This is a genomic window from Streptococcus sp. SCPM-O-B-15277 (M60) (assembly GCF_058200335.1).
Window position 1 is genome coordinate 57,672 of the sequence record NZ_JBYQGR010000003.1, and the last position, 57,671, is coordinate 115,342.

At 38.1% G+C, this 57,671-nt stretch carries 59 protein-coding genes, 1 riboswitch and 1 other annotated feature (2 of these 61 cut by a window edge); of the genes, 5 read left to right on the forward strand and 54 right to left on the reverse strand.

All coding sequences use genetic code 11. The features are described from left to right. The 23 genes from AC3E9F_RS05340 to gyrA form a co-directional block, all read right to left on the reverse strand. Positions 1-864, reverse strand: the 5' portion of a protein-coding gene (locus tag AC3E9F_RS05340; protein WP_049496442.1) for a glucose-1-phosphate adenylyltransferase. The gene continues 279 nt to the left of window position 1, outside the view; only the first 864 of its 1,143 coding nucleotides appear in the window; it begins with the start codon at positions 862-864; its stop codon lies off the left edge, out of view. Then, the gene (glgB, locus tag AC3E9F_RS05345) at positions 854-2,782 is read right to left on the reverse strand and encodes a 1,4-alpha-glucan branching protein GlgB (RefSeq protein ID WP_263393521.1); all 1,929 of its coding nucleotides are present in this window, start codon (positions 2,780-2,782) and stop codon (positions 854-856) included. The genes AC3E9F_RS05340 and glgB overlap by 11 nt, the downstream gene beginning before the upstream one ends. A 527-nt stretch (positions 2,783-3,309) precedes the next feature. Further along, the gene (locus AC3E9F_RS05350; protein WP_263393520.1) at positions 3,310-4,350 is read right to left on the reverse strand and encodes a DMP19 family protein; all 1,041 of its coding nucleotides are present in this window, start codon (positions 4,348-4,350) and stop codon (positions 3,310-3,312) included. A 284-nt stretch (positions 4,351-4,634) separates the two neighbouring features. Further along, positions 4,635-6,917 (reverse strand): type I pullulanase, encoded by a 2,283-nt coding sequence (gene pulA / locus AC3E9F_RS05355; RefSeq protein ID WP_263393519.1) that lies wholly within the window; start codon positions 6,915-6,917, stop codon positions 4,635-4,637. 107 nt (positions 6,918-7,024) lie between these two features. Further along, positions 7,025-8,983, reverse strand: a complete 1,959-nt coding sequence (gene ligA / locus AC3E9F_RS05360) for an NAD-dependent DNA ligase LigA (RefSeq protein WP_263393518.1) — start codon at positions 8,981-8,983, stop codon at positions 7,025-7,027. A 93-nt stretch (positions 8,984-9,076) separates the two neighbouring features. Beyond that, positions 9,077-10,336, reverse strand: coding sequence for a nucleobase:cation symporter-2 family protein (locus tag AC3E9F_RS05365; protein ID WP_263393517.1), 1,260 nt, complete (start codon positions 10,334-10,336; stop codon positions 9,077-9,079). Beyond that, entirely contained in the window at positions 10,336-10,917 is a 582-nt protein-coding gene (locus AC3E9F_RS05370; RefSeq protein WP_263393516.1) for a xanthine phosphoribosyltransferase, read from the reverse strand. The genes AC3E9F_RS05365 and AC3E9F_RS05370 overlap by 1 nt, the downstream gene beginning before the upstream one ends. Before the next feature lie 76 nt (positions 10,918-10,993). Next, positions 10,994-11,090: riboswitch (purine riboswitch) on the reverse strand. Next, positions 11,083-12,066, reverse strand: a complete 984-nt coding sequence (gene guaC / locus AC3E9F_RS05375) for a GMP reductase (protein WP_214261841.1) — start codon at positions 12,064-12,066, stop codon at positions 11,083-11,085. It overlaps the preceding riboswitch by 8 nt. Positions 12,067-12,265: 199 nt before the next feature. Beyond that, positions 12,266-13,045 (reverse strand): L-threonylcarbamoyladenylate synthase, encoded by a 780-nt coding sequence (locus tag AC3E9F_RS05380; protein ID WP_263393515.1) that lies wholly within the window; start codon positions 13,043-13,045, stop codon positions 12,266-12,268. A 29-nt stretch (positions 13,046-13,074) separates the two neighbouring features. Continuing rightward, positions 13,075-13,668 carry a 3-isopropylmalate dehydratase small subunit gene (gene leuD, locus AC3E9F_RS05385; RefSeq protein ID WP_263393514.1) on the reverse strand — a complete coding sequence of 198 codons (594 nt, stop codon included), beginning with the start codon at positions 13,666-13,668 and terminating at the stop codon, positions 13,075-13,077. Positions 13,669-13,677: 9 nt separating this feature from the next. Continuing rightward, a complete protein-coding gene (leuC, locus tag AC3E9F_RS05390) occupies positions 13,678-15,060 on the reverse strand; it encodes a 3-isopropylmalate dehydratase large subunit (protein ID WP_263393513.1) in 1,383 nt (460 codons plus the stop codon). A gap of 3 nt (positions 15,061-15,063) precedes the next feature. Continuing rightward, entirely contained in the window at positions 15,064-15,333 is a 270-nt protein-coding gene (locus AC3E9F_RS05395) for a DUF1294 domain-containing protein (protein WP_263393512.1), read from the reverse strand. Beyond that, on the reverse strand, positions 15,330-16,367 hold the full coding sequence (gene leuB / locus AC3E9F_RS05400) for a 3-isopropylmalate dehydrogenase (RefSeq protein WP_263393511.1): 1,038 nt from the start codon (positions 16,365-16,367) through the stop codon (positions 15,330-15,332). The genes AC3E9F_RS05395 and leuB overlap by 4 nt, the downstream gene beginning before the upstream one ends. 11 nt (positions 16,368-16,378) lie before the next feature. Further along, entirely contained in the window at positions 16,379-17,941 is a 1,563-nt protein-coding gene (locus AC3E9F_RS05405; RefSeq protein ID WP_263393510.1) for a 2-isopropylmalate synthase, read from the reverse strand. A 314-nt stretch (positions 17,942-18,255) separates the two neighbouring features. Next, positions 18,256-18,912, reverse strand: a complete 657-nt coding sequence (locus AC3E9F_RS05410) for an MmcQ/YjbR family DNA-binding protein (RefSeq protein WP_263393509.1) — start codon at positions 18,910-18,912, stop codon at positions 18,256-18,258. Between the two features lie 43 nt (positions 18,913-18,955). Continuing rightward, on the reverse strand, positions 18,956-19,588 hold the full coding sequence (locus AC3E9F_RS05415) for a copper homeostasis protein CutC (protein ID WP_263393508.1): 633 nt from the start codon (positions 19,586-19,588) through the stop codon (positions 18,956-18,958). 93 nt (positions 19,589-19,681) lie between these two features. Then, positions 19,682-20,041 carry a YbaN family protein gene (locus tag AC3E9F_RS05420; protein ID WP_225750258.1) on the reverse strand — a complete coding sequence of 120 codons (360 nt, stop codon included), beginning with the start codon at positions 20,039-20,041 and terminating at the stop codon, positions 19,682-19,684. Between the two features lie 108 nt (positions 20,042-20,149). Continuing rightward, positions 20,150-22,237 carry a type I DNA topoisomerase gene (topA, locus tag AC3E9F_RS05425; protein ID WP_263394528.1) on the reverse strand — a complete coding sequence of 696 codons (2,088 nt, stop codon included), beginning with the start codon at positions 22,235-22,237 and terminating at the stop codon, positions 20,150-20,152. Positions 22,238-22,356: 119 nt separating this feature from the next. Then, positions 22,357-23,214 (reverse strand): DNA-processing protein DprA, encoded by an 858-nt coding sequence (gene dprA / locus AC3E9F_RS05430; protein ID WP_490672942.1) that lies wholly within the window; start codon positions 23,212-23,214, stop codon positions 22,357-22,359. A 107-nt stretch (positions 23,215-23,321) separates the two neighbouring features. Next, complete coding sequence (gene dapA / locus AC3E9F_RS05435; RefSeq protein WP_263393506.1) at positions 23,322-24,257, reverse strand: 4-hydroxy-tetrahydrodipicolinate synthase; 936 nt, start codon at positions 24,255-24,257, stop codon at positions 23,322-23,324. A 252-nt stretch (positions 24,258-24,509) separates the two neighbouring features. Next, complete coding sequence (locus tag AC3E9F_RS05440; RefSeq protein ID WP_263393505.1) at positions 24,510-25,586, reverse strand: aspartate-semialdehyde dehydrogenase; 1,077 nt, start codon at positions 25,584-25,586, stop codon at positions 24,510-24,512. Positions 25,587-25,878: 292 nt separating this feature from the next. Next, the gene (locus AC3E9F_RS05445; protein WP_263393504.1) at positions 25,879-26,628 is read right to left on the reverse strand and encodes a class A sortase; all 750 of its coding nucleotides are present in this window, start codon (positions 26,626-26,628) and stop codon (positions 25,879-25,881) included. Further along, on the reverse strand, positions 26,628-29,096 hold the full coding sequence (gene gyrA / locus AC3E9F_RS05450) for a DNA gyrase subunit A (protein WP_263393503.1): 2,469 nt from the start codon (positions 29,094-29,096) through the stop codon (positions 26,628-26,630). The genes AC3E9F_RS05445 and gyrA overlap by 1 nt, the downstream gene beginning before the upstream one ends. A gap of 194 nt (positions 29,097-29,290) precedes the next feature. On the opposite strand from gyrA, the gene AC3E9F_RS05455 reads away from it, so the two are divergent. After that, complete coding sequence (locus AC3E9F_RS05455) at positions 29,291-30,277, forward strand: L-lactate dehydrogenase (RefSeq protein ID WP_247921451.1); 987 nt, start codon at positions 29,291-29,293, stop codon at positions 30,275-30,277. Between the two features lie 61 nt (positions 30,278-30,338). Here the strand turns inward: AC3E9F_RS05455 and sdbB are convergent, their stop codons facing one another. From sdbB to AC3E9F_RS05505, 10 genes are all read right to left on the reverse strand, one after another. After that, on the reverse strand, positions 30,339-30,902 hold the full coding sequence (sdbB, locus tag AC3E9F_RS05460; protein ID WP_263393502.1) for a thiol-disulfide oxidoreductase-associated lipoprotein SdbB: 564 nt from the start codon (positions 30,900-30,902) through the stop codon (positions 30,339-30,341). A 12-nt stretch (positions 30,903-30,914) separates the two neighbouring features. Beyond that, positions 30,915-31,622: a thiol-disulfide oxidoreductase-associated membrane protein CcdA2 gene (gene ccdA2, locus AC3E9F_RS05465; RefSeq protein WP_263393501.1), complete on the reverse strand. Its 708-nt coding sequence runs from the start codon at positions 31,620-31,622 to the stop codon at positions 30,915-30,917. Positions 31,623-31,750: 128 nt separating this feature from the next. Further along, the gene (locus AC3E9F_RS05470) at positions 31,751-32,611 is read right to left on the reverse strand and encodes a methionyl aminopeptidase (protein WP_214261823.1); all 861 of its coding nucleotides are present in this window, start codon (positions 32,609-32,611) and stop codon (positions 31,751-31,753) included. A gap of 15 nt (positions 32,612-32,626) precedes the next feature. Continuing rightward, positions 32,627-33,904 (reverse strand): CBS-HotDog domain-containing transcription factor SpxR, encoded by a 1,278-nt coding sequence (gene spxR, locus AC3E9F_RS05475; protein WP_263393500.1) that lies wholly within the window; start codon positions 33,902-33,904, stop codon positions 32,627-32,629. Further along, positions 33,897-34,448 (reverse strand): GNAT family N-acetyltransferase, encoded by a 552-nt coding sequence (locus tag AC3E9F_RS05480; RefSeq protein WP_263393499.1) that lies wholly within the window; start codon positions 34,446-34,448, stop codon positions 33,897-33,899. Before AC3E9F_RS05480 ends, spxR begins: the two co-directional genes overlap by 8 nt. Positions 34,449-34,465: 17 nt before the next feature. After that, complete coding sequence (murA, locus tag AC3E9F_RS05485; protein WP_263393498.1) at positions 34,466-35,725, reverse strand: UDP-N-acetylglucosamine 1-carboxyvinyltransferase; 1,260 nt, start codon at positions 35,723-35,725, stop codon at positions 34,466-34,468. Positions 35,726-35,999: 274 nt separating this feature from the next. After that, on the reverse strand, positions 36,000-36,293 hold the full coding sequence (rpmA, locus tag AC3E9F_RS05490) for a 50S ribosomal protein L27 (protein ID WP_006154204.1): 294 nt from the start codon (positions 36,291-36,293) through the stop codon (positions 36,000-36,002). A gap of 16 nt (positions 36,294-36,309) precedes the next feature. Next, a complete protein-coding gene (locus tag AC3E9F_RS05495; RefSeq protein WP_000613699.1) occupies positions 36,310-36,654 on the reverse strand; it encodes a ribosomal-processing cysteine protease Prp in 345 nt (114 codons plus the stop codon). A 15-nt stretch (positions 36,655-36,669) separates the two neighbouring features. Then, the gene (gene rplU, locus AC3E9F_RS05500) at positions 36,670-36,984 is read right to left on the reverse strand and encodes a 50S ribosomal protein L21 (RefSeq protein ID WP_000109141.1); all 315 of its coding nucleotides are present in this window, start codon (positions 36,982-36,984) and stop codon (positions 36,670-36,672) included. Between the two features lie 35 nt (positions 36,985-37,019). Further along, positions 37,020-37,107 (reverse strand) — a sequence feature (ribosomal protein L21 leader region). A gap of 54 nt (positions 37,108-37,161) precedes the next feature. After that, positions 37,162-37,857 (reverse strand): YoaK family protein, encoded by a 696-nt coding sequence (locus AC3E9F_RS05505; protein ID WP_263393497.1) that lies wholly within the window; start codon positions 37,855-37,857, stop codon positions 37,162-37,164. A 146-nt stretch (positions 37,858-38,003) separates the two neighbouring features. On the opposite strand from AC3E9F_RS05505, the gene AC3E9F_RS05510 reads away from it, so the two are divergent. Together AC3E9F_RS05510 and AC3E9F_RS05515 are read left to right on the forward strand one after the other, a co-directional pair. Continuing rightward, on the forward strand, positions 38,004-38,981 hold the full coding sequence (locus AC3E9F_RS05510) for a Gfo/Idh/MocA family protein (RefSeq protein ID WP_263393496.1): 978 nt from the start codon (positions 38,004-38,006) through the stop codon (positions 38,979-38,981). Further along, entirely contained in the window at positions 38,978-40,060 is a 1,083-nt protein-coding gene (locus AC3E9F_RS05515) for a DEAD/DEAH box helicase (protein WP_263393495.1), read from the forward strand. Before AC3E9F_RS05510 ends, AC3E9F_RS05515 begins: the two co-directional genes overlap by 4 nt. A 141-nt stretch (positions 40,061-40,201) precedes the next feature. Here the strand turns inward: AC3E9F_RS05515 and AC3E9F_RS05520 are convergent, their stop codons facing one another. Next, a complete protein-coding gene (locus tag AC3E9F_RS05520; protein WP_152905317.1) occupies positions 40,202-40,579 on the reverse strand; it encodes a YwiB family protein in 378 nt (125 codons plus the stop codon). Positions 40,580-40,651: 72 nt separating this feature from the next. Between AC3E9F_RS05520 and AC3E9F_RS05525 the strand changes: the two genes are divergently transcribed. Together AC3E9F_RS05525 and yidA are read left to right on the forward strand one after the other, a co-directional pair. Continuing rightward, positions 40,652-41,956 carry an HD domain-containing protein gene (locus AC3E9F_RS05525; RefSeq protein WP_490672894.1) on the forward strand — a complete coding sequence of 435 codons (1,305 nt, stop codon included), beginning with the start codon at positions 40,652-40,654 and terminating at the stop codon, positions 41,954-41,956. Positions 41,957-41,968: 12 nt separating this feature from the next. Further along, the gene (gene yidA, locus AC3E9F_RS05530) at positions 41,969-42,775 is read left to right on the forward strand and encodes a sugar-phosphatase (protein ID WP_263393493.1); all 807 of its coding nucleotides are present in this window, start codon (positions 41,969-41,971) and stop codon (positions 42,773-42,775) included. Positions 42,776-42,850: 75 nt separating this feature from the next. Here the strand turns inward: yidA and AC3E9F_RS05535 are convergent, their stop codons facing one another. From AC3E9F_RS05535 to AC3E9F_RS05630, 20 genes are all read right to left on the reverse strand, one after another. Beyond that, positions 42,851-43,177, reverse strand: coding sequence for a 50S ribosomal protein L7/L12 (locus AC3E9F_RS05535; protein ID WP_263393492.1), 327 nt, complete (start codon positions 43,175-43,177; stop codon positions 42,851-42,853). Positions 43,178-43,278: 101 nt separating this feature from the next. After that, positions 43,279-44,151, reverse strand: coding sequence for a hypothetical protein (locus AC3E9F_RS05540; RefSeq protein ID WP_263393491.1), 873 nt, complete (start codon positions 44,149-44,151; stop codon positions 43,279-43,281). A gap of 226 nt (positions 44,152-44,377) precedes the next feature. Beyond that, positions 44,378-45,517, reverse strand: coding sequence for a site-specific integrase (locus AC3E9F_RS05545; RefSeq protein WP_490672895.1), 1,140 nt, complete (start codon positions 45,515-45,517; stop codon positions 44,378-44,380). 37 nt (positions 45,518-45,554) lie between these two features. Further along, the gene (locus AC3E9F_RS05550) at positions 45,555-45,890 is read right to left on the reverse strand and encodes a DUF771 domain-containing protein (RefSeq protein ID WP_247912471.1); all 336 of its coding nucleotides are present in this window, start codon (positions 45,888-45,890) and stop codon (positions 45,555-45,557) included. Positions 45,891-45,945: 55 nt separating this feature from the next. Then, complete coding sequence (locus AC3E9F_RS05555; protein WP_490672896.1) at positions 45,946-46,770, reverse strand: LPXTG cell wall anchor domain-containing protein; 825 nt, start codon at positions 46,768-46,770, stop codon at positions 45,946-45,948. A 23-nt stretch (positions 46,771-46,793) separates the two neighbouring features. Beyond that, on the reverse strand, positions 46,794-47,915 hold the full coding sequence (locus AC3E9F_RS05560) for a phage tail tip lysozyme (protein WP_490672897.1): 1,122 nt from the start codon (positions 47,913-47,915) through the stop codon (positions 46,794-46,796). Then, the gene (locus AC3E9F_RS05565) at positions 47,915-50,053 is read right to left on the reverse strand and encodes a hypothetical protein (RefSeq protein ID WP_490672898.1); all 2,139 of its coding nucleotides are present in this window, start codon (positions 50,051-50,053) and stop codon (positions 47,915-47,917) included. Before AC3E9F_RS05565 ends, AC3E9F_RS05560 begins: the two co-directional genes overlap by 1 nt. 11 nt (positions 50,054-50,064) lie before the next feature. Further along, positions 50,065-52,572 carry an ATP-binding protein gene (locus tag AC3E9F_RS05570; RefSeq protein WP_490672899.1) on the reverse strand — a complete coding sequence of 836 codons (2,508 nt, stop codon included), beginning with the start codon at positions 52,570-52,572 and terminating at the stop codon, positions 50,065-50,067. After that, the gene (locus AC3E9F_RS05575; protein WP_060553417.1) at positions 52,556-52,948 is read right to left on the reverse strand and encodes a TcpE family conjugal transfer membrane protein; all 393 of its coding nucleotides are present in this window, start codon (positions 52,946-52,948) and stop codon (positions 52,556-52,558) included. Before AC3E9F_RS05575 ends, AC3E9F_RS05570 begins: the two co-directional genes overlap by 17 nt. A gap of 9 nt (positions 52,949-52,957) precedes the next feature. Then, on the reverse strand, positions 52,958-53,176 hold the full coding sequence (locus AC3E9F_RS05580; protein WP_060553416.1) for a TcpD family membrane protein: 219 nt from the start codon (positions 53,174-53,176) through the stop codon (positions 52,958-52,960). A gap of 5 nt (positions 53,177-53,181) precedes the next feature. Continuing rightward, complete coding sequence (locus tag AC3E9F_RS05585) at positions 53,182-54,114, reverse strand: conjugal transfer protein (RefSeq protein ID WP_490672900.1); 933 nt, start codon at positions 54,112-54,114, stop codon at positions 53,182-53,184. Then, entirely contained in the window at positions 54,111-54,587 is a 477-nt protein-coding gene (locus tag AC3E9F_RS05590) for a hypothetical protein (RefSeq protein ID WP_490672901.1), read from the reverse strand. The genes AC3E9F_RS05585 and AC3E9F_RS05590 overlap by 4 nt, the downstream gene beginning before the upstream one ends. Continuing rightward, entirely contained in the window at positions 54,584-55,057 is a 474-nt protein-coding gene (locus AC3E9F_RS05595) for an antirestriction protein ArdA (RefSeq protein ID WP_490672902.1), read from the reverse strand. The genes AC3E9F_RS05590 and AC3E9F_RS05595 overlap by 4 nt, the downstream gene beginning before the upstream one ends. A gap of 31 nt (positions 55,058-55,088) precedes the next feature. Then, complete coding sequence (locus tag AC3E9F_RS05600) at positions 55,089-55,556, reverse strand: antirestriction protein ArdA (protein WP_490672903.1); 468 nt, start codon at positions 55,554-55,556, stop codon at positions 55,089-55,091. A gap of 22 nt (positions 55,557-55,578) precedes the next feature. Beyond that, positions 55,579-55,791 (reverse strand): hypothetical protein, encoded by a 213-nt coding sequence (locus tag AC3E9F_RS05605; RefSeq protein ID WP_490672904.1) that lies wholly within the window; start codon positions 55,789-55,791, stop codon positions 55,579-55,581. Between the two features lie 19 nt (positions 55,792-55,810). Continuing rightward, the gene (locus tag AC3E9F_RS05610; RefSeq protein WP_490672905.1) at positions 55,811-56,179 is read right to left on the reverse strand and encodes a hypothetical protein; all 369 of its coding nucleotides are present in this window, start codon (positions 56,177-56,179) and stop codon (positions 55,811-55,813) included. A 56-nt stretch (positions 56,180-56,235) separates the two neighbouring features. After that, on the reverse strand, positions 56,236-56,508 hold the full coding sequence (locus AC3E9F_RS05615) for a hypothetical protein (protein WP_263393796.1): 273 nt from the start codon (positions 56,506-56,508) through the stop codon (positions 56,236-56,238). A 234-nt stretch (positions 56,509-56,742) separates the two neighbouring features. Continuing rightward, the gene (locus tag AC3E9F_RS05620) at positions 56,743-56,958 is read right to left on the reverse strand and encodes a hypothetical protein (RefSeq protein WP_490672906.1); all 216 of its coding nucleotides are present in this window, start codon (positions 56,956-56,958) and stop codon (positions 56,743-56,745) included. 2 nt (positions 56,959-56,960) lie between these two features. Then, the gene (locus AC3E9F_RS05625) at positions 56,961-57,296 is read right to left on the reverse strand and encodes a hypothetical protein (protein WP_490672907.1); all 336 of its coding nucleotides are present in this window, start codon (positions 57,294-57,296) and stop codon (positions 56,961-56,963) included. 237 nt (positions 57,297-57,533) lie between these two features. After that, a protein-coding gene (locus tag AC3E9F_RS05630; protein ID WP_490672908.1) for a replication initiation factor domain-containing protein crosses the window boundary here: on the reverse strand, positions 57,534-57,671 show its final stretch. The gene runs 1,080 nt beyond the window's last position; 138 of the gene's 1,218 nt are visible here — the last part of the coding sequence; its start codon lies off the right edge, out of view — the gene reads right to left on this strand; its stop codon occupies positions 57,534-57,536.

Below are 57,671 nucleotides of genomic sequence, written 5' to 3' on the forward strand. Positions count from 1 at the left end.
TTCTCCAAGGAAGTTTGGTGGAGCGATAAGGTTACGAGAATAAATTTTCCATTGACGATTACGGCTATCTAGAGCATTTTCTGGAGAGATGTATTCCATATTTGCTTCCCAAAGAGATTCGATTGTACCAACATCCTTCCAGTATCCATTGAACTCATAAGCATAGACACTTTCACCAGTTTCAAGATAATTTGGAATAACATTCTTTCCAAAGTCTGACATGTCAATATTATTCTTTTCAGCTGCAACTAGCATATTGCGTAGACGTTTCCAATCGAAAATATAAATACCCATTGATGCCTTGGTTGATTTTGGTTGGGCAGGTTTTTCTTCGAATTCAACAATGCGATTATTAGCATCTGTATTCATGATACCGAAACGACTAGCTTCTTTTAGTGGTACATCCAAAACAGCAACTGTCAAGCTGGCATTGTTATCCTTGTGTGATTGGAGCATATCATCATAGTCCATCTTGTAGATATGGTCTCCTGAAAGAATCAAAACATACTCAGGATTAATGCTATCGATATAGTCAATATTTTGGTAAATGGCATGACTTGTACCTTCGAACCAACGATTTCCTTCACTTGCAGAGTAAGGTTGAAGGATAGAAACACCTGAATCAATTACATCAAGACCCCAACTAGAACCGTTTCCGATGTGATTGTTAAGAGCAAGAGGTTGATACTGTGTGATAACCCCAACATTGTGGATACCAGAGTTGGCACAGTTAGAAAGAGCAAAGTCAATGATACGATAGCGCCCACCAAATTGCACAGCAGGTTTTGCAATGCTTTGAGTGAGTTTACCGAGACGAGTTCCTTGCCCACCGGCAAGGATTAAAGCTAGCATTTCATTCTTCATTTTCTACTCCTTTTTGAGATTTATTTGATTCTTTTTTAGCGGGTTTCAAGCGACGTTTGATTTTCCAGATACTTGCCCCCAAAGCTGGCAAGGTAAATGTCAAAGTCTGCTCATAATCCTTCCATAATCCTTCTTGAGTTTGAACTGTTTGGTTGTGCTCTTTCCAAACACCACCCCATTGTTCTAACTCAGTATTCCATATTTCTTCGTATACGCCTGCAACCGGAAGACCAATTGTGAATTCAGGACGTTCTACAGGTGCCATATTGAAGACACAGACTAGCATCTCGCCTTTTTTACCCTTACGAATAAAGGATAGAACACTTTGATCTCTATTATCAGCATCGATGATTTCAATTCCATCATAACTTGTATCAATTTCCCAAAGACAACGATGGTCTTTATAAAGTTGATTCAGTTGAGATGTGAAGTATTTCATCTTGGCATTCATTGAATCTTCGAGGTTTGACCATTCTAATTGCTCTTCTGATTTCCACTCTAAGAATTGACCAAATTCACTACCCATAAAGAGCAATTTCTTACCAGGGTGACAGATTTGATAAGTGTAGAGATTTCTCAGTCCTGCAAATTGATTGTAACGGTCTCCCCACATCTTATGCATCATACTCTTCTTACCATGGACAACTTCATCGTGTGAGAATGGCAAGAGGTAATTTTCATTAAAGATGTACATAAAGCTGAAGGTAACAAGGTTAAAGTCATACTTGCGGTAAATTGGATCTTCCTCGTAGAAACGTAAGATATCATTCATCCATCCCATGTTCCACTTGTAGTCAAATCCAAGACCACCCATCTCCTTCATTCCAGTAATCTTAGTGCCAGAAGAAGATTCTTCAGCAATCATCATGACATCTGGGTGAGCTAGCTTGATAACGGTATTCAAACGTTGTAGGAAATAATAACCTTCATAGTTGAGATTGCCCCCGTCTTTATTTGGAGTCCAAGGTGCATTATCGTAATCAAGATAAAGGATATTACTTACAGCATCGACACGGATACCATCCAAATGATAGAAATCAATCCAGAACTTAATGCTTGAAATCAAGAAAGACTGAACTTCATTTTTACCTAAGTCGAAGTTTAATGCCCCCCAACCATAGTTATGAGCTTTGTTATGGTCTTGATATTCAAAAGTCGGAGTTCCATCATAGTAGGCTAAGGCATCATCATTGATTGTAAAGTGACCTGGAACCCAGTCCACGATAACACCGATATTGTTTAAATGACACTCCTCAACAAAGTCTTGAAACTCTTCTGGTCTTCCGTAAGAATGTTCTAAACCGAAATATCCCATCAGTTGATAGCCCCAACTCAAACCTAGCGGGTGAGCCATCAAAGGCATAAACTCAATATGAGTGTAGTTCATTTCAACTAAGTAAGGAATCAACTCTTCTTTTAATTGAGCAAAACTATAAGGAGTTCCATCTGGATTTCGTTTCCAGGAACCAGCGTGTGCTTCGTAAATATTAACTGGTCTTTCGAAGAATCCCAAACGTTTTCTACGAGCTAACCAAAGTCCATCCTTCCATTTCTTTTCTGGAATTTCTGTTAACACAGCACCTGTGCCTGGACGTGCTTCATACCGAACAGCTAAAGGATCAATCTTCATAAGTTGATGACCGTTAGCCCGTGTAATATGATATTTATAAATCTGACCCTCTTGGGCAAAAGTTGTAAAAACTTCCCATACTCCAGATTCATTTCGAACCATAGGGATTTGATTTTCAACCCAATTCGTGAAATCACCGACTAGATGAACAGCCTGCGCATTTGGAGCCCAAACACGGAATGTGTAACCCCATTCCCCGTCTTTCTCCTCACGATGTGCGCCCAAATAGTGCTGAAGATGGAAATTTTCGCCTGTTGTAAAAGTTCTTAAAGCTTCTAATGTATCCATAAATCCCCCTTTATATTGTAAGCGTTTTCTTAATTTTTATTATACTACCTTTTTAGATAAGTTTCAAGTAAATTACTATATTTCTAAAAAATATTTTGAAAATCTGAAAATAATTCTCTGATGCAGCCTGGGAAAATCATTTTAATTTTCTGATTTATCTTTGCCTCTTTTCATTTTCTTACATTTTTATATAATAGTAACAAAATATTCGGTTTTTAGCAATTTTTAGCCTGATATTTTTGAAAAATATATTCAAAATCCGTAAAAATAGTGTTTGTGGTATTCAACTTAGATTATAACTATTTATAAACCAAGGATTTTCCCCTAAAAAATGAGAGTGGGACAGAAATCGGTCATTCGTTAGAATTCGATTTCGTCGTCCCACCTCCGCACAGTTGAGAAGGGCTGTAAAAGCTGATGAAATCAGCGTAGTAGAGCCCACCTCAACCACTGCGTCTTGCTCAACAATCCAAAAATAAATGAGAGGCTAGGACTTTTGTCCCAGCCTCATCTTTATTTACTACTCTTTACGATTTATCTGCATTTCCCTGAAAAATAAATTTCTCTGGATATTTTTTGATAAAACTTAGTTCGTTCTCATTTCCATCATAATCATAAACAAAATCATCAGCTTCATCCAACTTCTGATAAAAAGCATCACCATACTCTTCTTCCATCTGTGCTAGCATCTCCGATCTCTCTTCTCTAACAAAGGAGATAGCTCCACCAAAGAATGCAAGAAGATTTTTGAAATTAATAGCATGCTCCGTCATTCCAAATAGTTCCAATCCCTTTAAAGTATCTTCCCAGACAATCCCTGTCGAATTATCGAAAAATTGATAGTGGCCTCCATTGTTTACTTCAATAAAATACCAGATAATCGCCAGAAGGTATCTTTGTTCTAAAGTAAAAATTTTTGCAGAATCGAGATAGTCTTCATAGGTGTTATAGATGTTAACAGTTTCGTATACTGGTTTAATAATATCCCATGAGTCTTTTGCCTTTTGAACATCTTCTACCGTAATATTCTTGTATAATTTCTTATTCTGCGCAATTGTCATTTCTTGATTAGTTTCATTAACATCTTCAAAATAGTATTTTTCTAGCAAGGGATAATCTGCTGGCTTAGCTTCAAAAACTTCCTTTAGAGAACCTACTTTAACCAACTCAATACACCATTCAATGACTGGATTTGTTGAGGAATCAGCATTTTTGATAGCATTTTCTAATAAAGCTAGAGCCTGATTAGCTTCAGTTTCAAAGTCATTCTTCGGGTCACTAGATAAACGCCAATGGGTAAAACCATTTCTATAATACCAAATAGCATCCCTATCTTCTTCAGAGACTATCTCTAAAACTGTTTTTGCCTCTTCAAATTGACTCCAATTATTACAAACTTTGGCTAGTTCACTAAGTACTTGACCACTTAAATTTTCTAAACCAAGCTCTGAGAGGATTTCCTTTATATTTTCGAATTGGTAGGTATGCTTAATGTCTTTAAGACACTGAAGTTTCTCCTCTTCATTTAAGGTGATGAATTTTTCCAGAGTAATTGTATTAATATTCATAGGTTTCTCCCGCTAAAAGCAATGAACTTTTCTAACTTTAATTCAATTAGTAATGAAACTTCTGCTTTTTCTATCTGTCTAGGACTTGAAAATGAACTGCTTTTTCTGAAAATTTTAGTTTTACTTTCGACTTCAAATGAGACTTTCTAGAAGTATAGGCCGGGATCAAAATCCCGACCTCGCATTTTAGTAGAATTGAGTCTTTGAAACATTTTTATTGATTCATTGGACTCTGCAAGAGCGTTTTATCCTACACTTCATTGACTTCGTCTTCAATCTAAGACTTACGCTAAAACATTCAAGACTGCCACACTAACATTGTCAATTGTATTTTCATTTTTTGAACGGCTGTTAGTGATTCGCATTTCAAGGTTACCCGCATTTTCATAATACTGGGATTCTCCTTTAGCATTAAAGACCACTAAGAAATGCTCGTCATCTCCTTGAACTTCGTAGACAATCCAGCCACTGTTTTCAATCGCTGTATGAACAAAGACATGACGGTATACTTCCTCGTATGTAGGATATGAAAAAGCACTAGTCTTTGTTTTAAGACCTATAATCTGACGAATAAATTCAATGCTTTCTTGACGCTCATTAATTAAGTCCCAATTTACTTGGTTCACAGCATCTGGAGCATTATAACTATTCATAGCTCGTTCTCGGTCATCATGAGTCAGGTCACCATTTTCGCCTGTAGCTACTAGTTTTGTACGACCGAATTCTTGACCAAGTTCCATAAAGGAAATACCTTGCATAAGTAGGTTCATTGCAGTTGCTGTTTCTACTTTTTTCATGATACTTGTCTCGTCTTCTGTTGGATGAAGAGTCGCTAGCAAATCATGCAAGTTATAATTATCATGGGCTTCTACGTAGTTGACAACCTGATTAGGACTGAGATAAGAACCTAGTTCATGGCTACCCAGGATCGCTTTTGCAACAATTGGTTCAGTAGCAGCACCACTTACGAAGCCTGTTTTGATATCACCATAAACTTCAGCACCTTTTACCGCATTACGTTGATCATCATTGAAGAAGCCAATATTAGGTAATTGATAGGCATTGTCTTTCTTAGCCTTATCATAAGGAGCAAGACCAGTTCCCATATCCCAGCCTTCTCCATAAAGGATGATTTTAGGATCGACTTCATCCATAGCCCAACGAATCATCTGCATGGTTTTAACATCATGGATACCCATCAAATCGAAACGGAAACCATCGATATTAAACTCATTTACCCAATAGAGAAGCGAATCGATCATGTACTTACGGAACATTTCGTGCTCACTCGCAGTCTCGTTTCCTACACCTGTACCATTTTGATAGCTTCCATCTCTATTCATTCGGTAATAATAATCCGGTACTGTTGTTTGGAATGGAGCATCAACAGTTGAAAAAGTATGGTTGTAAACAACGTCCATAATGACACCAATTCCAGCATCATGATAGGCTTGAATCATCGTTTTCAAATCTCGGATAACTTGACCTGGATCGTTTGGATTCGTAGACAGGCTGGTTTCTGGTGCATTGTAGTTTTGTGGATCGTAACCCCAGTTGTAAGTGACATTCCCATCTGCATCATACTCTTTGTGACGATCTGCAATTGGTTGCAGTTGAACATAGTTAACACCTAGTTCCTTGATGTAGTCAAATGCAGTAGACTGGCCATATTGGTTGACTGTACCAGTTTGAGCAGCTCCTAGGAAGGTTCCTCTTAACTCTGGAGAAACACCTGATGTTTCAGACTTGGTCAAATCACGTACATGCATTTCATAAACGACAGCTTGGCAAGGATTTTCTAAACGCCATGTTGCTTCCGTTCCATTCTTAACTTCAAACCCATCAACTTGGCATTCTTCTTCAGAAAGGATTGCTGAACGTTTGCCGTCTGGACTTGTTGCAGTCGTATATGGATCTCGAGTTACTGATTGATGATGTGGAAATTCTATCTGGTATTGATAAGCTCGTCCTGCAAGATTTTCTGGAACTGTAAGACTCCAGACACCAATGGTATTATATTTATGACTGTATGAATAGCTATTCCCTCGCTCCATCTCATAAGTTCTTAAAATCGGAGCATCATTACTTGCAGATTCATACACTATAACTTGTACAGTGGTTGCTGTTGGGGACCATAGTTTAAAGCTGGTTTCTTTTTCGGAAACCTGACACCCTAATTCTCCTTGGTAACCCCAGTGATGGTCAAAACTAGCACTGTTAATCGCTTTATCAAAAGCAAATGGATTTTGATCTTTATAGTGTGGACTTGCGATAGCTGGATTTTCAGAATAATACACGGTATCATCCCCATCTAAAATCCAAACCTCTGTTAAGAGTGGATAATGATTGAATCGGATAGGATATTCTTTGCTGACTCCATTTTTTTCAACTGTAAACAGCATTTGTTCGAGAGGTGTTTCACTTAGTTGAGTAAATGAAAATTTTTCTCCAAAGTATTCTTCTTCTTTGATAAACTCTACTGAATCTAGAGGATTCTTATTGAAACTGCATGCCTTATAAGCGTCATCTTTACGATGATAATGAATAAGTACAGGATAATGATACATGTTTTTTCCTAATTTCTAATTGTTAAATTTATATAGTAGCATTTCTTGATTATAATAATTGGATAGAAGCAAGAAATGATAGATGAGTATTCTAGACTGTGTATTCCTTACAAACTTTCAAGCCAAGCTTCGTCTCGAATCTCGATTCCCAATTCCTGCGCTTTCTGGAGTTTGCTCCCTGCATCTGCTCCTGCTACCACAAGATCGGTCTTTTTCGATACGCTGCCAGTTACCTTGGCACCTAAACTTTCTAGTTTATTTTTAGCTTCTGAACGATTTAAACGCTCTAGCTTTCCTGTCAGTACAACAGTCAGACCAGATAAGGCTGCATCTGCCGCAACGATCTGTCCTTTATAATCTAGATTAACATCTAATTCTTTTAATTCTCTTAAAAGTAGTTGAGCACCCTCAGACTCAAAATAGGATTGAAGACTTTGAGCAATAACACTCCCTAGACTTTCGATACTTGCTACTTCTTCAGGATTTGCTTGAGCAAGTGATTCGATCGAATGGAAATGTTGTAAGAGTAGTTGACTTGCCTTGCTACCAACATGACGAATCCCTAAACCAAATAAGAGTTTTTCTGCAGAATTTTCCTTAGATGATTGGATAGCTTGATAAAGTTTTTGAGCCGATTTATCCTTAATGCCATCTAGCAAGAGCAAATCTTCTACAGTTAAACGATAAATATCCGCAACATCTTTAACCAAATCGGCAGCAAATAGTTTCTCGACGATAGATGGTCCAAGACCAGCAATATTCATGGCGTCACGAGATGCAAAGTGAATCAAGCCTTCCTTAATCTGAGCAGGACATCGAGGATTGATGCAACGAAGAGCCACCTCATCTTCAAAATGCAAAAGCTTACTGTCACAACTTGGACAGTTTGTTGGGATATCTAGTTTCTCCTCAGACACACGCTTTGATTCTACGACACGTAAAACAGCAGGAATGATGTCTCCCGCCTTATAAACGACGACAGTATCATCCTTGCGGATATCCTTTTCAGCGATATAGTCAACATTATGAAGCGTTGCACGACTAACTGTTGTACCTGCCAATTGCACCGGAGTAAGATTGGCAGTCGGAGTTACGACACCAGTTCGTCCTACTGTCCAGTCAACAGAAAGCAGTTTTGCTTCTTTTTCTTCTGCAGGGAACTTATAAGCGACTGCCCACTTAGGTGCTTTAACTGTAAAACCAAGTTGCTCTTGACCAGCTAGGTCGTTGACCTTAATCACGACACCGTCGATATCATAAGGCAATTGGTCTCTTTCTTGACCGACTTCTTGGATAAACTCCCAAACCTCATCCATGCTGTGCGCTAATAGGCGTCTAGGATTGACAACAAAGCCCAACTGTTCCAGATGATTTAAAACCTTCTCTTGGCTGTCTCTAGTTGAAGGACTTGCTTCCTGATAGAGGAAAGTTGCAAGATTACGCTTAGCTACTACTGCAGTATCTAACTGGCGAAGGGTTCCTGCAGCAGCATTTCGTGGATTAGCGAATTCAGGCTCGCCGTTTTCTTGACGCGATTGATTAACCTGATCAAATGATGCCCTCGGCATATAGCATTCACCACGAACAGTAATATCTAGTTTTTCTGGCAAGGATAAAGGAATGTCTTTCACTCGTTTAAGATTTTCTGTGATATTTTCACCAATAGAGCCATCACCACGAGTTGCTCCAGCAACAAAAAGTCCTTGCTCATAAGTCAAGGAAATCGATAGTCCATCAATCTTCAACTCACAAATATAAGTGACATCATCCAATTCTTTACGAACACGCGCATCAAAGGCATCGAGTTCTTCACGTGAAAAAGCATCCTGCAAACTATAGAGAGGATACTGATGACTGTATTTTTCAAAACCATCTAGAATCTTACCGCCAACACGGTGGGTCGGACTTTCTGGCAAGACTTGGTCAGGATGAGCTTTTTCTAACTCTACCAATTCACGATAAAGACGGTCATACTCACTATCAGATACAGATGGATTATCACTTGTATAATACTCTGTCGCATAGCGATTGAGCAACTCAACGAGCTCTTTCATTCTTTCATTCATAAAACCATTTTACCATAAAAAGGGCCATAGAAACAATACTCAAGCTCTAAAAAAGAAAATGAGAAGGGCTTTTCTATCCCTTCTCACTAATTTTTATTTTTTACGGTTCAAAATAGCGTTCAAGATAATAGCTACTGTACTTGCAATAACGATACCATTTGAGAAGAACATTTGTAATTCGGTTGGTAGAGTATTGAAGAGGTTGCTACCGTTTAATCCCACCCCAGCAGAAATAGAAACTGCTGCAATGAGGAAGTTGTGTTCATTATGTTCGAAGTCCACACGAGACAAGATTTGCATCCCTTGAAGTGAAACGAAACCGAACATGACCAGCATAGCTCCACCTAGAACAGGGCTTGGGATAATCTGTGCTAAGGCACCAAACTTAGGCAAGAGACCAAGTAAGATAAGAAAGCCTGCAGCATAGTATATCGGCAAACGTGTACGAATACCAGAAAGTTTCACCAAACCTACGTTTTGTGAAAATCCTGTATAAGGGAAGGTGTTGAAAAGTCCACCAAGTAAAACAGCAAGACCTTCAGCACGATAGCCATTACGGAGACGAGTGCTATCGATTGGATCTTTAGTAATATCAGAAAGGGCAAGATATACACCAGTTGATTCTACCATTGATACAGTAGCGATAATACACATCATTACAATAGAAGAAATCTCAAATTGTGGAGCACCAAAGTAGAATGGAGTTGGGATATGAACAAGTGGAGCTTCTGCTACTGGAGAGAAATCAACCAAGCCCATAGTCGCAGCGATGATAGTACCTGCAATCAAACCAATCAGAATTGAAATTGATTTAATGAATCCTTTTGTAAAGATATTGACCAAAAGAATGATAAGCACAGTAATCATTGCTAAGGCTAAACTTTGTCCAGTTGGTTTTTCAACGTTATTTCCCATATTTCCGATGGCCACTGGGATCAAGGTCAATCCGATAGTTGTAATAACTGAACCAGTTACGATTGCAGGGAAAAGGTTGGCAACTTTAGAGAAGATACCTGAAATCAAGATGACATAAATCCCTGAAGCAATTAAGGCCCCAAACATAGCACCACTACCATGACTTTGTCCAATCATGATGAGAGGAGCAACAGACTGGAAGGCTACCCCAAGAACAATAGGCAAACCAACACCAAAGTATTTATTGAGTTGCAATTGTAAGAGAGTTGCAACCCCACACATAAAGATATCTGTTGAAATAAGGTAGGTCAACTGTTGAGCTGAATAACCTAAAGCACCTGCAATCATGATTGGTACCAGAATTGAGCCCGAGTACATGGCAAGTAAGTGTTGCAAACCAAGAACGGCTGCCTGTGAGTGGTTTTCTTGTTGTTTCATTAGATATCTGCCTCCTTGAAGATAACTTTTCCATTTTCAAAACGCTCTAAACGCGCAAGTGATACTACCTGATGACCTAATTTTTCTAATAGTTCACGACCATCTTGGAAGGATTTTTCGATCACAATTCCGACAGCTTCAACATTAGCACCGGCTTGCTCAATAATCTGAATCAGACCTTTAGCAGCTTGCCCATTTGCCAAAAAATCGTCAATAATTAGTACTTTATCTCCTGGAGATAAGAACTTCCCTGCAATAGATACGGTACTAGTAACTTGTTTCGTGAAAGAATATACTTCAGCAGTCAAAATTCCTTCATTCATAGTAATATTTTTTGCCTTCTTAGCAAAAATCATGGGCACATCCAATTGTTCAGCTACATAAAGAGCTGGAGCAATTCCAGACGCCTCAATGGTTACAACTTTGGTAATACCAGCATTTTTAAAATGCTCTGCAAAGGTACGACCGATCTCACGCAGCAAGGAATAGTCAACTTGGTGGGTCAAGAAGGAATCCACCTTAAGAATATTCTCACCTAGAATATTCCCATCTTTTAAAATACGTTCCTCTAGTAATTTCACATTAACCTCCGAAATAAAAAGGGACTTACAAAGTAAGCCCCTCGGAAACATAGAAACAAATAGTACTGCTTCTTTTATCTCTCTTCGACTTACTCATTGTTAGGTATTTACGGTACCTTGTAGAAACGCCACGCCAATTCGCGACATAAATAAGTAATCATATTTTTAGTGAGCATCTCCATTCCAGATAGAGTTCTTCACAATCACATAATCTACATGTCTAAGATCAGCTACCTTTCGACCTCCAGCATAAGAGATCGAACTTTGCAAATCTTGTTCCATCTCAGTTAGGGTATCTTGTAAGTGTCCTTTGGCAGGAAGAAGAATTTTCTTACCTTCGACATTCTTATAGGCACCTTTTTGGTATTCTGAAGCGGAACCATAGTATTCTTTAAATTGTTTACCATCGACTTCGACAGTTTTACCAGGGCTTTCGATATGGCCTGCAAATAAAGAACCAATCATAACCATACTTGCACCAAAGCGGATTGACTTGGCAATATCTCCGTGTGTACGGATACCACCATCGGCAATAATCGGTTTACGCGCAGCTTTAGCACACCAGCGAAGAGCCGCCAACTGCCAACCACCAGTACCAAAGCCTGTTTTAACCTTAGTGATACATACTTTACCTGGACCGATTCCGACCTTAGTAGCGTCTGCTCCAGCATTTTCAAGTTCACGAACTGCCTCTGGAGTACCAACGTTACCGGCGATGACAAAGGTATCTGGCAACTCTTTTTTGATGTGCTGAATCATTGAAATCACACTGTCAGCATGTCCATGAGCGATATCAATAGTGATGTACTCTGGAGCATCATCCTTTAATTGACTCACAAAATCATACTCGTAATCTTTAACACCAACAGAGATAGAAGCAATCAAACCTTTCTCATGCATGCGTTTCACAAATGGAATGCGCCCAGCTTCATCAAAGCGGTGCATGATATAGAAATAACCACCCTTGGCAAGTTGTTCTGCAACATCTTCATCCAAGATCGTTTGCATATTAGAGGGAACAACTGGTAATTTAAAGGTGTGCTTCCCAAGTGTCACTTGTGTGTCAGCTTCTGCACGACTTTTAAGGACACACTTGTTAGGGATTAGCTGAATATCTTCATAGTCAAAGATCGGAAATTCGTTTAACATTTCGATGTCTCGTTTCTTTTAGAATAACCTACCTATGCTTTCGCATCGCTACGCCTTTTCCGACGTTTCCTTTAACGATTATAAACTAAGGTAAAGTTTTTGTCAAACATTTTGAATTATAAAGATTATATAGTTCGGATTTTGATTGTATTTTCATAAAAAATAGAGAGTTTATTCACTCTCTAATTTGTATTTAATCTTAATAATACTCCCCTTGACGGTAGTCCCATGAGTTAAAGGTGTCTGACAGATGCATCATGATTTTATCGATGTCAAGTCCTTTACGGATCACGACTGGTGCTGGTGAAGTTGAGCGTGCTCCACCTTGTTCTGGGATGAGCTTGCCTTCTTTATCGACCATAGAGACCATCACACCTTGCTCGTAGCGAGTTTCAACTGTTTTGTCTGGTTGGATAGAAGCAACGTAGTCGTCTGCCTCAATGACAAGATCCACTGCTCCTTCGATACGTTGACCGATTCCTTCAACTTTACCTCGATTTCCTTTCCCAGATGGGTTTGCTGATGAAGCGTAGACCATCTTACCTTCTTCCCAAAGTTTGGCAGCCAATTGTTCACCAGCTTTTCCAAACTTGATAACGAAACAGCTCGTTCCACGAACGTCAGTCATGAGTTCTTCACGTCCATCACCGTATTCTTTGAGTTTTTCAAAAGCTTCTGGTTCCCATGGAAGGATACAACCGAGGAGAATATCTTCATCCCAATGTTTTTGGTAGAAGGCTTCGATTTCAGGGTTCAATTGCGCAAGGGCACGAAGTTCATCCATGCTACCACAGAGAACCACACCTGGTTTGTTACGGTTACGCTCTTTTGCTTCAAACTTACGTTCAAGACCTGCCTTGTCACTAGTCATGATAATGTATCCGACTTTAGTAGGACAAACGATACATCCGCCCTCACCTTTTAAAATGTCATAACCTTCTTGTGAAAGTGTTCCGTTCCATTGAATGTGTTTTGTCATAGTTCTATTTCCTTTTCTATTTTTTTACTCTATTCCTGCCAGTAAGCTGGGCGCTGTTTTTCATAGGCAGCAATCAAATCTTCATACTGCAAGGTGATACCAATGTCATCCAAACCATTTAGGAGCTTGTGTTTCCATTCGCTATCGATTTCGAAAGTGAATTCTCCAACTGGTGAGATGATTTTTTGTTGTTCCAAGTCTACTGTTACTTGGTCAGTTGGTTGGAGCTGGGCGAGTTCCTCTCTAACCTCTCTGGGCTGGACAATAGGCAACATACCATTATTGAGTTCATTATTGTAATGAATATCTCCGAAAGAGCCTGCAATCACGACCTTAAAGCCGTAATCTGCTAGAGCCCAAGCTGCGTGCTCTCTTGAAGATCCAGCCCCAAAGTTATCCCCTGTAATGAGAATACTAGCTTTGCAGTATTCTGGTCGGTTAAAGACAAAGTCTGGATTCTCAGTATACTGATTGTCCAAATAACGCCAAGCATACATGAGGTACTTACCAAAACCTTTTTTATCAATCAACTTGAGAAACTGCTTGGGAAGGATTTGGTCGGTATCAATATTATCATTCATAAGAGGAACGGTTGTTCCCGTAAATACTGTGAATTTTTCCATATCCTCTCCTTACTGGGCTTCAGGCAATTGACGAACATCTACGAAACGACCTGCGATAGCTGCCGCAGCTGCCATTGCTGGACTACAAAGATGAGTCTTCGCTCCAAATCCCTGTCTATCTTCAAAATTACGGTTGCTAGTTGAGGCACAGTGAACACCATCTGGTACCTTGTCAGGATTCATTCCGAGACACATAGAGCAACCTGGGTCTCTCCATTCAAAGCCAGCATCTAGGAAGACCTTATCCAATCCCAACTTCTCAGCAGCTCGCTTGACTGGTCGAGAGCCCGGAACCACGATTGCTGTTAGATTGGGGGCAATTTTCTTCCCTTCTACAAATCGAGCCGCCAGTTGCAAATCACTAAGTCTAGCGTTGGTACAAGAACCAATAAAGACATAGCCTAGTTCAATATCTTCCGGCTTCTGACCTGGTTGTAACTCCATGTAATTGTAGGCTCGTTCATCATTCATATCCTTTATTTCTGGGAAGTTGCTGTCAAAGTCAACACCCATAGCAGGATTGGTCCCCCAAGTCACCATAGGAGCTAATTCAGAGACATCCATCTGGATAACCTTGTCATAAACCGCATCGTCATCACTAACCAGTCTTTTCCAATCGTCCACTGCCGCATCAAAATCCTTGGGAACACAATCACGACCCTTTAAATGGTCATAAGTCTTCTGATCTGGATTCATAATGCCCATCTTAGAGCCAAACTCGATAGACATATTACAGATGGTCATTCGCTCTTCCATGGTCAGAGCATCAATGGCCTGACCTCGATATTCCACCACGTAGCCAACACCACAAGCAACACCGTACTTGGCAATCAAGGCTAAAATGAAATCTTTGGCATAAACCCCTTTTTGAGGAACTCCTGTGAATTCCACCAACATTTTCTTGGGTTTAACCTGCCAGAGGGTTTGAGTAGCAAATACGTGCTCGACCTCGCTAGTCCCTATTCCAAAAGCAATCGCCCCGAAAGCTCCGTGGGTAGCTGTATGGCTATCGCCACAGACGATGAATTTTCCTGGTTGCGTCCGTCCTGTTTCTGGACCTACCATGTGAACGATTCCCTGCTTTTCAGAACCGTGGGCCGCATGTTCAATCCCAAACTCCTCAACATTTTCAGCAAGCTTATCAATTTGCGCCTTGGAAATGACATCTCGAATATCGTAGATATTGACCGTTGGTACATTGTGGTCAAAGGTACCAAATGTTAAATCTGGTCGTCTCAATCTACGTCCTGCATCTCGTAATCCTTGAAAAGCTTGAGGACTGGTCACCTCGTGAATATAGTGCTGATCTACATACATGAGTTGAGGTTGTCCTTCTTCTCCTGTGATGACATGGAGGTCCCATAATTTATCAAAAATCGATTTTCCTGCCATTCATTACCTCCATATAAAATACAAAGCGATTAGTGTGGTCACCATCCCAAGAAACCAAACTGTTTTAAAGTACCATTTTCTAGTCTTGTGATGAAAAGTGATTCCTGCTAACCAAGCACCAAAACCACCACAAGTAAAAGCTAAAATGAGTAAGATTTTCTCAGGGATGCGCCAGGCTTTTCTCCTTGCCTTGGATTTGTCAATGCCATAGATTATAAAAATCAAAAGGTTCCAAATCAAGAGAGCAACAGTAATTCCTTCGTTTAGTTTCATAGTCTTGCGATAATGGCTTCTGTCATTTCCTTGGTCGAAGCCTGTCCTCCTATATCTCTCGTTAAAATTCCAGCTACTAAACTTGCTCCTACAGCATCTTCGATACGTTCTGCATCTTCAAATCGTCCAAAACTATCACGTAGCATCATAGCAACTGATAAAATCATGGAAATAGGATTGGCAATTCCTAGACCTGCTATATCAGGTGCAGAACCATGAATAGGCTCATAAAGACTTGGTCCGTTTTCAGAGTGACTAGCCGATGGCATGACTCCGAGTGTCCCAGATAGGACGCTTGATTCATCAGATAAGATATCTCCGAAAAGATTCTCAGTAACGATAACATCAAACTTAGCCGGATTGGTAATCATGAGCATGGTAGCTGAATCAACCAACTGGTGTTCTAAGATTACGTCGGGATAATCTTTTTCGACTTCCTCAGCCACTCTCCTCCATAGTTTTGAAGTTGCCAAAACATTTTGCTTATCAATACTAGTAACCATCTTTCTTCGTCCCTTTGCTATTTCAAAGGCCTTGCGAATAATCCGGTCCACTTCATTGTAACTATAATCATTAATATCACGTGCTTTTCGCTCTTCAAGGATATGATCACCAAAGTAAATCCCTCCGGTCAATTCACGAACTACTACAAAGTCAACACCAGTTATTCGTTCAGGTTTGAGAGGCGACAAGTGCTTGAGACTCTCAAAGATTTTTACCGGACGAATATTGGCGTAGAGATTGAGTTCCTTGCGAAGAGCTAATAGGCCTTGTTCAGGTCGAACCGTTGCGTTATCATACCGAGGACTACCAATAGCTGCCAGAAGGATAGCATCTGCTTCTCTAGCAGCTTTTAAAGTTTCATCTGGCAAAGGATGGCCTGCTGCATCAATACCTGCACCGCCAAAAGGTCGCCTATCTATCTCATAGTCAAAGCCTGTTTTTTCGGCTATAGCGGCTAGAACTTCTAAACCAGCTTCCATGATTTCTGGGCCGATTCCGTCACCTGCAAGGGCAACAATTTTCTTTGTCATGGTATTCTCCTTTAAAGACTAGGCATATCTCGGTAGGAGACGCTGCGTCCCATCTCGCCAGTATTCTCTTTTTGAACAAGGGTATTGGCATTAATGTATGCAATTGCTGAAGCCTTCAGTACATCAAAATCAAGTCCGGCCGCATTAAAGATTGTTTCTGTGTCTTTGTTTTCAACAGTAACTAATACTCGAGCCTGGGCATCAATACCATCCGTTACCGCATCTATTGTATAGGATACCAGACGAACCGATTGATTAAAGAACTTGTCGATAGCGTTGAAGATAGCCTCTACAGAACCTTGCCCAGTAGCATTAAATTCGACCTTCTCACCATCCAGATTAGACAGACTGACGGTCGCTTCAATAGCGTTTTCCGCATGAGTTTGAAGTTGCAGATCATCAAAGTGGAAGCCTTCTGGGTTTTCAACCATGGTTCCAGCTACCAGAGCCCGAATATCTGCGTCTGTAACTTCTTGCTTCTTATCTGCTAAGGCTTTGAACTTGGCAAAGAGTGGATTGATATCCTCATCTGTGAAGTCTAGGGCCAATTCTTTTAGTTTTTCTACAAAGGCATGGCGACCAGATAATTTACCAAGTGGCAGATTGTTACTCTTAACACCCACCAGCTCTGGTGTGATGATTTCGTAGGTAAGTGGATTTTTAAGAACGCCATCTTGGTGAATACCTGATTCGTGAGAAAAGGCATTTCCTCCGACAACTGCCTTATTTTTAGGAACTGGAATCCCTGAGAAGCGTGAAACCATTTCAGACGTATTGATGGTTTCATCTAGAACGATGCTTGTCTCTGCTTGGTAATAATCTTGGCGAATATTGAGAGCTACTGCTATCTCTTCTAGAGCAGCATTCCCAGCTCGTTCTCCGATACCGTTAATGGTTCCCTCAACACGTCCTGCCCCATTCTTAACGGCCGCAAGGCTATTTGCTACCGCCATTCCAAGATCATCATGACAGTGAGGTGAATAGATAATTTGTCGGTCAGTTTGTACATTGTCAATCAAGTATTTAAAGATGCTTCCATATTCCTCTGGTGTCGTAAAACCAACCGTGTCAGGAATATTGATATAGGCCGCACCCGCATCTACCGCTGTCTGAACGACTTGTAAAAGGAAATCCAACTCGGTTCTAGTCGCATCTTCAGGAGAGAATTCTACTACTTCAAACTTAGAACATGCATAGGAAACATGTTCTTTAATTGCTTCCAATATTTCCTCTTTACTCTTGTTCAACTTGAACTCTCTATGAATAGGGCTAGTTGCGATAAAGACATGGATTTGTGGATACTTAGCATCCTTCAGCGCCTCATAACACGCATCAATATCAGATTTGACAGAACGTGCTAAACATGTCACTGCAGTTTTCTTCATGGCTTTAGCGATTTCCTGAACTGCTTTAAATGAATCTGGACTAGCTGCTGGAAAACCAGCTTCTATTGCTGAAATGCCCCATTTCTCCAGTTGTTTAGCAATAGCAACCTTTTCCTTGATTGAAAAATTAACACCTGGCGTCTGCTCACCATCTCGGAGACTAGTATCTAAAAACTCAACTACACGCATGAGAATTCTCCCTTCACATTTTCGATATAGAAAAAACATCTCGCTCGGAATTCCAAGCGAGATGTCGATTTACTCCCGCTTGGTAAGCCAAACAGGACTAATGCTTCTGCACTAGCCCGAGTACCTCAACAACAAAGCAAATTGATTAAACTTAGCTGTTTTCATGTTTGACTTTCTCCTTTGTTTGATGTCTTGTTTAGTATTCTAGCATAGGGAAAACTGCTTGTCAAGAAAAAATCCATTATTTTCTGAAAATTTCTTCAGTAAAGAATATTTGGGTAATTAAACCTATTTGAAAACTCAAACATACAATCTCATTTTTTCGAAGTCAAAAAGTAACTTTTCTCAAATAATTCAAGTACCTTCTCGTCAGTCAGAGTATCATCAAGTGGTAGACTAATCCAATAGCGTTTATTCATATGAAAGCCAGGATAAATGCCTCTTTCTGCTAACAAATCAGAAACCAAATCATGTTTTAAATTCACAACTTCCACTTCTCCTTCTCGTGACTTATCCAGTTTTTCCCAAGAAATCTTCATTAGTACTGCATACCACTTCTGATTATCTTCATGGCGTAAAACAGCTGTATCAGGAGATTTTTCCCATAAGTATTCCAGTTGATTTTCATAGATTTCTTGAACTCGAGTCATGATTCTCTTGGTTTGAGGACAGATAAACTCCTGGACTTCAAAACAGGCCTTTCTGATGTTAAAAAGTTCCTCTAGGCATGCCTCTCGAACACTTCCGACAAAAGTTCCTCTCATGCTTTCCATGTGAACTTGAGGATAGAGGTCACCAGTTTCCTGGTCAAAAACTTGAAACCTTAAATCACTATCCTCCACTGTAATCCTCATAAGAAAATCACCCTGCAAAATAGGCGAACTATAAGTCCATATTCCTTGATTTTCTACAAATCCATACTCTTTAGCCTTTTTAGTGTTAAATTGATAGGCTCTAAAAATTTCAAACATAAGCGAAAACTGCTACCCAAAGCTAGCAGTTCCTTTCTATTTTTTAGAAGACAACCTTGGTTCCATGTAATTGTGTCACACCCAGTTGGTCGATAAAGGTTTGACGGTTGTCCATGTCAATTCCTCCACCAGGTAGAATTTCAATTTTACCGGCTGCGTGTTCTAGAATTCTATGATAGTGAGCAAAGCGTTTCTCTAGAGAGTCACCAGATACACCAGCTCGGGTCAGGATACGTCTTACTCCAGCTTGACTGAGCCAGTCAATCGCTTCTAACTGATCTTTATCACTTAATTCATCAAAAGCCATATGGAACACAATTTCCATTCCTTTAGATGCTGCAATCAATTTTTCAAGGTTGGCTTTGTCCAACTTCTTATCTGCTGTCAATGCACCAAAGACAACCCCTTGGCTACCTGCCTGTGCAGTAAGACGAATATCGTCGAGCATGATGGCAACTTCTAAGTCATTGTAGACAAAGTCACCACCCCGTGGACGAATCATTGTCATAATGGTCGTATCATAGTCGGATGCCAGTTCCACAGCTGCCTTGGTTACTCCGTAGCTTGGAGTTGTTCCACCAACTGCTAAATTATCACAGAGCTCAATACGGCGAGCTCCTGCCTGCATAGCTTTTTCAAGCAAGGTCACATTTTCAGCACAAAATTCGTAAATCATTTGATACTCCTTGAAGGTTTCTTTAATGTTATTATATCATATTATTCTTAGTAACCTCTGTTTTTTATCAAGTGAAATCAAACCTTTTTAAAATTATTCTTTATCTGGTATGACCTTAAAGAGATAATAGGTTATAAATACTGTTAAGCAGCCTAAAGCAATTTTAACAGGTAAAAGTGGAGCAAAATAAATGGAAATTCCCATCAAAATATAAATCGAAACAATAATCTTCTTCTTACGTTCACGTGCAATAGACTTAGTTTCTCTAAAGTCCGCAACATAAGTTTGATAGAGCTTGGTATGATAGAGCCAATCTTCAAACCGTTTAGAAGATTTTGAAAAACAGGCAATTGACAATAAAAGAAATGGGGTCGTTGGTAATAAAGGCAAGACTACACCAACGATGGCTAAAGCTAATGAGATGAATCCAATACTGAGATAAATGATGCGCATGTTGACTCCTAGTTAAGATTAATGTTCTTCTAGTTTCCCATAAAATGCTGAGTTCTGTCAAGTTTAAATTAAAAAGAGCTGAAATTATCATTTCAGCCCTAATTATTTTTATTTAATCTTTTCTTCTTCGTAGTCACCATTGCTACATACAATTTGTTTTCCGCCACCACGGATTTTCTTCTCCATGAGGAAGTGACCACATTTTGGACAATCACGCCCAACAGGCTTGTCCCAAGAAGTAAATTCACATTCTGGATAACGATTGCATCCATAGAAAATACGATTACGCTTGGTTTTACGTTCGATGATCTGACCTTGATGGCAACTTGGACATGTAACACCGACTTCTTTAACGATAGCTTGCGTATGTCGGCAATCTGGGAAATTGCTACATGCATAAAACTTACCGAAGCGTCCAATCTTGATCACCATAGGACTTCCACAAACTTCACAGTCAAATCCTGCTGGTTCATCCTTGATTTGAATTTTTTCCATCTCTGCTTCAGCTTTTGCAACCTCTTTAGAGAATGGTTTGTAAAATTCATCAATGACTCGTTGCCATTGTTCTTTACCGACCTCGACATCATCCAGTTTCCCTTCCATCTCAGCGGTAAACTTCACATTAACAATATCTGGGAAGTATTCGACAATCAGCTTGTTAACAACTTGTCCTAGATCGGTTGGTTCAAAGCGTTTAGATGCGAGTCTTACATAGTAACGTTTTTGGATTGTTTCAATGGTTGGAGCATAAGTAGATGGACGTCCAACTCCGTTTTCTTCTAAAGTTTTAATCAGTGTTGCTTCTGAATATCGTGCAGGCGGTTGTGTGAAATGTTGTTCAGGTTTGCTGTTGACCTGTTTGACCACATCTCCTACTTTCATATCAGGCAGCATCTTATTTTTATCAGAATCGTTGTAAATGGCTAAATAACCATCAAACTTAACCTGACTACCATTCGCCGCGAATTGAACACCATTTTGTGACAGTTTCACAGCCATGGTATCAAAAATTGCACCAGTCATTTGACTCGCTACAAAGCGGTTCCAAATAAGTGTATAAAGTTTTAGCTGGTCTTTATCCAAATACTTAGCAATTTTCTCAGGTGTATTAAAGACACTTGAAGGACGAATAGCTTCGTGGGCGTCTTGAGCGCCAGAGGCATTTTTCACCTTGCTACCATGTTTAGAATACTTACTACCAAAACTTTCATTGATGTAGCTAGCGGCTTCATTCTGAGCAACTGGACTGATACGAGTAGAATCCGTACGCATATAGGTGATCAAACCTTGGACACCTGTACCAATATTGATTCCTTCATAGAGTTGCTGAGCAACCATCATCGTCTTTCGAGTACGGAAGTTAATCTTGTTAGCAGCATCCATCTGCATAGAAGACGTTGTATATGGAAGAGGAGCATTGCGCTTTCTTTCCTTTTTATCTACTTGATCAACTGTAAAATCCTTGCTGTTCAAATGAGATAAAACTTTTTTGACTTCATCATTGGTAGTCAACTTCATCTTCTTGCCATTCATTCCATAAAAAGAAGCTTGGAATTGCTTAGCACCTTTTTTAAAGACACCATCAATCGTCCAATATTCATCTGGTTGGAAGGCATTGATTTCATTTTCACGGTCAATGATTAGCTTAAGTGCGACAGACTGCACGCGCCCAGCTGATAATCCCTTCTTGACCTTCTTCCAAAGAATTGGTGAAATAGAATAACCTACCAAGCGGTCCAAAACACGACGTGCTTGCTGGGCATCGACCAAATCCATATTGATTTTACGAGGTTCTTTAAAGGCATTCTTAACTGCATCTTTGGTAATCTCATTGAAAACAACACGGTTGGTATCATTCTCGTCTAGATCTAAAATATGCGCTAAATGCCATGAAATAGCCTCCCCTTCTCGGTCCGGGTCACTTGCAAGAAAGACTTTATCGGCTTTCTTAGCTTCTTTTTTCAGATCATTGATGAGAGGACCTTTCCCGCGAATATTGATATATTGCGGTTCGTAATTATTTTCCACGTCGACTGACATACTTGACTTTTTCAAATCACGGATATGTCCCACGCTGGCCAAAACCTTATAATTGCGTCCCAGATATTTTTCAATCGTCTTCGCCTTAGCAGGCGATTCCACGATTACAAGATTTTTTTTACTTGTTGATTTTTTCTTTTTGGTTGCCGTTACCACAGTATCACACCTTTTCAAAGTAATAAACTTTATAAAGTGTAAACCATTTTTAAAAACCTGTCAAGACATAACACCCATATAATAGAAGAAAAGTTTGATAAATGAAATCATATTATTCATTAAAACTCAAACTCAGCAAGAATATCTTGCCCACAAGTTGCTAACTTCGCTCCTTCTTGGATCAAATGGTGACAACCATCTGAACGACCATCTAAAATGGAACCTGGAATTGCAAAAACATCTCTTCCTTCTTCCATTGCTCGCTCACAAGTGATTAAGCTTCCTGATCTCATTTTAGCTTCTGCAACGATGACTCCTCTACATAAGCCCGCAATAATACGATTTCGTGCAGGAAAGTGGTATTTCAAAGGTTCTTCTCCTGGACCGTACTCGCTTAGAAGCAAATGATGTTCTCCAATATATTCTTGAAGTCGTTTATTGGAACGTGGATAATAGACATCTAAACCAGTTCCAATAATTCCAATCGTTTTGCCCCCAGTTTGTAGAATAGACATATGGGCTGCTGTATCAATTCCTCTAGCAAGTCCACTCACCACAACTAATTCATTTTCCAGTTCCTCAATGACTTTACGGACTGACTTTGTTCCTGTTTGGCTACAAGAGCGACTACCAACAACGGCAATCTTGGGTAGTTTTAAAAGATTGAGATCTCCTTTGTAAAAAAGCAATACTGGAGCATCATAAATTTCACTGAGTGAAATGGGATAAACATCGTCCAAAATCGAAAATGATGGGAACTTTTCAAAATCTTTCTGCAGGAGTTCCATGCTTTCAAAAGTCAGTTTATGATACCGCTCCATAAAAACGACTGGATTACGACACTCCGAAGCTTCAGCGATTGTCTCTAAACTCAATTCCTGATCATAAATTTCTCCGTATTGAAGTACTTTTAGAACCTGCTGATTACTTAAACCTGCTTGCTTTAACTTATAAATCTCGAAATTATCAATCTTAATTTTCATGATCGACTCCTTTTTTCTCTCTCTATTTATATATTCGTAGAAAAAGAAAAAAACTCCCAACAATTTTACTTGTTAGGAAGTTTCTATCTATGTTTATGATGTTAGTAATCAGGACGAAGAACTCCAGTGACAGTCGCTTTAGTCGCTTCATAGTCTCCGTCAATAACAACCTTGATAATGCGTTTAGCATCCTCTTCAGGCGCAGGAACCAATGGGAGGCGAGTTGGACCTGCTTCGAATCCCATATAGTTGAGGACTGCCTTAACAGGTGCAGGACTTGGGTATGAGAAGAGAGCATTAACCTTGGGAATAAACTTACGTTGAATAGCTGCCGCTTTCTTCATATCACTCTCTTCAATCGCAGTGAACATTTCATGCATTTCATCACCATTAGTATGAGAAGCAACTGAGATAACACCATCTGCTCCCAAATTCATCGCATGGAAAGCATCTCCATCTTCACCTGTGTATACCAAGAATTCTTCTGGTTTATGCTCAATCAAATAGGCCATATTCGCAAGACTGGTACATTCTTTGACACCAATGATGTTTGGATGTTCTGCTAGGCGAAGCAAGGTCTCAGGCGTCAATTCAACTACTACACGACCCGGAATATTATAGATAATAATTGGTAAATCAGAAGCGTCTGCAATAGCTTTAAAGTGCTGGTACATACCTTCTTGGGATGGTTTATTATAGTAAGGAACAATAGCAAGACCAGCTGCAAAACCTCCAAATTCTGCCACTTCTTTGACGAACTCAATAGAGTCTCGAGTATCATTGGTACCAACACCAGCGATTAAAGGGACACGCCCATTAACAACCTTCTGAACAGCTGCAAACAACTGCAACTCCTCATCATGAGTAAGAGTTGGACTCTCAGCAGTCGTACCCGCCAAGAGAATTCCGTCTGTGTGATGTGCCAATAGATGTTCAATCAATTTCGGAATCGCGTCGAAATTTATGGACCCATCTTCATGAAAAGGAGTAATAAAGGCCGTGATAATTTTACAATCTTGTAAATCTTGATAAGACATAGAAAAAACCTTTCTCTATATAAGAAAGAGGCTGGGGCATACTTGCCTTTGCCTCCTGTTCTGTACATAAAATAAGTAGATTCGCTAGCTAGCGAAGGAGAAATCAAACTCTTGGAGTTGCTGATTTCTGTTTCATAACGCAGTGGTTGATTGGAACTACTCATGTTTCCAACATTCGCACTTCCTAATCAACTGTGCGGGGGCAAAACTACGAAATCAAACTCTTGGAGTTACTGATTTCTGTTTTGCTCCCTATTTCAATTCAAATTTTAATTCTGTAGTTGGACGAACCAAGCCACGTTCATGTAAAGTCTCAGCAATTTGTACTGAGTTCCATGCTGCACCTTTAAGAAGGTTATCAGAGACTACCCACATATGGATCCCTTTTTCTGCATCCAAGTCTTTACGGATACGTCCAACAAATGTATCACGTGAACCGACAGCATTAACAGCTTGTGGGTAAATTTGGTGGGCAACATCGTCTTCAAGAACAGCTCCTGGGAAGGCCGCAATGGCTGCTTTTACTTCTTCGATTGGTGCTACTTCTTTTGTTTCGATATAAACCGACTCAGAGTGGGCTGACAAAACAGGAATACGAACACATGTTGCTGAAACTGCAATGCTATCATCTTCCATGATTTTCTTAGTTTCCTTAGTCATCTTCATCTCTTCGTAAGTGTAGTCATTATCAGTGAAGACATCAATTTGAGGAAGAGCATTAAAAGCAATTGGATAGTGTTTCTTATCGCCACCTGATGGTAAGATTTCCGCATGCAAATCACGTGGATTTACGCCGTCATTCAAGACTTCACGAAGTTCACGTTGGGTTTCAAGAATAGCACCCATTCCAGCTCCTGAAACAGCCTGGTAAGTTGAAACGATGATACGGTCCAAGCCCCATTTTTGACGAACGGGTTCAAGAGCCACCATCATTTGGATGGTTGAACAGTTAGGGCAGGCGATGATTCCATCATGGACATCAAGCGCATGTGCATTGACCTCGGGTACAACCAAAGGTACATCTGGGTTTTGACGGAAGTAAGATGTATTATCAACCACTACTGCACCTGCTTTAACAGCGTATGGTGCATATTTAGCAGAGGTAGATCCACCAGCTGAGAAAAGTGCGATATCAACGCCTTCAAAAGCATCTTCTGTCGTTTCTTCAATCGTCACATCTTGCCCTTTGAATTGCAAAACTTTTCCCGCAGAACGTGCAGACGCCAAGTAGCGAATCTTATCAATTGGAAGAGTTGATTCTTCCAACATTTTGATCATTTGAGCACCAACGGCACCTGTAGCACCGACAATAGCAACTGTGTATCCCATAACAAACCTCTTTCGGAATTTTCTAAAAATTTCTATAATAGAAACATTATACTACTTTTTACCAAAATTGAAAAGTCTTTTTCCTATCTATTTTCTGAAATTGACCAGAAAAGAGAGTGGGACAGAAATCGGTAATTTGTTAGAATTCGATTTCGTCGTCTCACCTCCGCAAAGTTGAGTGGGGCTGTAAAAGCTGATGAAATCAGCTTAGTAGAGCCCACTCAACCACTGCGTCTTGCTCGACAATCCAAAGACAATTGAGAGGCTAGGACTTTTGTCCCAGCCTCTTCTACTATTCATAAAATTGTTTATATGGTTTATTAAACGATTGCAATATTTCTGGAGAAGCTTCTAAATAATTTTTAACTTCCTTCAAATTTGCTTTAACAATAATCCGTTCTGTAGCATTAGCATCTTCACAGGTTACTAAAGTCAACTCATTAATCCCTTCTCGATCTTCAATAACATCGATACGATCTGGAGTGACCTTATTAACTTCTACTATTTCATATTTATAAACCTTTTCTTTATCAGTTAGATAAATGAACATTCCACTAGTAGCACGTGCTAAAGGTGAAAATAGCTTCTGATCAGCATCTTTACCAGTAAAGATACGGTGACTTGCTAATGAATAATTTCCCTGTCCCATAACCTGATTAGCTTTCATCGTTCCAGCACCATAGAAAAGATTCACATTATCCAACCCCTTAAAAATAGGTAAGTTCATTTCAAGTTCTGGTATAGAAATTCCACCAATCACGGGAAGTTGCTGGGAACTCCATTGAGCAGAAAGTACTGCCTCTGAAGATAAGGATTTTACAGAATCAAAATCAAAATTTCCAGCAGCACTTTTATTCTCCTCAATTTCTTCTTTTGAAACCTGGCTTACTTGATATTTATTGGTATTCCAAATCAAAATTACATCTCGTATTTTCGAGTTAAAAATCAAAGCTAGAGACAAAAGGATGAGAAATCCAGCCAAAATATTAATCAGCAGATTCTTACGCTTATTTTTTTTACTTTTCGTTCTTTTTTGAGACATTATTCTTCACTTTCTGTTTCGTTTTCTGCCCCAACTTCTTCCTTCTCTGCCGCTGCGACTGTAGTAAAGGTTACAATCTTAGCATTCTCATCTAGACGCATCACTTTTACTCCCATAGTAGAACGTCCAGTTTGTGAAATATTGGCAACATTGGTTCGAATCATGACACCCGTATCTGTGATAACCATCAAGTCTTCATCGCCTTTTACTGTGAGAAGGCCTGCAAGGTGACCATTTTTATCAGTAATCTTAGCGGTTTTCATACCTTTACCAGCACGACCTTTAGTTGGATATTCTGTGGCAACTGTACGTTTACCGTATCCTTTTTCGGTGATAATAAGGACTTCATCTTGGTCTGTAATCACTCTAGCTCCAACTACAGCATCTCCTTCACGAAGATTTACCCCTTTAACACCAGTAGCACTACGACTCATACTACGAACTGAAGACTGATTGAAACGAACTGCATAACCTAATTTAGTTCCGATGATGATATCTGTATCTTCTTGAGTAAGAAGGACATTAATCAATTCATCTTCATCTTTCAAATTTAAAGCTTTGAGACCATTTTGACGAATGTTTGCAAAATCTTTGACGCTGGTTCTCTTAACGATACCTGCACGAGTTGTAAAGAAGAGATATGCATCATCACTACGTTCTGATTCGACATTAATAATCGTTTGGATACTTTCACCTTCGTCCAGCTTCAAGAGGTTTACAACAGGTAATCCCTTGGCTGTACGACCGTATTCAGGAATTTCATAACCCTTAAGTCTGTAAACACGCCCCTTATTGGTAAAGAAGAGCAAGTGATCGTGAGTACTTGTTGAAACCAACTCACGAACAAAATCATCATCCTTAACTCCAGTACCTTGGACCCCACGTCCACCACGTTTCTGAGCTGTGAACTCATCTTGGTCCAAACGTTTGATATAGCCTTTATTTGATAGAGTGATGAGAACATCAGTTTCTTCAATCAAGTCTTCATCTTCAAGCGTTAAGACTTCACCAACCATCAACTCTGTACGACGTTTATCTCCAAACTTACGTTTGACTTCATCCAATTCTTCTTTGATGATTTGAGCAACGCGTTCTGGTTTTGCAAGAATATCTGCTAAGTCAGCAATCAAAGCAATAAGGTCATCATACTCAGATTGAATCTTATCACGTTCCAATCCTGTCAAACGACGAAGACGCATATCAAGAATAGCTTGACTTTGACGTTCAGATAGCTTGAACTTGCTCATCAATTCTGCTTGAGCTTCTTCGTCAGTCTCGCTTGCACGGATAATACGAATGACTTCATCAATATAATCAAGTGCAATCAAGAGACCTTCTAAAATGTGTGCGCGTGCCTCAGCTTTTTCTTTATCAAATTGAGTGCGACGAGTTACAACTTCTTTTTGGTGCTCAATGTATGCATCCAAGATTTGGCGAAGCGATAAAATCTTTGGAACACCATTTTGGATAGCAAGCATGTTAAAACCAAAGCTAGTCTGCATCTGAGTCATCTTGAATAAGTTGTTCAAAATAACATTAGCTGATGCGTCGCGTCTAACTTCAATAACAAAGCGGACACCTTCACGGTTCGATTCGTCACGAACAGCTGTAATTCCTTCAATGCGTTTTTCCTGAACCAAACGCACAATATGTTCATGGACTTTGGTCTTATTAACCATGTATGGAAATTCTGTTACAACGATACGTTCGCGACCAGTCTTAGTTTCTTCGATTTCAGTACGGGAACGAAGCACAATCGATCCTTTCCCTGTTTCATAAGCCTTATGAATACCTGATTTCCCCATAACAAGGGCACCAGTTGGGAAATCTGGACCAGGAAGAACTTCCATTAATTCCTTGGTTGTAACTTCTGGATTATCCATGACCAACTTCACTGCATCAATGGTTTCACCCAAGTTATGTGGTGGAATATTGGTCGCCATACCGACAGCAATACCCGTAGCTCCATTGACCAAGAGATTTGGGAAACGAGCTGGCAAAACTAAAGGTTCGCGTTCATTGGCATCATAGTTATCAGCGAAATCAACCGTGTTTTTATTGATATCACGAAGCATTTCAAGAGCAATTTTACTCATACGGGCTTCAGTATAACGTTGAGCCGCAGCTCCATCACCATCCATGGAACCAAAGTTCCCATGCCCGTCAACAAGCATGTAACGATAACTCCACCATTGTGCCATACGAACCATAGCTTCGTAAATTGAAGAGTCACCATGTGGGTGATATTTACCCATGACATCCCCGGTAATACGAGCAGATTTCTTATGAGGTTTATCAGGTGTAACACCTAATTCATTCATCCCGTATAAAATACGACGATGAACTGGCTTCAGTCCATCCCGAACATCAGGAAGAGCTCGCGATACGATAACGCTCATAGCGTAGTCGATAAAGCTAGTCTTCATCTCCTTAGTCAGATTGACATTCACTAGATTTTTATCTTGCATTAAAAAATGCCTCATTTCACTATTAGTAACTAGATATATTATACCATAGTTCGACCTAAATTTCAGCTTTCAGTACATCTAAAACGTTTACATTGATAAGTGGATGTTATATCCGTGACAAAGCTATTTAAAAGTGATAGAATGAAAACAAACAGGGTATTACCCTTAAAAAAACAAAGGAGATGTTTAGACTAATGACAGCAACTAAACAACACAAAAAAGTTATCCTCGTTGGTGATGGTGCCGTAGGCTCATCTTACGCTTTCGCTCTTGTTAACCAAGGAATTGCCCAAGAACTTGGTATCATTGAAATTCCTCAATTACACGAAAAAGCTGTTGGTGACGCTCTTGACCTTAGCCACGCCCTTGCTTTCACTTCACCTAAAAAAATCTATGCTGCTGAATACGCTGACTGTGCGGACGCTGACCTTGTAGTTATCACTGCTGGTGCTCCTCAAAAACCAGGTGAAACTCGTCTTGATCTTGTTGGTAAAAACCTTGCAATCAACAAATCAATCGTAACACAAGTTGTTGAATCAGGATTTAACGGTATCTTCCTTGTAGCTGCTAACCCAGTTGACGTTTTGACATACTCTACATGGAAATTCTCAGGATTCCCTAAAGAACGTGTTATCGGTTCAGGTACTTCTCTTGACTCAGCTCGTTTCCGTCAAGCCCTTGCTGAAAAATTGGATGTAGACGCTCGTTCAGTTCACGCCTACATCATGGGTGAACACGGTGACTCAGAATTTGCCGTTTGGTCACACGCTAACATTGCTGGTGTTAACCTTGAAGAATTCCTTAAGGACACTCAAAACGTTCAAGAAACTGAATTGATCGAATTGTTCGAAGGTGTTCGTGACGCTGCTTACACAATCATCAACAAAAAAGGTGCTACATACTATGGTATCGCCGTTGCCCTTGCTCGTATCACTAAAGCAATCCTTGATGATGAAAATGCAGTACTTCCACTTTCTGTATTCCAAGAAGGCCAATACGGAATCAAAGACGTCTTCATCGGTCAACCAGCTGTTGTTGGAGCACACGGTATTGTACGTCCAGTGAACATCCCATTGAACGACGCTGAAACTCAAAAAATGCAAGCTTCTGCTAAAGAATTGAAAGCTATCATTGATGAAGCTTGGAAAAACCCTGAATTCCAAGAAGCTTCTAAAAACTAATTATATTCAATTTTAAAAAAAGAAATGTCTAGACAAAACTGTCTAGACATTTTTTATAACTCTAATCCATTTGAGCAAAAGCTGCTTCCGCGTCTGCATTGCTAATCGCACCTAACTGAATCTTAGCAATTTTACCGTTTGAATCAATTAGATATTCTGTTGGGATACTTCGAATCTGATAAGCTTGGAAGGTTGTTCCCTGGGTGTCATACAAGACAGGTATATCCTTATATCCTTGTTCCTCAAACCATTTTGGAAATTGGTCTATTGTTTTTTCACCTTGTAGACCTGGTGCAATGACAGATAATATTTCAAAACCACGATCTTCTTTGGCAGCAAGTTCCATCAATTCTGGCATACTCTTTTTACAAGGTCCGCACCAAGAAGCCCAAAATTTAAGATAAACTTTCTTTCCTTTATAATCTGATAATTTCACTTCTTTTCCATCCATCGATTGAAGGGTAAAGTCAGGTGCTTCCGATCCTACAGCCACCTGTTTAACAGTTGCTTGCTGTTGTGTTTGACTCGTTTGAGTTTGCTGACTTGATTTTTTTTCTTCTTTGCCACAAGCAATCAAAAGAAAGATAGATAAGAAACTAAGTCCAAAATAGATTATTTTTTTCATAAATAACTCCTTTTATCCTAATATTCCAGATAAGACATTTAACTGTCCCAACATCAATAAAATTCCCATGAGGATAATCAGTAAACCACCAATTCTCTTCAATAAGAGGAGGTGAGATTTAATTCTACTAAAATAAGGCATGATCAGACCTGATGCCAAGGCCAATACTAAAAATGGAAGCGCCATTCCGAGAGTATAGATAAGGGTCAATAAAGCCCCCTGAAGAGCTCCATTTCCTCCCGAGGCAGCCAGTGCTAAAACTGAACTTAAAACTGGACCAATACACGGAGTCCAACCAAAGCTGAAGCTGATACCTAATAGAAAGGCTGACAGATATTTGCTAGACTGTTTTTGATTAAACGTTACTGTTTTTTGGAACTCTAGTTTTCGTAAATGAAGGATTTCCATCTGATGTAAGCCTAGTATGATAATAATACCACCCATAACATAACGGAACCAATCAGCATAGAGTAAGTTTCCGAGAAATCCTGCCCCAAACCCTAGAATAAAGAAAATCAGAGAGATACCTGCGATAAAACAGAGTGTCCGAATTAATCCTGACCAGGCAACCTCTTTACCTAAAAAACGAAATGTCTTTGACTCCTCTTGATCATCTAATAAAACACCTGCATAGACTGGTAACAATGGGAAAATGCAGGGCGAAAAGAATGACAAGACACCAGCTAAAAACACAGAGATAAAAAATATAATACTTTCCAATTAAGAACCTTCTTTCATATAGTCATCTTTTATTTTACTATAAAAGAAAACGTTTGTAAGATATCTGCTACGCAAATTTAATTTCAACTTTAACGAATAAAAAAAGGAGCTCAGCTCCCCTTTTTTTATTAATAAGTTCCTTCTTCACCTTGACTTGTCAAGATTACAGGTCCATCCTTGGTAATAACAAACTGGTGTTCATACTGACATGATAGACCACCGTCGATAGTTTTGTGGGCCCAGCCTGTTTTCATGTCTGTATCGATTTCCCAATCACCTGTATTGATCATAGGTTCGATTGTCAAAACCATGCCTTCACGAAGGCGGAGACCGCGACCTGCGATACCATAGTTAGGCACCATTGGTTCTTCATGCATAGTTGGACCAACACCGTGTCCTACAAGATCACGAACAACTCCGTAACCACGACTTTCAGCATATTCCTGAATAGCAGCTCCAATATCTCCAATACGGTTTCCTACAAGAGCTTTTTCAATACCAATGTACATAGCTTCCTTGGTCACGTCCATTAAGTTTTTAACTTCTTCTGACGGTTTTCCAACAGCGTAAGCCCAACAAGAATCTGCCAAGCCGCCCGTAAAGTTTTGAGTATATTTTTTCATCTGCTCAACGTTATTAAAGTTGAGTTTAGAAACATTGAGGTCAGACTTAGCGATTGGCCCACCAAGAACCATATCAACCTTCAGCAAATCGCCTTCCTTCAAAATATAGTGGCGTGGAAAAGCATGGGCTACTTCTTCATTGAGTGAACAGCAGGTTGCATATGGATAGTCCATCATTGCCCCATCAACACCAATCTGTAGTGGAAGGAAATTCTCTTCTTTACAACGACGGCGAACATACTCTTCTACTTCCCACATATCAACACCTGGCTTGATGATATCACGCAAGCCAATGTGAATGCTTGCAAGAAAATCACCGGCCTTATCCATAGCTTCGATTTCTCTAGCTGATTTTAATGTAATCATGTTTACTCCTAGATTCTAATTAATTTTTACAGTTACATTTGCTTTTGATACAATTTGATGATTGAGATAAATGTCATAATCAATAATAGCCGATCGTCTCGTATGATGAATTATTCTAGCTTGAATACGTAGAACATCATCAATCTGAACAGCATGTAAGAAGTAAATCAACATTTGTTCAATGATGAGGTTACGCCCGCTATTAACAACCAAGTCTTGCGTCATATGAGTCAAGATTTCTGAAAGAACACCATTAGCCAGAACACCATTTTTTTCTAACATAAAGGGTTCGACTGTAATAACAACTTCATCATGATGATAAGATAGCTTCTGTCCAATCTGTTCTGAAAAGGTTGGTAAGGTTGAGACCTGAGAACGACTCATTTTTTCCATGACATCACGTCTAGTAATAACACCAAGCAAGGTTTGATTGCTCCGTACAACAGGTACTATTTCAAAATCTTCAGCAATCATTCTCTGGCTCACGTTAGCAATATTTGTGGCTAAACCAGTCATGTAGACAGTTCTTGTCATGACCTTATCAATGGTAGTCCCTGGTGACTTATCTCCAGCATCACGCATGGTCACGACACCCACAACAACCTTATGCTGATTGATAACAGGGAAGCGACTACTTCTGTTCTTACGAACTAAATCTAAATAATCTTTTACAGTATCCGTTTCCTGTAAAAAACCATATTCATGACAAGTCCGATAGATTTTTTCAACCGTTAAAATATCTGTCTTTATTTGTACATTTGACAAAGCTCGGTTAATCATGGTTGCAATGGTAAATGTGTCATGTTTACTGCGTAACACTGGGATATTTTTCTTATTAGCAGCATCCAAAACATCTTTATGAACTTCAAATCCACCTGTTACCAAGACAGCATTTTCATTTTCAAGTGCCAATAATTGGATTCGTGTTCTGTCACCGACAATAAGTAGACCGCCATCATGAAGATAAGAAAGAATATTCTTTTCTGTCATGGCTCCGATGGAGAATTTACTGAATTCTCTATCTAGACCAGCCTGACCAGCTAAAACTTCCGAACCAGTGACTTCTGCAATTTCTGCAAAGGTTAATCTCTCAATGGCAACTTTTTTTGACTTGACACGGATCGTTCCGCTTCGAGGACGTGTTTCAACTAATCCTCTATTTTCAGCTTCTTTGATAGCACGATAAGCTGTACCATCACTCACTCCCAGCCTATTTGAAATACTTCGAACACTGACCCGTTTTCCGACTGGTAATTCTTCTAAATAAGCTAAAATTTCTTGGTGTTTACTCATTTAGCTCTCCTTTTGTATAGCGAAATTCTAGATAATCCCGCATCTTACGAGTATATCGATCACTACCCTTGAAACGACGATATAGAACGAAGCCTGATTTTTGTGCAACCTTTTGACTAGCACTATTTTCTAAATGCGTCACAATAGAAAGTTGCTTTAATTCAAACTGATCCATAGACAAATCGCGTAATTTAGTCACTGCTTCCGTCATATATCCTTGAGACCAATAGTCTTTCCTTAAAAAATAGCCAATTTCCGCTTCTTTCCGTATTTCATCCAGCTTTTCAAACTTGATAGCTCCAATCATTTTTTGGTCCTTTTGATCACAAATAGCCCAAATTCCTAAAGGTGATTTCATAAAGTAGTTAGCAAGAGCATATTGACTTTCCTCAATGCTGGCTTGGGTAGGAAAAATAAACTGGAGATTTTCAGGGTCTGATGCTAACTGATGAAAGTCGTCTACATCTGTAAAAAAGAATGGACGGAAATACAAACGTTCCGTCTCATAGAAAGAATACATTGCTAATTTTGTCCAGATATTCATGGTGTTCCTCAAAATTGCTAATCTTCGATTAGCTCAATATCTGCTCCAAGGTTACGTAATTTCTCAATAATGTTTGAGTAGCCTCTTAAAATGAACTCTACACTAGTAATTTCTGTTTTACCTTCAGCCATTAATCCGGCAATAACCAAGGCCGCTCCTGCACGTAGGTCAGTCGCTCTCACACTTGCACCGTGTAAAGGATTGCCACCCTTATAGAGAATGTGATCATTGGTTGTCGTAATATCTGCGTTCATTTTGGCTAATTCAAAGACATGATTCACACGTTTCTCATAAATGGTATCAATCAGTGTTCCTCGCCCTTCTGCTTTTAACAGAAGAGGAGTAATCGGCTGTTGAAGGTCTGTTGCAAATCCAGGATATGGAGCTGTTTTGATGTTTACAGCCTTGAGATTTGTTTGTTCTTCAACGTAGATACTATCTTCAGAAACAGTCATATGAACACCCATTTCTTCAAGTTTTGCAATAAAACCTTCAAGATGTTCGTAGAGTACATTATTGATACGAATCCCTTTACCAACCGCTGCTGCCAAAGAAATATAGGTACCTGCTTCGATACGGTCAGGAATAACTTGGTGACGAGTTCCATGAAGGGATTCAACACCATCAATTGCAATAATATCTGTACCCGCACCACGAATATGAGCTCCCATATTGTTTAACAAAGTAGCTACATCAATGATTTCGGGTTCACGAGCAGCATTTTCAATGACTGTACGTCCTTGGGCTTTTACCGCTGCAAGCATCGTATTAATCGTTGCTCCAACACTTACAGTATCCATGTAGATGTGTGCCCCTTGCAACCTAGAACCATTTGTTGAGAGATTCATATTGTCTCCCTCATAAGTAGTTTTAGCTCCCATCGCTTCAAAGGCTTTTAGGTGTAAGTCAATTGGACGAGGGCCCAAATCGCATCCACCAGGTAAACCTACTGTTGCTTCACCGAAACGTCCAAGAAGGCTACCATAGAAATAATAAGATGCGCGAAGACTGTTAATCTTACCGTATGGCATTGGTTTATTTTGAACACCACGAGGATCAATTTCTAGAACGTCATCATAGCGCTTAACACTCGCACCCATAATTTCCATGATATCAACCAAACTAGCGACATCAGAGATATCTGGAACACAGTCCAAAATTACAACATCATCTGATAAAATAATAGCAGGAATCAGGGCTACTACACTATTTTTTGCACCACTAATGGTAATCTCACCCTTTAATGGACGCCCACCGTTAATGACAATTTTTTTCATTATTTTATATATACTCTTTCACTATTTATTCATAAGGTCTCACCCTATATTATACCATATTTCTTTCTTATTATCTATCATTATAGATTAAATCAGTCTCTTAAAAGAAAATTGATTTCTAATAGTTTTCATAGCTTTTTTTAAAATTTTTATTCTCTGATTTTAATCAAGAAAAAAGCTTTCCGAAATTTTCGGAAAGCTTTGTTTAGTGCTTTTTTAAGCATCCTCACCTCTTTATTTCAAGGCTCGGGATAAAAAGGTTCAAGGGACCTTCTTATTTAGCGATTGGGTAAACAGAAACTTGTTTCTTATCGCGACCTTTACGTTCAAAACGTACTACGCCTTCAACTTTAGCGAACAAAGTATCGTCTCCACCACGTCCAACGTTTACACCTGGATAGATGTGTGTACCACGTTGACGGTAAAGGATTGATCCACCTGAAACAGTTTGTCCGTCAGCTGCTTTAGCTCCAAGACGTTTAGCTTGTGAATCACGTCCGTTTGATGTAGAACCTCCACCTTTTTTGTGGGCGAAAAGTTGCAAGTTGTTAAGAGTCATTTTTAACATAATGTTTTCCTCCGTGTTAGTTTTCTGTGATAACTCTGGTTTGGACGAACTCAGAAGAGTTCTCCGATAAGTTTGCCATACCTAAGAAAAATGATTCAAAGAATAACTGAGTCATTTCTCTCTGGTGTGAAGGTAGATCTTTTGGAATTTCAACCATCAGATAGCCACCTTCATCTTCGTTTAATTCTAAGATTGGTTCATAGCCTGCAAATTTCTCAATGGAATTGATAAAGTTAATGGCAAGCGTAGAAACCGATGCACACACGACATCTAAGCCGTATTCGCCACTCTCGGCGTGTCCAGTAATTTCCGCACTCCTCAGCTCGCCATCTTCGGCTCTCTCAAAGACTGCTTGTATCATGTGTTCTCCTTAAAATTAAGCGTTGATTGCGTTAATGACAACTTTAGTGTATGGTTGACGGTGACCTTGTTTACGGTGGCTACCTTTTTTAGGTTTGTACTTGTAAGTAACAACTTTCTTTTGTTTTCCTTGTTTTTCAACAGTTCCAACTACAGTAGCTCCAGCAACAAGTGGAGTTCCGACAACAGTGTTTTCACCACCAACAAGAACAACTTCGTTAAAAGTAACTTCTTGACCAGCTTCAACGTTCAATTTTTCAACGTAAACTGCTTGACCAACTTCAACTTTAACTTGTTTTCCGCCAGTTTTGATAATTGCGTATGTGCTCATTATGCACCTCCTATGATTTTTTGGGGTTTCCCCGAATTTTTGTGAAGACTCGCCTAGCATCGTGGGACGAACCACTTAAGCTCATAAGAATGAGCAACGATGATCGAGCGGTTGCACAGGCATGTGCATAGTCAACTCTACAAGTATAGCATGATTCTAAATTTTTGACAAGTATTTTCACTCAAAATTCAGCGTTTTAGTAGACTTTTTTCGGAAAGCAGATAAAACCATACTTAGATAAAAAATACTCATCATGATGGGAACGCCTAAAATCGTTTTTTCGTTGAAAACAATGGTTAAGTAAGCTGAAAATATTACTCCTAGAATAAAACTAATAAGTAGGCTCACAAAAATCAATCCCTCCATTAAAAATGCTGTATGCTTGGTTCGGACGTATTCACCAAAAGCTAACATGGTGCGTTTGATATTTCCCGTCATAAAGGCATTGTTATAGGCAATTCCAGAAACTTCTCCAAAAGCTGTTGTAACGAGACCCATACAAAAAGCCAGAGGAGGAACAATAAAAATGTTATCAACATTCAGTGGAATAAATCCGATTATTAACGATAAAATAGCTAATGGAACAAGTGATAGAATTGGCTTTTTAACAATGCGAAGTTTTTCCTTGTAAATCGTAAGCATAAAAACGCCTAACATGAAAGATAAAAGTGTCAATATCTTTAGTTCAGCATCCGCTAGATTTTTCTGAACGATGCCGTCTGATAAAAAGACCACATTCCCTGTCTGCCCAGCGACTAAGGTGTTCCCTCTTACAATAAAGGTATAGGCATCTACATAACCCGCACAAAAAGTCAAAAAAAGCGCCAATCTTTTTGAATGACGAGAAATTTTTCTCATAGGTAATAATCTCATACTAAACTCCTAAATATACTGTCACTATTGTACCATTTTTTCTAGAAATTTCGAAAGTTCAAAGCAAAAGAATTCTCTCACCTTAACGAGTTGACTCTTTCTATGATATAATGAAATCAATCATTACTTGTGGAAAAGGAGTTTCTATGCTAAAACTTGGTATCATCGGAACTAGTTCAATCAGTCACCATTTTGTTGAGGCTGCTCATACTAGCGGGAAATTTCAATTAGTGGCAGTCTATTCAAGAAAACTAGAAACCGCAGAAAAGTTTGTTGAACAGTATCAAGGCGTTAAGCTATTTGATCAGTTAAATGATTTCTTTAATGATTCATTCGATGTGGTATACATTGCAAGTCCGAATTCATTGCACTATAGTCAGGCAAAGATGGCTTTATCTGCTGGCAAACATGTCATCCTTGAAAAACCAGCTGTTTCCCAACCACAAGAATGGCAGGATTTAGTTCAGACAGCTAAAGAACATCACTGTTTTATCTTTGAAGCAGCAAGAAACTACCACGAAGATGCTTTCGCTACAATTAAGAGTTTTCTTGCAGACAAACAGGTTCTTGGTGCAGATTTTAACTTTGCCAAATATTCATCTAAAATGCCTGAACTCCTTGCTGGCAATACTCCAAACGTTTTCTCAGATCGTTTTGCAGGTGGGGCACTTATGGATCTTGGTATTTATCCGATTTATGCCGCTGTTCGCTTATTTGGAAAACCGACTCATGCAACCTATCAAGCTCAGAAACTAAATAATAGCATTGATTTAAATGGGGATGGTATTCTCTCCTATCCGAACTATCAAGTACACATCAAAGCAGGAAAGAATATCACTTCTAATCTTCCTTGCGAAATTTATACTACTGACGGAACCTTGACACTCAATACTATCGAGCATATCCAATCAGCTATTTTTACCGACCATCAAGGAAATGAAGTTCAACTTCCTATCCAGCAGGCTCCTCACACCATGACTGAGGAAGTTGCTGCTTTTGCAAAGATGATTAAGCAATCAAACCAGGTACTCTACCAATCCTGGATAGATGATGCGACACACGTCCATAACCTACTTTACACCATGCGCCAGGTTGCTGGCATTAGATTTGAGGCAGAAAAATGAAAACTAAACTACCTACCGAATGGCAAGAATTGATTGTCCAACTGGGTTTCCAAGAATTTACTCCCATTCAAGAACAACTTTTTGAGCCTATAACAGAAGGTGAAAATCTTCTGGGAGTCAGTCCAACAGGAACAGGAAAGACTTTGGCCTATCTCCTACCTAGTCTTCTCAAACTCCAAAAGAAAAAAGCCCAACAACTATTGATTTTAGCACCGAATACTGAGCTTGCTGGACAGATCTTTGAAGTCACTAAAACCTGGGGTGAGGCCGTCGGACTAACAGCTCAGCTGTTTCTATCCGGTTCGAGCCAGAAACGCCAAATTGAACGACTTAAAAAAGGACCAGAAATTCTGATTGGAACACCTGGTCGTATCTTTGAACTGGTCAAATTGAAAAAAATCAAGATGATGAACGTGGAAGCCATCATTCTAGATGAATTCGATCAGCTGCTTGATGATTCTCAGATTCACTTTGTTGAGAAGATTACCCACTACGCACCTCGTGACCACCAACTCATCTACATGAGTGCCACGACCAAATTTGACCAAGATAAGATTGCACCTAACACGCGCACCATTGACCTTTCGGATCAAAAGCTAGATAACATCCAACACTTCTACATGCAGGTGGACCAACGCCACCGAGTCGATATGCTTCGTAAACTGGCACATGTTGAAGATTTCCGTGGACTTGTCTTCTTTAATAGCTTGTCAGACCTAGGTAGTGCAGAGGAAAAATTGCAATATCGTGATGTTTTAGCAGTTTCGCTAGCGAGCGATGTCAACGTTAAATTTAGAAAAGTTATTTTAGAAAAGTTCAAAGATAATCAACTAACGCTACTTCTTGCGACAGACCTTCTAGCTCGTGGGATTGATATTGATAGCTTGGAGTGCGTGATTAACTTTGACGTCCCTAGAGATACGGAAACCTATACTCACCGTGCTGGACGTACAGGACGTATGGGTAAAGAGGGCTATGTCATCACACTTGTAAGCCATCCAGAAGAACTTAAAAAACTTAAGAAATTTGCAAGCGTACGTGAAATCGTCTTAAAAAATCAAGAACTCTATATCAAATGAGAGTGGGACAGAAATCGATAATTCCTTACAATTCGATTTCGTCGTCCCACCTCCGCAAAGTAGAGCCCACTCAACCACTGCATCTTGCTCGACAATTTAAAGACAATTGAGAGGCTAGGACTTTTGTCCCAGCCTCTTTACTTATCCCCAAGTTATTTCTAAACGGTAGTTGGCAAAAGCGACTCCCTCTTTGTTCTGTAGTTGGTAGTCTAGTTCAATCTTCTCTTCACCAACTTCATAGTGGCTTGTTTGGATGATAAACTCCTGCATGCCCATCGGTGTTGGAATATAGGCCAAGCTATCAGTTCCCTTGATAAAACGCATGATGGTCTTGGGATTTGAGAAACGGCTCATGACCAGTTCCTCCCCATTAAATTTTAAAACTACTTTTTCTTGGTCTTCATTGTAAAACAAAAGATAGGAAAAATCGCCCTTTTCACGTAATTCAACATCATAAAGTTGGTCGATCACTTCCAATTGTTCATCGAACTTGATGGTATTTCTCATTCTAATCTTCACAAAACTTCCTCTTTCTTCTCACTTATCCCTACTATTTTACCAAAAAGGGAAGGAATTTGCTATAATGGTCTTATGAATGAAAAAGTATTTCGTGACCCCGTTCACAACTATATCCACGTTAATAATCAAGTCATTTATGACCTGATCAATACCAAAGAATTTCAGCGGCTCCGTCGTATCAAACAGCTTGGGACATCTAGCTATACTTTCCATGGTGGTGAGCATAGTCGTTTTTCTCACTGTTTGGGTGTCTACGAAATTGCCCGTCAAATCACTGAGATTTTTGAGGAAAAATATCCTGAGGAATGGGACTCTAACGAGTCTCTCTTAACCATGACTGCAGCTCTACTACATGATCTCGGACATGGTGCCTACTCTCATACTTTTGAAAATCTCTTTGACACTGACCATGAGGCAATTACCCAGGAAATTATTCAAAGCCCTGAAACAGAGATTCATCAGGTTCTTTTGCAGGTAGCACCAGACTTTCCAAAAAAAGTAGCCAGCGTGATCGACCACACTTATCCAAACAAACAAGTGGTGCAGCTGATTTCCAGCCAGATTGATGCAGACCGTATGGACTATCTCCTTCGTGACTCCTACTTCACCGGTGCTTTTTATGGCCAGTTTGACCTGACACGCATTCTTCGGGTCATTCGTCCTGTTGAAAATGGCATTGCCTTTCAGCGTAATGGGATGCATGCCATCGAGGATTATGTACTCAGTCGTTACCAGATGTACATGCAGGTTTATTTCCACCCAGCTACACGCGCCATGGAAGTCCTTCTGCAAAATCTTTTGAAACGTGCCAAGGAGCTCTATCCTGAAAATAAGGAATTCTTTGCTCTTACATCCCCACATCTACTACCATTTTTTGAGAAGAAGGTAACCTTGTCTGACTATCTTGCACTTGATGACGGAGTTATGAATACCTACTTCCAACTTTGGATGACTAGTACAGACAAGATTTTAGCTGACTTATCACAACGTTTCATTAATCGTAAGGTTTTCAAATCCATCACTTTTTCTGAGGAAGACCAAGACAAACTTGAAATCATGCGAAATTTAGTAGAAGAAATTGGTTTTGACCCTAACTACTACACTGCTATTCATAAGAATTTCGACCTTCCTTACGATATTTATCGGCCAGAGTCTGAAAATCCTAGAACTCAAATCGAGATTGTCCAAAAGAATGGTGAACTTGCAGAACTTTCTAGCCTATCGCCAATCGTCCAATCTCTCGCAGGAAGCCGTCATGGTGACAACCGTTTCTACTTCCCTAAAGAAATGCTTAAGCAAAACAGTATTTTCACTAGTATCATTCAACAATTTTTAAAACTGATTGAGAATGATCATTTTACTCCAAACAAGAAATAACAGAGGAAATTTATGAGTATAAAACTAATCGCCGTCGATATTGATGGTACCCTGGTTAATAGCAAAAAAGAAATTACTCCAGAAGTTTTTGCTGCTATCCAAGATGCCAAAGCAGCTGGAGTCAAGGTTGTCATTGCAACAGGACGCCCTATTGCTGGTGTTGCCAAACTCCTTGACGACTTGCAGTTGAGAGACGAAGGGGACTATGTTGTGACCTTCAACGGTGCCCTTGTTCAAGAAACCTCTAATGGTCATGAGATTATCAGCGAATCTTTGACTTACGAGGACTATCTGGATATGGAATTTCTCAGCCGTAAACTTGGAGTCCATATGCATGCTATTACCAAGGACGGCATATACACTGCCAATCGCAATATCGGAAAATATACCGTTCACGAATCAACCCTCGTCAGCATGCCCATCTTCTACCGTACACCTGAAGAAATGTCTGATAAGGAAATCGTCAAATGTATGTTTATCGATGAGCCTGAAATTCTCGATGCCGCTATTGAAAATATTCCTGCAGAATTTTATGAGCGTTACTCTATTAATAAGTCCGCACCATTCTACCTCGAACTTCTCAAAAAAGGTGTAGATAAGGGTTCAGCTATTACACATCTGGCTGAAAAACTGGGATTGACAAAAGATGAGACTATGGCTATCGGAGATGAAGAAAATGACCGTGCTATGCTCGAAGTCGTTGGAAATCCAGTTGTTATGGAAAACGGAAACCCCGAACTCAAAAAAATCGCCAAATACATCACTAAATCAAATGATGAATCAGGTGTAGCCCATGCGATTCGTACTTGGGTCTTGTAAATTTATTAGAATATAAAAAAGCACCTCAGAAGTTAGAGATAAAAAACTAACTCCTGGGGTGTTTTGAATTATGGATTACTCTTCCTCATCAAACATAAGTGCGTCTAATTCTTCTCTTTCAGTCGCAATCTCTTCATAGGTGGTAATAATATTATTTAATCTTTTTAAGGTGATAACACCAGTCGAATCTTTCATAGTAACCATGGCTCCAATGCCACTCAAGTCATGAATAAGGACTCTTAATTTTTTTAATTCGTCCAAATCTAGAATATCCACTTCCATGACTGTATCATGATTTCTTATTCTTGATTGAATTAGAGAAAGAGGCAAGGATGAATAGTTTCTTAACAACTTATAGGTCTCTGACTTATCCCCTATAGAATCAATATAAATGCCTAACATAGTTCTTACTCCTTTACTCACTCTTTATCAGTTTGTATGTTCTACCTTCAATCTCATATCATTGCTATAAGATTTTATAAACAGCACTAGAATAATAACTCCTACTGTAAATCTTTGATAAACTCCACAACTTGACGATTCTCAATCTTCACATAATATCCACCACTATTATTAACAAGTTTATTCCCCTCATATTTATCAATCTTTACAGCATAAAGGCCGTTTGGTAAGGGTTGATTGTTAAAAAATTCTTTCATTTGCGATTCAAGGTCTTCAAGATAGGCATTATATAACTGATCTTTCTTGTCTTCTGGAGTATAATATCGAAATTGAAATTCTGGTATAAAAATATCTTTTTGGAAAAGATATTGAGCATCCATAGGATACATCCCTTGTAATGCTTGTCCTTTTCTTTGATTTTCCTCTAATATTTCATCATAAAGATACATGTTGCTAGATTTACTGTTAAATTGAAAATCAATCCCTTCGTACTTCAAAGCAGTCATTTTAGGGTCTGTTATTGAATTCTCCAACGTTTTTAAAAATTCGCTGGTGCCTGGACTGATCTCAATTCCTAGATAGGCTAATTCTGGAAAAGCCTGATAAATTCTTTTGTTTTGTTCATAATCTACTTCTGCATCCGTCTTTTTATACTTTTTGTTTTCCGAAGGACGAGTATAGTATTCAAAGCGAGAATTAGCCTGATAGGTTTTACCATCTATATTTTCAGTGTAAGTACCATGGATTACAAATCCTCCAACGCTTGTATAGTTTTTTTCATATTTTTCTAACTCAAACTGACCTGTAAGACCGTAGTTCTCATAAGAACGATGTACAGCTTGCTCCAGTTCATTCCGACTGGCATGGGCAAATAGACCCCACATATCCATCATTGCAATAATAGGACTAAGTATTATGAATATTGCGAATAGTATAACCATGGATAAGCAGCCAATTAATAAGCCTTTTTTCATCTCTTTCTCCTAAGCAATCTATGTCTATTATATCATAAAAGAGAGCGGTTTCCTTGCTCTCTATATATTTTCATGGTTTCTTATGACATATAAAAGCAAGAAAAAACACTGGTTATCCAGTGTTTTTGTGACTAGTTTCGCTCCCTGCAAGCATCGAACTAAGGCTTAGAAACCTTATTCTAATAGGCTTTTGAATACTTTTGGTCAAATTTTGGTCAAAATAATTCTATTCTTTATCCAACATTATTTCCCTGACCACTTCATATTCTTTATCAATAACTTCTTGAAGCACGTGACCATAAGTCCTGATAATCTGCTGTATATCCTTATGACCAAGTAACCTAGCAACTACCCAAATATCAATTCCATTCGCCAACAAATATGATCCATAAGTGTGTCTACCTGCTGTCGCTGTCATATCCTGACTTCCTATTCCTAATTCATCTAAACAAACCTTTAGACTTTTATTTAAACCTGAATTAGTAGGTATTTTATATCTTCTATCATAGAATACTAGATCGTGTTTCTTCAATTCTTCACGATCAAAAAGTATCTTGTCCTGTTCCACTTTCAATGATTTTAAAACTTGTATTAAATCATCATCAATAGGAATTTCTCTAATCGAGGTTTTCGTTTTAGGAGGTGCAAACTCCTGCTTATCTCCTATATATCTCCGATATGTTCTAACTGTTTTATTTTCAAAATCAATATCAGACCAACAAGCAGCCATTCCTTCACCAACCCTGAAACCAGTCTTAAATAGAAAATATAGCAGATATGGTATCACAGATTCCCTATAATTAAACTTCGACTGTAAATGAGATAACAAATCTTTATATTCAGAAATACTATGAATATACTTATCATCTATATTCCCAGCTTCCAAACCATAGATTTTAACATCTTCTGTAATATCTGTTATCTGCAAGCCACTTCTTTGACTAAATTTAATCGTTGACCTTATATCAGCATTGATTCTTCTTAAATGATCCTTCGTTACATTTTCTCCAAAATCATTCAAACGTGACTGATATTCCTGATGGTTAAGGCTCATAGCTGGTATATCTGAGAATAGTTTTTCTATCACCTTACCTCTTGAATAATACCCTTCCTTCGTTCCATTCGCCTTTTCTGAAGGCAATATCACAAGATCATACCAATCTTGCCACAATCCATACAAGGTAGCCTTACTATCAAATCTAGCTGTATAATTCGATTGAAACAACTTACGTTCTTTCTCTTGCGCTTCATTCATAGCTTCACGCTTCGTCTTAAAGCCTGAATTTGTCGCAACAACTTTTCCTTGCTTATCGAAAATTCGATAATCCCAAAGTTTACTTTTCCCACGTTGTCGATAACTTGCCACAATTCCCCCTTCCTAAATAGCAATCATCACTATTCCATTATAACATCAATAATATTCTTTGATAGTTTTTATCAAAGTATTCTCTAGTTTTCCTTGCAAGGAATCTATACGGTGAACCCTTTGTTTTTGGATATAACACAAAACCATCTTCATTCTGCTCAATATCCACTTCTTTTTTAATTGCAGGATTCAATAAAATATCATTTACTAGCTTAGTCTTACTAATTGATAATAATTCCTCAACCTTATCAATCGTCCACCATTGACCGACTTCTTCTTTTTGAATCAAATCTAAATACTCAGATCGACTAATCAGAACCATATCAGCAGGAATCGGAACTTCAATATTAAATACTTGTTTCTGCTCTTTCATTTTTACTCCTTAAATAACAAAAAAACAAGGTAGGAACTACCCTACCTTGCTATTTTTAATCAAATTTACGCTTACCAATCACAGTTGCAATCAATCCTACAAATCCCCAAATAGTAGTAAAAATTGTACTAGCTGTTCCAGTATTCGGAAGGACTTTTAACTGACCTTCTTTATCTTTCAAAGCAATAGTACCATCTTTTTGCTTCACAGCACCTACTTCATAAGGCTCTTTCTCAGCATAATCACCTTCGCTTGTTTCAACTACAACTTTTCCTTGATTCGTTGATACTACCTTGTGACCAGTATTCGTTTCAATAGGCTGTTCTTGAATATCTTCTTTAGTCACATTCAATGGTTTAGGATCATCAGATTCTTTCACTCCGACATTATCTTCTGCCTTCTTCTTATCTTCCTGAACTTTTGGATCAGCTTCCTTTTGAGAATCAGCTTTTGGCTGCTCCTCTTTTGGTTGATCTTCCTTCGGTTTTTCAGATGGAGTTGTAGGCTCTACTACAACCCCTGTATTATCTTGTGAAGGCTCTTTTTCAGATTCCTTACCAAGATTTTCAGAAGGTTTATCTTCTTTTGGCTTTTCCTCTTTTGGCTTTTCAGATGGAGTTGTAGGCTCTACCACAACTCCTGTATTATCTTGTGAAGGCTCTTTTTCAGTTTTACCACCTAAATCAAGATTCTCACCTTCAGTTTGAACACCAGGATCAACAGCAGGCTTTTCTTCTTTTGGCTGTTCTGCCACAACTAAACCAGCAGTATCTTCTTTAGAATCTACACTTCCACCCAATGACAATTCATCAGCATTTACACCAGCTACAAAACCACTTAATAGCGTTACACACGCTAACGTTACAATTTTTTTATTCATATTTTTCTTTCCTTTTCTTTCTTTTATTTTCCAGTTACATATAAAAATTCTTTTGCCTGATCAGCAGTAAATACACGATAATTTGTAATTCCTGTTCCCTGACCACTTTGAACAAAGTTACATTCAGAAATCAATATTGATCCATCATCTTTCACATCTTCTACGAAAGCCACATGACCATAAGTAGGGTGACCACCTGCCTGCCTTCCCTGAAAGCTAACAGCAGAATGTTTCGTAGGAGTGTTAGAAACTTCATAGCCTGACTTATGCGCCCAGTCCTGACCATTCCCCATGTATGGATCAAAATTTATTCCAAAATCTTTAGCACGATTGAATACATACCAAGTACATTCACCATAAGGGTAAGATTGAGTAATATAGCCATCTTTTGTAATTTCCTTATCTATCGAGTACCCACTAGGTATATCCATAGCAACTTGACCAGCAGGAACATCTAAGCTACCAGCTATTGCATTCCCACCTGAAGAGCCATCAGATTCAATCGTACCCTTAAAGACTTCATACCACTTCTTACTATCCTTCTCCAGCTTTTCTAATTTTGTCTGACCGTCTGAAAGCAACACACCTTCATAATGTTCAGACCAATATTTTGCACTTTCAAAAGGATCAGTTGCCTTTTGCATATAGTCTTTTACTTTTTTATAGCCATGATTCAATTCATAACTCATTAACTCTAATTCTACCGTACTATCTAAGGTACGAGAACTAGCCTTCGCCCATCTATCACCATTGATTGTGTTACCGTCCCAACCTGACCATTGAAAGTACCCAGCAACACCCCCTGATGGATTCGTCAGTTTAGGATCAAAGTCACTTTCTCTTTCAGCATTGGCAAGACTTCCACTAGCACCCTCTAAAGTGAATTTTTCTTTAGAGAGTTGCCAGTTTAGAATCTTAATCACATCTTCTGCTCTTTCAACAGAGATATTCGCTTTTTGTGCTACTTCTTGCGCTGTTAAACGTGTTCTTTTCCCAGTAGTAGAATCTGATGAACCTGAACTACCAGCAACCACAGCACCCATGAAAAGTATCAAAATCAAGATAATAGGTAGAATAGTTGTAAGATTCGACAAAAGAAAGGCAACTACATATTTCTTTCCCTGATTCTTAATTTGATTCTTCATTAAATCTTACTTCTCTTTCTATCTATCGTAACATTCGGACGATTCTTTTTATTTTTTCTTCCTTGCTTTTTTGGACTAGAATTCCCCCCCTTCATTCGTTTTCCTTTTGGAGTATCAATTCTAGTATTCTTACCTGAATCCACTTGATTCATTCTTTGTCCTTTTAGAGTATCAATTTTAGGATTCTTAACTGAATCCACTTGATTCATTCTTTGTCCTTTTTTAGCTATAAATTCTAATTTCTTCCTTGCAAGTCTTTGGTCTTTCAATCGCTTCACTTCAGCATAAGATGAATTTTTTATTTTCTCTTGAGATTCTGCCTTCGCTAATAAAGAATCTTTTTTTGAATCTAAAGCTTTAAATTCATGAGATTCCTGATCTCTAAAAGCACTAGCACGAACTTTATAGAATGAAGCCATAGTACGATTCCCTTTTTCTTTAAAGGAATTTACAGTACCTCTTACTCCATGTTTCATAGAAGCATATCTATTCCCAAATTTTCCAAGTGATTCATTCTTAGATTGAGTACCATTAGATCGTAAACCTTTAAGGCGAGATTGTAAGTTGTCTTTACCCATCTTCAATCCACCTTTAGCAAATTGACCACCAGCAGAAAGTCCATTCTTACCAGCACCAAGCACTCTTTCACGAATCTTTTTAGTACCTTGATTGAGATTCAAGCCTTTCAGTCTATTTACAGGCAAGTGACCAATTCTTGAGAACATTGATAAAATCATATTTTTATTCTTAAACATCAAGAATAATAGAATAGCTTTTATAAATATCACGATTAGCACATTTTTACCGACTGCCAAGCTAATGAAATCTGTTAATGAATTATAGAAGAATACAAACAGAGTTGTAGCTAACAAGGTTACAGACGATAGAATCAACATTGAGATAGCTTTTTTATTGAACGAATGAATCAATCCTTCCATTGAAGGAAATAGACTAACCAATAAGATAAATGGTAACAAGAGAATCAAGAACACATAAATCATCAAGAAGAAGAATCTTGAAAGACCTAAGACTAGATAAACAATTCCTACTACGGTTACATCAACCAATGAAGAAAGAGCATAGCTAAACTTTGCGCCCCACTCACTTTTCAACATTTTGTTTTCAGGATCTTTGTCTTTTGCAAGATCCTTGATCTTCTTACCACCAACAAGATAATCTCCATCACCTTGTTTATATCCTGCTAAATCTTCAAATTCTGCTTCAGATAACTGAAATTCTCCATCTTCTTTCAAAGGGGAATTCATATACTTATACGCTTTTACGATTGTTTCAGAAAAATAGACATCAACAGCATTAGAATTTTCATTCGTTAATGTTTTAGTGATCTGACCATTAAGAGAAATCGTAGTTGTTCTAAAGCCATCATACAAATGAGTTAACAAATACTTATTCTGTTCATTTACATTTATTTTGATAAAGTAAAGACCAATTATTGTATAGATCAACAACATTTTCACAAGTGCCTTAATCACGCTGCCATTACCAGTTGCGAACAAGTACAGGAGATATACTGCCATACTTGCACCGATAACATAGACTATCTCTTTACTGAATAGAGAAGAAAATACTTTACTAGAGTTACCTATAACGCTATTCAATAAAGTTGAAACATCACTCATTCCCTCTACTGCATTATAGATTCCAGCTATAATCGTGAAGATAAATTTTGACAACCAAAAGATAGCTTGCACAACAGCATTAAAGAAATAATTCATGTTTGAATCAAAACCAAAGAATTTTTTATCAAAGTAAACCTTACTAGTTAGATCAGACATCTTCGACTTATAGTTATCATAAGTCAACTTTCTTGAATCTGCTTCTTTCTTTTTGATAGCTTCTTGACCTTCTATCTTCTTCTTTGCTCTTTCAATCGTTTTCTTTGCTATTTCAGTATCACGATCTTTAATGACAGGCTTATTCGTATTCTTATCAAATTCAATAATATTAAAATTATTCTTTGGTAAGTAATCTGTCCCTAGTCCACTATCCAGCTTGACTGAAGAATTAGAATTAAACGCATTTACACTACTATTCGGTAATGATGGTTCAACAGCACCAACTAAAACAGGAAGGAAAAAGATAGATAAAACAAACCCTAGTAAAATATTTCTTCTCATTTTTCCCCCTTCTATTGTACTGATACCAAATCTGATTTAACTGTTTCAAACAATGGTAGAAATTCAGGAAAAATCGTCCCATCAACAGTGATACGTTCCTTACGTCCAAATGTATCATAATAGATACACTGACCCATTGTCTGATTTTCAAGCCATGCTCTTGATAATTCATCATTTTCAACTCGCAAATGTTCCAAAATTGCTTCTGTTTCTGTATTTTCAGGAAAAGCAAATACTGTACCAAACCCAGTTGTATCAGCACTTGTTTTCAAGTCTTTTACCGATTGAGTAATAAGTACCAAGAAATTATTGAATGATCGTCCAGTACGTTTAACACGATTGACTACTTGCCTTCCGGCAGGAGTTGACAAAACCTGCCATGCTTCATCAAGGTATAACATTGTTTCCTTATCCTTTTCACGTTCACCAAAAATCGCACAGAAATAGGTCAAAGCATACATAACCGTCAAACTTCTTAATTGTGTTTCAGTCATTTCATCTTTATCATTATCTTCAGGCATATCAAGACCAGCAATCTCAACAATAATTGTTTTATCATCAGTCTTTAGAAATTCTTGACTGCCATCGGAAAAACATAATGATAACAATGAATTTTTAGAAATTCTCTTTAGTAAATATCCAGCAGTTGAAACTTCCTCTTTTGAAGATTTTTCCAATTCATCAAAAACTTGTAACATACCAACCTTTTCACCTGCTTTTCTACGCTCAATCACTTTATCAAGCGAATCATACAGATGAGCTTTAATCTTAATATAAGTGTCCTTATCCAATACAGAAGCAACAAGTACGGTTGCTAACTCCGTTAACTCACCTTCATCTTGCAGGAATGAGAATGGATCAAGAACACCTTTATTTTCTTCCTTACGCATATCCAAAGTAATAAAGCGAATAGATCGTATGTATTCTTGTAATTCTTCAGACTTACCTTTTTCTTCCAAATCAGCTAACACAGATAGATATTGTGTTCGCATTTCAGCTTTTGGATCAACATACAGAACTTTTGCTTTTAACAATGAATGGTAAGTAAAAAGTAATTTTGTTAAGAATGACTTACCGTTACCAGTCGAACCAGTAATAGCTGTATGAGGATTGCTTGTTTCTTTACCATGAACACCGATTTTATTGGCTTGTAACAAGTTAGTGAATACAACATTCGTACTATTATCTAAGGCACGTTTAAAATCTCCATACCATGAAGAACTTTCTTTATCAATTCGACCAATAGGAAATCCAACATCAGTACCTACTTTTTTCTTCGTAAAGAACAGATTCTCACAAAGACCACGCAGGCTTGAATATTGTAAAAAACCTTCCCTATCGCCATCAATCAATTCTGTCATTCTGAATTTATAGAACAGATATACCTGATCAGCAACAGCCTTCACAATTTCAACTTCCATATCTTTCAATCTTGAAGCTAAAATATCATACTTAACATTTAATTCTTCAATACTATCACCAGTAATTTGTAACAGGTGAAGGAAAGTAACCATAGGCTCTTTATTATCGTACTTCTCTTGAAAATCTTCTAGTAACTGATAACTTTCTAGGACTTCAATTTTTTGAACATCATCATTTTCTGCTGTTTCAGTCACCGTATTTCCAAGATTCTTACGCTTGTTTCTTGCCCTTGTATTCAAGGAATAGATTCCACTTTTAGTTGAGAATTTCACTTTCAAGGCACTATTTACAGGGAAACCAATATTCTTAATTTCTTCTGCTAAGTGCAAGTAGGAAACATTCTTTGGATAAGCATATACAGGAATAGTTGCTACAAAGCTTTCTTCTTCACCATTGACCAGTTTCAAAGCGTTACCTGATCCAATTTCAATGATTGTTTCATCAACATTCTCAATCGAATTTTGAAGGGCGATAATTTCACTATCTTTATCATAGTATTGACCATTCAAGAAATGAATCCGATTCAACAACATCAAATCTTCTTTCACAACTTCTTGAATATTCAAAGCGTGTAATTTTGTTTGAATCAATTCTTTTTGATCTTGCCATTCCTTCGACCAATCGACCTTCGGTAATTCTTCAAAACCAACCATTTTCATGACTGATTTTCTAAAGTTAGCAACAGACTGCTTGACCGTCACTTTAAAATCAGACGATACATTGACCGACTTCAAAGGCACTACTAGATAATCTTTTGATTCCAGCAAATATGTAACTTCTTCTTCTAAGCGATCAGCCATATTAGAAATCACATAATTTGCCAATGGACTAGTACCAACATCCTGCTCAATATCATGAGAAAGTAACTCAATTTTCTTTGCCAACTCTAAGTCAAAATTCAGAGTATAGATTCCAAAATCACTATAATTAGCAATACTTGATAAGTAATTGAATACTAAATCTTTTGAATCTTCTTTCTCACCATCTTCAATAGTATTGATCACTTGTGGCTCAACTTCAAATACAGCCAGCACACTTCCATCTTTCAAGAGAATCAAGCTATCATCTATCGCCCAAATATTATTCGTTAATTCCACGGTAGATTCTTCTCACTTTCTCATATTTTTTACCTTTACATAAATACATTGAACTTCTCTTACTGTCATATTCTATCCAAAATTTAAAATAATCAACTAAGAAACGAAACAATGTTTTACCATCAATTTTATTTTCAGCTAGTAAATTTCCACACCACCAGCCAATGAACAATGAACCCATGAATCGAAAACCCCAATCCAAAAAAGGTACATACCCTAGCAAGAACCACGATAAAGCGAAACTTACTAGAGCATAGATAATAGTTGACATTTTGAGAGCAAAAGGCAAACTAAAATCTTCATTGATCTTGTGTACCCATATAGGTTGTCTAAATGCGGTAGTATAAACATACAGCTTTTTATCTTCACGCTTCATAAAGTTGACCTACTTGAATACTTCAAGCACTTTAGACCAAATAGTATTCGTTGCACGCAAGACTGATTCAGGGTTATCCATGAAATAAATAATGAATCCAGCAATCAGAATTGTTCCTACAATCGTTCCAACTTTTTGATCCTTCCACGCTTTAAGAGCCTTCGTACCAGCGAAAAATGCTACTGCTGGAATACCAAGTTTTGCTACTAAAAATTGAAATAATGCCATTTGTTCTATTCTCCTTTATCATCATCTTTTTTATTGAAGTCTGCTGGAATCGTATGATCCATTTTTTCTACAAAATAGCTATCTTTATCTTCTCTTAACTCAAAGCTAAAGTTTTCACTATGAGTTGTACCTGCAACATCAAGAGTAATTTGCGAATAAGCATAGATTTTCCCATCTTTCTCTTTTAAGTAGGTATAATCTAAACTCTTAAACGTTGCACCACCAATAGACTTAATTCCATTAGAAATCAAATCTAAGTTTGCTTGACTGGTAGTGTAATTCTTAAAGAACAATTCCAAGAATGATACCAACTTCTTGCGCTTGCCCTCTTCCATTTCATCATTCGCTAACAGCGATACATGATTCTCTTTATCCACCCCTTCAGCTTTAAAATCGCTCACAGGAGAGAACCAAGGCAAACCACTTATATAATACTTGCCATCTTTCACACCGTATGGAATCGTAAATTCAATTCCTACACGTTGATTCTTATCATCTTTCTTCGTATCATAGATCACACGATAAACAGCGACACCATCTTTAGCACTCAACATTCTAGCACTAACAATATTCATCTCCTGCTTCGTCTGACCTTGATTCTTCACATCAGGAACACTTCCATAGTAATCATTCAACTTTGCGACATCTTCATCAGCAGAGCCACTTTTTGAATTATATGTAAAGTATCTACTTACATATCCATCTAGGAACTGTTCCAAGGTACGATCTGTTTCTTTTTTAGCTTCCACCACAGGTGCTTCAGAAAGCCTTGCTTTCATCTTCGCAGTAGTTGCTATTGAAACAAACATGGTTAAACCACAAAACAAGACGAAACCAACCAAGCTAATCATGAAAATCAGATTCGATTTTTTCTGACTGATTTTCTTAACTGTCAGTTGTTTGTCTTTGCGTGGTTTCTTTAAAAACATATTTCTCATTCAAAAGAAACCTTTCTATAAAATCCTTTTGGAGTATTCAGCACTTCTCCTTGTTCAACAAAACCTTGAAATGCTGTCACCCAATTTCCACACTTAAAAAAATAATTTATCAAAAGACCAATATCTAAATTCTTTGAAAGTTGAATCACAGTTGCTACTTCATCTTTAGAACAGAATTGATAATAGGTTGAAATAATCTTTTTGATAGGAACATATCGCTGTAACTGAAATCTCACAACATAATCATCACCATCATACAAATCAAGGACTGCTTTTTTCAGCAAGTAAACCTCGTCCAGCGACATGATCTTATCAACTTCCCAATCAGTAATACCACATACAAAGAAATTCCCTTTATCAATTCCCAATTCTTTCAATCTTGCAACTATCTGATCTTGACTATGCTTCATAACATCTAACTCACAAAGATAATCAAAATTGCCTTCATTCAGAACCCTAATATTCGCTATCATCTTGATACAAAGTAACCTTTATCAACAAAGCTACCACCTTCTTCTAAACGAACATCACGACCAAATTTTTCATAGTCTAAATAGCGTTCTAATGTTTCCCTTGACAATTCAACACCCATATCTTCTACAATATATTGACCCAATTCTCGATCAGTTGAAACATCAGAATATAACGAACAATCATCAAATTCAGCATTTAATAATTCCTTTGGATCAGAACTATTTGATTCAATGAATGATAAAACAATATCTTCATCTACATCTTCCAACTTTTCAGCAAGTTCATTGAACACAAATAAAGAACTTCTTTCAACATCTAAATCAGGCAATTCTTCAATAGATTGAATCGTTGTAGAAACATCTTCTACATCATATCCAAATTCAGAAGCTACATATTCAAGTTCAACAGGCAAAGAAAATTGTTTTACTTTCTTTGTCCGATTATCCATAATCAAAGCTGTTAATTCCATTTTTTCTCCTTATAAACTCTTTTTTTCTCTATTATCTTGATACAAAGTAACCCCTATCAGTAAAGCTGCCACCTTCAGAAAGACTAACATCACGACCAAACTTCTCATAATCAAAATACCGTTTTAGTGTTTCGATTGAGTAATTGAAACCATCTTCTTCAACAGTATGTTTTCCTAACTCATAATAAGTATTAACATCAGGATATAACCAACAACCTTCAAAATCAGCATTTAATAAGGAAAGTGCATTAGATTTTTTTCGCTCAATAAATGTAAGAACCAAATTTTCATCTACATTTTCTAATCTTTTAGCAAGTTTATTCGCTAAATCCAAAGTCAAACCTTCGCAATCTAAATCAGGCAATGTTTCAATCGAATCAATCGTAACTTCAATATCTTCACCTTCATAGCCAAATCGTTCAGCTACTTCTTCACTAGAAATCGGAAGCAAAACTCGTATAGCAATTCCCTTATGAATAACTAAAGCCATTAAATCCATTTTTTATTTTCTCCTTCCTAAATCAACCTTCTACCTGCTTATTTAACTGTTCCAAATCAGCAACATTAAATACACCATAACCAATGAATGAAGTACCCTCATAATCAACAATTTCAATTTGATCATCATAAGAACCACTCAAACCAATCACAGACAACTTTCCAAAATATAAAGGCAAGCTAAACCAAGCCTGCCTTCCATTTTTTGGATTCTTAATTAAAACTCTTGAAGTCATATTCAGTACCAACTATCCCTTATTGCAACAAGTACCAGCTATCACCTTCATGACCAAGAAATGTATAAGAATCTTCTATACGATTGATAATTTCTTCTTCGTGTTCTTCTACATAAGCAGACAAACGATCTTCATTAACTAACTGCTCATATTCTCCATGATCCAAAATACCAGCAAAGTCAATTAACGCTTCTTGTGTATCAACTTCTGTAAATGAATTGATATAAACATTATCAGGGTTACAACCATCAAACTTACCAAATTCAGCACCATCAAAATGTTCATCTAATCTTTCAATAATCTTTTCAGGTAGTTCAAGAAAATGTTTCCCATAAACATAATCTCCACAAATATCTGAATAGCTATCATAAATAACTTTAATACTCATTATTTCTCCTTCCAAACAAAAAAGGAAGCCACTCTTGACTTCCTTTACCATTTTAATTAAATTGAAGCCGAACGCTCAAAACTAGAGCCAATCGCAAATGCACGATTCGTTACCTTGTTATACTCTTGATTCATTGAGTAATAACTTGATACATCTTTCTTGATACATTCAATCACTTGATATGGAAGGCTCAAATCATCAGTATTTTTAAGGAGCGCACTTAACTCACCAGCTAAAGTCCACGCTTGCTTAAATTCTTGATCCTTCAATTTCTTACCAAGTTCCAATGACAACTCAATCACTTGTTTATCTTTTCCACTTAAAGCCATTTTTTTATACCTCATTTTCTATTTTTTAGCTTTTACTTTTTCCCAGCAACCATGCAGGAGAACGCTTCTTAATTTTCACTCCATAAAAACCTTCCTTTTCATTCAACAAATAAACCACTTACAAAAAATATCAGAAATAGCAGAATAGAGATTTTAACATTCCCTATCAACACATACGAAGCCAGCGACACAACCAATCCTACAATGGAATTTAAAATCAAATAATGTATGATCTTAAAAATCATCTTTACCATTCTTATCATATAACGACCTATCCAATTCTTTAAAATTCATCACAACTCCTGCAACTAGCGTAATACTAAAGAAAACAAAAGCGATTTTAGAGTTGCCACTAATCAAATTTACAACAAGAAATATAACCATAGGCAATATATAATTCAAACACATAAAGCGCAGCACTTCTCTTAACCACTTCAAGATTCTAGCCATCTTCAAACCCATCTTTCCAAATGATATTTTTTAACCAATAGATTATAGACATCTATTCTCTCCTTACTATCTCTTTTCAGCAAACCAAACAATAACAACTTTCTTTTTATATCCACTTCTTTATTCAGATATTCTTCATATTCTTTAGTTAGTCTTTTAACCTCATACCAATCTTTTCTTGTTTTAGTTGATCTATACTTCTGACATTGAAACTCAATATAATCTTGATAACCTCTAGCCTTCTTACTCGTTACAATTCCATCATAGAAATACCTTGCAGGAATCAAATACACCAATTTTCTTAAAACTTCATCAGTTATTTTTTTCTTCTTTTTCACAGAACAACCTCAAATAAAACTAACTATTTTGTCATATCAAGAATCGCATTCACATCTTCATGAATCCTTGACCAATCCAATGTATATTCCTTGAAATAAGTCCGAAAGATTTTTGAAGGCTCAACAGGAATCACTACTAAATTTTCATTCCCTTCAAAACTAGGAAAATAACTACTAATAGACTTCAATCCTTTATCAGTAGATACAACTAAGTTACTATTATTCACAACTACTGAATCAGTACCTATCAACCTGTAAATTTTTCTCATAATCAACCCTCGCTTGCTCTAATTTCTTCCAATTTTTTTCACTTATATTCCCTTCAAACAATATCTTTTTCAACTTATGCTCACCTGTTATGTTTTCCCAAGTTTT

Excerpts from the sequence above, each read along its gene's own strand:
- spxR (WP_263393500.1), bottom strand. The coding sequence starts at position 33,904 with ATGAGTAAACACCAAGAAATTTTAGCTTATTTAGAAGAATTACCAGTC.
- leuD (WP_263393514.1), bottom strand. The coding sequence starts at position 13,668 with ATGGAAAAATTCACAGTATTTACGGGAACAACCGTTCCTCTTATGAAT.
- AC3E9F_RS05480 (WP_263393499.1), bottom strand. The coding sequence starts at position 34,448 with ATGAATATCTGGACAAAATTAGCAATGTATTCTTTCTATGAGACGGAA.
- AC3E9F_RS05440 (WP_263393505.1), bottom strand. The coding sequence starts at position 25,586 with ATGGGATACACAGTTGCTATTGTCGGTGCTACAGGTGCCGTTGGTGCT.
- AC3E9F_RS05445 (WP_263393504.1), bottom strand. The coding sequence starts at position 26,628 with ATGTCTCAAAAAAGAACGAAAAGTAAAAAAAATAAGCGTAAGAATCTG.
- guaC (WP_214261841.1), bottom strand. The coding sequence starts at position 12,066 with ATGTTAAACGAATTTCCGATCTTTGACTATGAAGATATTCAGCTAATC.
- AC3E9F_RS05585 (WP_490672900.1), bottom strand. The coding sequence starts at position 54,114 with ATGAGAAATATGTTTTTAAAGAAACCACGCAAAGACAAACAACTGACA.
- AC3E9F_RS05380 (WP_263393515.1), bottom strand. The coding sequence starts at position 13,045 with ATGACAAAACACATTCAATGGAACGGAACACTTTCACAAGAAGGTTAT.
- AC3E9F_RS05560 (WP_490672897.1), bottom strand. The coding sequence starts at position 47,915 with ATGAAGAATCAAATTAAGAATCAGGGAAAGAAATATGTAGTTGCCTTT.
- leuC (WP_263393513.1), bottom strand. The coding sequence starts at position 15,060 with ATGGCAGGAAAATCGATTTTTGATAAATTATGGGACCTCCATGTCATC.
- sdbB (WP_263393502.1), bottom strand. The coding sequence starts at position 30,902 with ATGAAAAAAATAATCTATTTTGGACTTAGTTTCTTATCTATCTTTCTT.
- AC3E9F_RS05605 (WP_490672904.1), bottom strand. The coding sequence starts at position 55,791 with ATGACTTCAAGAGTTTTAATTAAGAATCCAAAAAATGGAAGGCAGGCT.
- AC3E9F_RS05555 (WP_490672896.1), bottom strand. The coding sequence starts at position 46,770 with ATGAATAAAAAAATTGTAACGTTAGCGTGTGTAACGCTATTAAGTGGT.
- AC3E9F_RS05565 (WP_490672898.1), bottom strand. The coding sequence starts at position 50,053 with ATGAGAAGAAATATTTTACTAGGGTTTGTTTTATCTATCTTTTTCCTT.
- AC3E9F_RS05540 (WP_263393491.1), bottom strand. The coding sequence starts at position 44,151 with ATGAAAAAAGGCTTATTAATTGGCTGCTTATCCATGGTTATACTATTC.
- pulA (WP_263393519.1), bottom strand. The coding sequence starts at position 6,917 with ATGTATCATTATCCTGTACTTATTCATTATCATCGTAAAGATGACGCT.
- glgB (WP_263393521.1), bottom strand. The coding sequence starts at position 2,782 with ATGGATACATTAGAAGCTTTAAGAACTTTTACAACAGGCGAAAATTTC.
- AC3E9F_RS05575 (WP_060553417.1), bottom strand. The coding sequence starts at position 52,948 with ATGAAGCGTGAAGATAAAAAGCTGTATGTTTATACTACCGCATTTAGA.
- AC3E9F_RS05405 (WP_263393510.1), bottom strand. The coding sequence starts at position 17,941 with ATGCGTGTAGTTGAGTTTTTAGATACTAGTCTCCGAGATGGTGAGCAG.
- AC3E9F_RS05515 (WP_263393495.1), top strand. The coding sequence starts at position 38,978 with ATGAAAACTAAACTACCTACCGAATGGCAAGAATTGATTGTCCAACTG.
- AC3E9F_RS05580 (WP_060553416.1), bottom strand. The coding sequence starts at position 53,176 with ATGGCATTATTTCAATTTTTAGTAGCAAAACTTGGTATTCCAGCAGTA.
- AC3E9F_RS05535 (WP_263393492.1), bottom strand. The coding sequence starts at position 43,177 with ATGTTAGGCATTTATATTGATTCTATAGGGGATAAGTCAGAGACCTAT.
- AC3E9F_RS05610 (WP_490672905.1), bottom strand. The coding sequence starts at position 56,179 with ATGAGTATTAAAGTTATTTATGATAGCTATTCAGATATTTGTGGAGAT.
- AC3E9F_RS05415 (WP_263393508.1), bottom strand. The coding sequence starts at position 19,588 with ATGATTTACGAATTTTGTGCTGAAAATGTGACCTTGCTTGAAAAAGCT.
- AC3E9F_RS05495 (WP_000613699.1), bottom strand. The coding sequence starts at position 36,654 with ATGATACAAGCAGTCTTTGAGAGAGCCGAAGATGGCGAGCTGAGGAGT.
- leuB (WP_263393511.1), bottom strand. The coding sequence starts at position 16,367 with ATGACAAAGAAAATTGTTGCCCTTGCAGGTGACGGAATCGGCCCAGAA.
- rplU (WP_000109141.1), bottom strand. The coding sequence starts at position 36,984 with ATGAGCACATACGCAATTATCAAAACTGGCGGAAAACAAGTTAAAGTT.
- AC3E9F_RS05410 (WP_263393509.1), bottom strand. The coding sequence starts at position 18,912 with ATGTTTGAAATTTTTAGAGCCTATCAATTTAACACTAAAAAGGCTAAA.
- AC3E9F_RS05365 (WP_263393517.1), bottom strand. The coding sequence starts at position 10,336 with ATGAAACAACAAGAAAACCACTCACAGGCAGCCGTTCTTGGTTTGCAA.
- AC3E9F_RS05525 (WP_490672894.1), top strand. The coding sequence starts at position 40,652 with ATGAATGAAAAAGTATTTCGTGACCCCGTTCACAACTATATCCACGTT.
- AC3E9F_RS05615 (WP_263393796.1), bottom strand. The coding sequence starts at position 56,508 with ATGGCTTTAAGTGGAAAAGATAAACAAGTGATTGAGTTGTCATTGGAA.
- AC3E9F_RS05510 (WP_263393496.1), top strand. The coding sequence starts at position 38,004 with ATGCTAAAACTTGGTATCATCGGAACTAGTTCAATCAGTCACCATTTT.
- ligA (WP_263393518.1), bottom strand. The coding sequence starts at position 8,983 with ATGAATGAAAGAATGAAAGAGCTCGTTGAGTTGCTCAATCGCTATGCG.
- AC3E9F_RS05470 (WP_214261823.1), bottom strand. The coding sequence starts at position 32,611 with ATGATTACATTAAAATCAGCTAGAGAAATCGAAGCTATGGATAAGGCC.
- yidA (WP_263393493.1), top strand. The coding sequence starts at position 41,969 with ATGAGTATAAAACTAATCGCCGTCGATATTGATGGTACCCTGGTTAAT.
- AC3E9F_RS05550 (WP_247912471.1), bottom strand. The coding sequence starts at position 45,890 with ATGAAAGAGCAGAAACAAGTATTTAATATTGAAGTTCCGATTCCTGCT.
- AC3E9F_RS05350 (WP_263393520.1), bottom strand. The coding sequence starts at position 4,350 with ATGAATATTAATACAATTACTCTGGAAAAATTCATCACCTTAAATGAA.
- AC3E9F_RS05595 (WP_490672902.1), bottom strand. The coding sequence starts at position 55,057 with ATGGAATTAACAGCTTTGATTATGGATAATCGGACAAAGAAAGTAAAA.
- murA (WP_263393498.1), bottom strand. The coding sequence starts at position 35,725 with ATGAAAAAAATTGTCATTAACGGTGGGCGTCCATTAAAGGGTGAGATT.
- AC3E9F_RS05620 (WP_490672906.1), bottom strand. The coding sequence starts at position 56,958 with ATGGCTAGAATCTTGAAGTGGTTAAGAGAAGTGCTGCGCTTTATGTGT.
- AC3E9F_RS05590 (WP_490672901.1), bottom strand. The coding sequence starts at position 54,587 with ATGATAGCGAATATTAGGGTTCTGAATGAAGGCAATTTTGATTATCTT.
- AC3E9F_RS05505 (WP_263393497.1), bottom strand. The coding sequence starts at position 37,857 with ATGAGATTATTACCTATGAGAAAAATTTCTCGTCATTCAAAAAGATTG.
- AC3E9F_RS05600 (WP_490672903.1), bottom strand. The coding sequence starts at position 55,556 with ATGGATTTAATGGCTTTAGTTATTCATAAGGGAATTGCTATACGAGTT.
- AC3E9F_RS05420 (WP_225750258.1), bottom strand. The coding sequence starts at position 20,041 with ATGCGCATCATTTATCTCAGTATTGGATTCATCTCATTAGCTTTAGCC.
- dapA (WP_263393506.1), bottom strand. The coding sequence starts at position 24,257 with ATGTCTTATCAAGATTTACAAGATTGTAAAATTATCACGGCCTTTATT.
- AC3E9F_RS05395 (WP_263393512.1), bottom strand. The coding sequence starts at position 15,333 with ATGAAACTAAACGAAGGAATTACTGTTGCTCTCTTGATTTGGAACCTT.
- AC3E9F_RS05455 (WP_247921451.1), top strand. The coding sequence starts at position 29,291 with ATGACAGCAACTAAACAACACAAAAAAGTTATCCTCGTTGGTGATGGT.
- gyrA (WP_263393503.1), bottom strand. The coding sequence starts at position 29,096 with ATGCAAGATAAAAATCTAGTGAATGTCAATCTGACTAAGGAGATGAAG.
- rpmA (WP_006154204.1), bottom strand. The coding sequence starts at position 36,293 with ATGTTAAAAATGACTCTTAACAACTTGCAACTTTTCGCCCACAAAAAA.